Here is a 57,671-nt window from a genome sequence, read left to right as displayed (position 1 = left end):
GCCCAGGCCATTCTTGGTCTGGCTGAAACTATGCGGCAAGAAGCAGCGGATGCACGAGGGATGAAACGAGGTACTCTGCGAATCGGATCATTTGGCCCGACTTCATCCTTGTGGCTGTTGCCAACGGTACTGGCCGATTATCGTAGGCTTTACCCCGGCATTGAGGTCCATGTTGATGAGGGACCAGACAGGCAGGTTGTGCAATGGCTTATGGATAGGCGAGTGGATGTGGGATTTGTGACCCTGCCGGAAGACCAATTCGACACTTATCCGATTCTTGAAGACCAAATGGTGGCTTTGTTGCCGGTAGATCATCCTTTGGTGTTGCAGGATACGGTGACGTTGAAGGATCTGTGTGTTGGACCATTCGCGTTGACAGAAGCTGGATCGGCTGAACTGGTTTCCAGGCTTTTTTTATCGGCAAGGTTGCAACCTAATATTCGTTATCGGACGTCTCAATTGTTAAGTACTTTGGCTGCGGTTGAGCGTGGGGATGCGGTAACGATTGTTGCTGAATCATCTCTGCCGCGGACTCGTGAAGTTCATTATGTTAAGAAAGTGCTGAATCCAAAGGTGAAACGACATGTCGGATTAGCTGTGTTTGATGAACGCCAATCGTCACCAGCCACTAGAGCATTTATCGCATTGACGGCTAAAAAATTCCGCATGGGGAGTTCGGCTATTTCCCAGGTTTCTAGGGAGCTGGTCAGTGAATGAACAGCGCTATTTTCTTGTCCGTGACCCGAAGCCATGAGGCTTCAGGTCGGGTTGCTCAATACTGATAGTCGACTCTGATCATATTGTAATGGGACGGGTAAACGGGGTAAGTGCCTCCGGTCAGAATCCCACTAATTCTAAAGGAACCTTTGGCATCCTGGCCGCTAAAGGCATTTGTAACGCCATTTAAGGTACCGGAGACGTCCAAACATTGTGATGGAGTGGATGAATATCGAGGAGTATAACAAACGTTGAAAGTTTGAGTTGTCGCACCATTGTTATATAAACCGATATTCCAGGAAACTGTCGTGATAGTTGACCTTGTTGGTACCGAAGAGGGAGTGGTAAAGAAATTTGAGTTGGTGAAGCCGGCAGCATAAACATTTGGGGCAAGGCTTGTTTGTGACCAATTGCTGGTGGCAGCAAAGGAGATCTGAGCCGTGGTTAACGCGAGAAAACCTACTGCAATTTTGGTAAATCTTTTCATTCTTCAATCCTCATTGCTAGTTAGTTATCTTACTGTTATCTGCATGCAATAGCTGTGCGAAATCCAATATGATTGGTGCACATGAAAATTACTTGCTTATTGATTCCTATGGTTGTTCAAATCTTCCTTGATCAAATAAAAAGAATCTCACTGCAATAACAGTGGATCAAGCGAGGGCCTTGGCTGAATGTCTGAATCTGTGCGCTGGCTTCATCGATGTTGTGTGATGTTTATGCCTAAAGGGGTATTGTTTGGTTGTAGATTCTTTATCTTTTTCGACATTGGTAGCCAGCCTTATATTCCGATTGTACTCAGTTCTGCGGGTGGTATTTATAGGGGGTGAAGAAAGTATTATCCTTATAATTGCAAAATATTTTTTTAACTTCTGCTTGCCAAACTTTTTGAGGTAGTACATAATGCACTCCTTTCGTCAATGAGGTATGGGAAAAATCTCTGTTGAATCAATGAATTAGCTGATATTCAAAGGATTTACTTCCTGCTCCAAGTTTCTTCCTCAATGGTTGTGCTCACTTACTTTGATTTGATTTTTGGGTTATATCCTCGTAGTACAGATTTCTATTTTTTATCCACAGTCCGGAAGTTGGTTTCCCGGCAAATAAGTACGATACTTTAAAATTATCACACAGACTTATCCACAGGCTGTTGCGTTTGAATTTTTCTGACTTTGAATGTTACAAAATGAGTATTTATTTTGTAACTTGTTGATAGTTTTTCGGAATGATCCTTTGTTAAGAAATATCACATTGATCACTTGCGCTTTTTTTGAGCATTGATCAACAAGGGGTTTTTATTTTATTCACAGGAAAATTATCTGAATCTTTTTATACGTTATAAAGATGGCTAATAATTAAGCATCTCTGGGCAAGCCCTTGGTTATTGCTCTAATAAGTCGTTTCTGTTGTGGTGTTTGTACACTAACAGTATTCGTTTTGCGGCGAATGATTTGCTGTTCAATAGCCCAATGGATATGTTCATTTAGCATGGTGTTTAATCCTAATCTCTGTTGCAAAGCCAGAATGATATCGTACTGATAGGGTGCGTTTCCTAATGCAACAGTGATATTGCGTAGCCAGCGTAAATAGCCGATGCGGCGAATTGCAGAACCTTCCGTTATCCGTAAGAATTTTTCTTCACTCCAATTGAATAAATCTAATAGCTTTGGTGTATGTAATGTTGCACGGGGGCTGAAATCATCTTCATCTGTCAATTGGGAAAAGCGGTTCCAAGGACAGATAATCTGGCAATCATCACAACCGTAAATACGGTTTCCTATCAGTGGACGAAATTCCTCAGGAATAATGCCTTCCAATTCAATTGTGAGGTAGGAAATACAACGGCGGGCATCAATGGTATAAGGGGCGATAATTGCATCGGTTGGGCAGGTTGTCATGCAGGCGACACAGCGTCCACATTGCTCTTCTTGTGGAGGATCTATAGGTAGGGGAAGGTTAATCAGCAACTCACCGAGGAAAAACCATGAACCAGCTTCTCTATTAAGGATAAGTGAGTGTTTACCGACCCAGCCTAATCCGGCCTTAGCGGCGAGTGGACGTTCCATTATGGGTGCTGAATCAACAAAAGGTCGAAAATTAAGGACTCCCTGATATTCGAAGTCATGGCAATAATTTTGGATTTGCTCCCCGAGTTTTTTAAGACGTTGGCGCAGCAGTTTGTGATAATCTCTTCCCAGGGCATAACGGCTGATATAACCGAGTTCAGCGTCGTTTAGCGTGCTGGCAAAAGAAGCTTTAGCAGGGAGGTAATTCATTCTTACACTAATAACTCTCAATGTCCCTGGGAAAAGTTCATCCGGGCGAGCACGCATCATGCCGTGGCGTTTCATCCATGCCATCTCCCCGTGATACTGTTTATCCAGCCATTCCTGAAGTTTTGGCTCTTCTACTGATAAATCAGTATCACAAATGCCAACTTGTTGAAAACCAAGAGAGAGGCCCCATTGTTTGATGTTGGTGACCAGAAGATTAAGATCGAGAGGCGTTGTCATGGTGGAAATCGGTTTATACTGCAAGGCGTTGCAGTGTAGCATAATTTGTTTCAGCCCGAAAATAGTGGGTTTGATAATGAGACTGAGCAGAAGATGTTAAATGTTGATAATAGAAGTGTGTTAGGGTTATCGTTTTAGCTGACGAATTAATAAAACAGCAGATATTATTCGATGAAAGAACTTGTTTTATCACTTCAAGATGAAGAAGCGACGGTTTCCCTTGGAAGCGCGGTTGCTGCTGCCTGTAATCATGGCAGTGTAATTTATTTATATGGTGATTTAGGTGCGGGTAAGACGACATTCAGCCGTGGTTTCTTGCAATCCTTAGGTCATAAAGGGCATGTGAAAAGCCCAACTTATACTTTGGTTGAGCCTTATGCTTTAACACCAAGATCGGTTTACCATTTTGATCTTTACCGATTGGCAGATCCGGAAGAGTTGGAATTTATGGGAATACGTGATTATTTCCATCAGGATGCCATTTGTCTGGTGGAATGGCCTCAGCAAGGAGAGGGCATATTACCGGATGCAGATATTGAATTACATTTGAGTTACCAATCCGAAGGGAGACAGGCACATTTTATTGCTTTGTCTAAATATGGTGAGAGCCTGTTAGATAATTTGAAATATTTATAAGGAATCACCCGACCATGACGCGTCTTTTAGTCGCAAAAATGATAAAGAAATGGCAAATCAGTTTTATGATAATGTGCTGGTTGTTTATTATGATGAGCAGTTTAGTGGTAACAACCGCAACCGCTGCGACTTTATCCAATATTCACGTCAGTAACAGCATAAATGAATCTAAAGTGACGATGGTTTTTTCAGGTGGTCGCCCTAATTACAGTTTTTTCCCATTGCGTTCGCCAGAGCGTTTAGTGGTAGATATCCATCAGCCAGAAACAATTATTGGCTTACCCATGAATCTACCGGGGCAGGATTTAGTGGGGAAAATCCGTTCCAGCCAGGCGCCTGATCGACAAAAAAAACGCATTGTATTTGAACTAAATAATAAAGTTAAAGTCAACTCTATAGTGCAGCGGTCGGATAGTGAATATCGGGTTATTTTTACCCTACGAGTTTCTGGGGTATCTACTGGCAAGTCTGTTTTTAGAGAGAGTTCACAAGCCGCTACAAGTAAGCTATCACTTACTAACAGCAAATTGCAGACGACAAAACAGGCTGCTTTGCAAGCAACTTCTAAGGGCGGTCAGCGGGTAGTTGTCGCTATTGATGCAGGACATGGTGGTCAAGACCCCGGTGCGATTGGGCAACGTGGATTGAAAGAGAAGAATGTGACTATCAGTGTAGCGCGCAAACTTGAAGCATTGTTACGCAATGACCCTATGTTCAAACCTGTTCTAACCCGTAACGGAGACTATTTTATTTCTGTTGCTGGTCGTTCTGAGGTTGCGCGTAAACATAGCGCAAATATGCTGATTTCTATTCATGCGGATGCCGCTCCTAATCGCAGTGCGCGTGGTGCTTCTGTCTGGGTGCTGTCAAACAAGCGTGCAAACAGTGAATTGGGTAATTGGCTTGAGCAGCATGAGAAACAATCTGAGTTACTGGGTGGTGCGGGTAATGCTTTGGCAAATGGTGCGGATCCTTATCTAAGTCAGGCGGTGTTGGATCTGCAATTCGGCCACTCCCAGCGGGTGGGCTATAACGTTGCAGTACAGGTTTTAAGTGAGTTGCGCAAAGTTGGTTTACTACATAAACGCTCACCAGAGCATGCCAGCTTAGGTGTGTTACGCTCACCGGATATCCCTTCAATTTTGGTGGAGACAGGATTCATCAGTAACTCAGCTGAAGAAGCATTACTTGGTTCCAATGATTTTCAGGATAAGCTGGCAAGGGCTATCCATCGAGGATTGCGTAACTATTTTCTAGCGAATCCATTACAGGCTGAACCTAAAACAGCCAAGAAGTAAAGGTTGAATATGGCTATTAAGATCCTACCTCCTCAATTAGCAAACCAAATTGCGGCTGGCGAAGTCGTAGAACGCCCTGCATCAGTAGTAAAAGAGTTGGTGGAGAATAGCCTTGATGCTGGCGCTAGCCGTATTGATATTGAAATTGAGCGCGGTGGAGTAAAACTTATTCGTGTACGTGATAATGGCTGTGGCATCAACCATCAGGATCTTGCGCTAGCGTTGGCGCGTCATGCTACCAGTAAGATTGCTACCCTTGATGATTTGGAAGCCATTATCAGTATGGGATTCCGTGGGGAGGCGCTAGCTAGTATCAGCTCAGTTTCGCGTCTGACATTGACTTCTCGTACTGAAGAACAGCATGAAGCTTGGCAAGCCTACGCGGAAGGGCGGGATATGGCGGTGACAGTGAAGCCGGCGGCACATCCGGTAGGCAGTACTGTCGAAGTACTGGACCTGTTTTATAACACCCCCGCGCGGCGCAAATTTCTGCGAACAGAAAAAACGGAATTTGGTCATATTGATGAAGTTGTCAGACGTATTGCACTGGCGCGTCTGGATGTACTGATCAATTTACATCATAACGGTAAGTTGATGCGCCAATACCGGCCTGCAAAAGATGAATCACAGAATGAGCGGCGGTTGGCTGCCATTTGTGGTACTGCTTTTATGCAACGGGCACTTTCTCTTTCCTGGCGGCACGACGATTTATCGATTAAAGGATGGGTTGTTGACCCGATGAATGCTGAGGCGAGTGGAGATATTCAATATTGTTATGTAAACGGACGTATGATGCGTGATCGCTTAATTAATCATGCTATCCGTCAGGCTTATCAAGATTTGCTCCGAGGAGAGCAACAGCCTGCTTATGTTTTATATCTGGAGGTTGATCCACATCAAGTGGATGTGAATGTGCATCCTGCGAAGCATGAAGTTCGTTTCCATCAAGCCCGTTTGGTACATGATTTTATTTATCAGGGTGTAACAGCCGTATTAAAACAGCGCGGAAGCGATGCCGAACTGGATATGGCTTGTTGTGAACCCGCGCCAGCATGGGAGCCGGAAAACCGTCCATCAGCAGGGGGAAATCATTTTTCCCGGCAAAACAATGCTACATCTGTGGCAACATCATCATCAAAAGAGGTTTTGTCAAGTAAAGGGAATATGGGGCCCCCTCGCGGTGGTGAAAATCGCCAATACCATGGAGACCATTATCAGAAACGTCAGGGTGAGGTATATCAGAAACTGATGCAGTCTGAACCTGAAGAAAAAAGAGAGCTGTTTCCAGCAAGAACCGCTCCGGTTATGGCAGAAAAGATCACTTCTGCTCCTGTTCAGGTTAAAAATAACAGTCATAGTTTTGGTAAAGTATTGAGTATATATTCGCCATGCTACGCTCTGATTGAATCTCCATTGGGAATTGGGTTGTTATCTTTGCCGGTAGCTGAACGTTGGTTAAGACAAGCACAGTTAACACCAACAGAGCAAGGGCTGAAATCACAGCCATTATTGATACCGCTGACACTAGCTCTTAGTAAAGAGGAAGCTGATGCTTTAAATCGTTATAGTGACTTATTGGGCTCTTTTGGTATTGACGTATCTGTATCTCATGGAAAAGCGACACTATGTGCGGTATCGTTACCATTACGTCAACAAAATCTGCCTAAATTAATTCCTGGGTTGCTAGGTTATTTGGCTCAACAGTCATCAATATCGGCAGAACAGGTTGTAACTTGGCTTGCTCGTCATATCGGCAGTGAGCATGAGACGTGGAACGTTGCTCAGGCGGTACAGTTATTAGCTGATGTTGAGCGTCTTTGCCCACAACTGGTAAAATCTCCACCAGATGGGTTATTACAATTAATTGATTTACAAGCAGTGGTGGCATCTTTTACTCATGAGTGATCAGAAAACTCAATATCTACCAACGGCAATTTTTGTTATGGGTCCGACGGCCTCAGGCAAAACAGCTTTATCTATCGCTTTACGCCAGCATCTTCCTGTGGAACTGATCAGCGTTGATTCTGCGCTAATTTATCGTGGAATGGATATTGGTACCGCCAAACCAACAACCGAAGAGCAAGCGTTGGCACCTCATCGTTTAATCAATATTCTGGACCCTTCCCAACCTTATTCTGCTGCTGATTTTTGTCACGATGCATTGAAGGAAATGGCAGAAATTACCGCTTCTGGCCGTATTCCTCTGCTGGTGGGGGGAACGATGCTCTATTTCAAGGCGTTACTTGAAGGTTTGTCGCCTTTACCTTCTGCTAATCCGGTTATTCGGGCACAAATAGAACAACAGGCGGCAGAGCAAGGATGGGATGCATTGCATCAGCAACTACAGAAGATTGATCCCGTGGCGGCGTTAAGAATTCATCCTAATGATCCACAGAGACTTTCTCGGGCACTGGAAATTTTTCTTATTTCAGGTAAAACTCGCACTGAACTGACTAAATTGTCAGGAGAATCGCTGCCTTATCGTGTTCATCAATTTGCTATTGCACCGGCAAAACGTGAGCTCCTTCATCAACGCATTGAAGCGCGTTTTCATCAAATGCTTGAATCAGGGTTTGAAGAGGAAGTTAAAGCACTTTATGCTCGTCATGATTTGCATGTGGATTTACCTTCTATTCGTTGTGTTGGTTATCGTCAGATGTGGTCTTATCTTTCTGGCGAAATTGACTACGATGAAATGATTTATCGCGGTATTTGTGCGACGCGCCAGTTGGCAAAGCGTCAGATAACTTGGCTCAGAGGTTGGAAGCCGGTTCATTGGTTGGATAGTTCTCAACCAGAGCAAGCTTTAAGCACAGTTATGCAGGTTGTTAGTGCATAGGTTTATTGATTGTGTACAATTGATGAGTACCAAAGCGCAATTTTTGAGTAGTTCATTTTTTCGAACCTTTAGGTTCTTAGTTAAAAACAACAAAATAAGGAAAATATAGAATGGCTAAGGGGCAATCTTTGCAAGATCCGTTCCTGAACGCATTGCGGCGTGAAAGGGTCCCGGTTTCTATTTATTTGGTCAACGGCATCAAATTGCAGGGTCAGATTGAATCTTTTGACCAGTTTGTCATTTTACTGAAAAATACAGTTAGCCAGATGGTTTATAAACATGCCATCTCTACTGTTGTACCTTCCCGCCCAGTTTCTCATCACAGTAGCAATACGAGTGTAGGGGCGAGTGTAGGTAATTATCATTCTGGTGGCGTTTCTGCTCCGGCAGCACAACAGGAAAGTGATGGCACTGAATAAGTTTGAGAGCAGTAATAGAATGAAGAAAAACATAGGTAGGGGGTTTTACCTATGTTTTTTCCTGTAGTTTTTTACTCAGCCTGAGAGGTCGCACCTTTGTTTGAACGTTATGAAGGCGGCGAACAAGCCGTTGTGGTGCACGTTTTTTTCTCGCAGGATAAAGACACAGATAATCTCAGTGAGTTTGAATCACTGGTAATTTCTGCTGGTGTAATTCCTGTGCAAATTGTCACGGGGAGCAGGAAAGCCCCTCATCCGAAATATTTTGTTGGAGAAGGTAAGGCGGAAGAGATTGCTGAGGCGGTACAGGCTAGTGGTGCTGATGTTGTGTTGTTTAATCATGCACTCAGTCCTGCACAGGAACGCAATCTTGAGCGGCTCTGTCAGTGTCGAGTTATCGACCGCACCGGCGTGATTCTGGATATTTTTGCCCAACGGGCGCGGACTCACGAAGGGAAGTTACAGGTAGAGTTGGCGCAGTTACGTCATCTTTCTACCCGTCTTGTCCGGGGATGGACTCACCTTGAACGTCAGAAAGGTGGGATTGGTTTGAGAGGGCCGGGGGAAACGCAGCTTGAGACGGACCGGCGTTTATTACGAGATAAAATCCGTCAGATCCTGAGTCGTCTGAGTCGGGTTGAGAAACAGCGTGAACAGGGGCGTCAAGCGCGAAATAAAGCGGATATACCGACGGTTTCATTGGTGGGATATACCAATGCCGGTAAATCGAGTTTGTTTAACTGTATGACGGCTGCTGAGGTTTATGCGGCTGATCAATTGTTTGCTACGCTGGACCCAACGTTGCGACGGATTGCAATTAATGATGTTGGTACGGTGGTACTGGCTGATACGGTTGGTTTTATCCGTCATCTGCCTCATGATCTGGTGGCGGCATTTAAAGCGACATTGCAAGAAACCCGGCAAGCAACATTGTTGCTGCATATTGTTGATGCTGCGGATAGCCGCATCGACGAAAATATTGCTGCTGTTGACAGCGTACTGGAAGAAATTGAAGCGCATCAAATTCCGGTGCTGTTGGTGATGAATAAGATTGATATGCTGGACAGCTTCACGCCGCGTATTGATCGCAACGAAGATAACTTACCGGTTAGAGTTTGGTTGTCTGCGCAAACCGGTGAAGGTATCCCGTTATTGTTACAAGCGTTAACGGAGCGTCTTTCAGGTGAAATTGCGCACTACGAATTGCGTTTACCGCCGGAAGCAGGCCGTTTACGCAGCCGCTTCTATCAATTGCAAGCAATAGAGAAAGAGTGGATAGAAGAGGACGGTAAAGTTGGTATCGAAGTGAGAATGCCGATTGTTGACTGGCGCCGTCTATGCAAACAAGAACAAGATTTGTTTGATTATGTTGTCTGATGTGCCTGTCAGGTGAATATCAGAAAACTTATGTGATTGAGAGTCGGCTTGTTTATAAGAGGCTCTTGGCCTGAAAAACCAATCATAAAAGAATGGAGCTAAAACATGGCGTGGAATCAGCCCGGGAACAACGGACAAGACCGCGACCCGTGGGGAAGCAGCAATAAAAGCGGCAATTCCGGCGGGAACAAAAGTGGTCGAAACCGTGGGGCATCTGATCTCGACGATCTGTTCCGTAAGCTGAGCAGTAAACTCGGGGGTTTCGGTGGGAACAAGGGCGGTAATGGCTCTGATCAGGGGGCAAAATTTGGCGGGCGGATTGTTAGCCTTGCTGTTGTCGCGGTCGTCGTGATCTGGGCCGCCAGTGGTTTCTATACGATTAAAGAAACAGAACGTGGTGTTGTTACCCGTTTGGGTAAATTGAGCCATATCGTGCAGCCAGGTTTGAACTGGAAACCAACGTTCATTGATGAAGTTGTTCCGGTCAACGTGGAATCTGTTCGTGAACTGGCGGCATCCGGTGTGATGTTGACTTCCGATGAAAACGTTGTTCGCGTGGAAATGAACGTTCAGTACCGTGTGACTAATCCAGCTGCTTACCTGTATAGCGTAACAAGCCCTGATAACAGCCTGCGTCAGGCAACAGACAGCGCAGTTCGTGGTGTTATCGGCAAATACACTATGGATAAAATTTTGACTGAAGGTCGTACCATTGTACGTAGTGATACCCAGCGGGTACTGGAAGAAACTATTCGTCCATACAAAATGGGTATTACGCTGCTGGATGTCAACTTCCAGACTGCCCGTCCACCGGAAGAAGTGAAAGCTTCATTTGATGATGCGATTGCTGCCCGTGAAAATGAGCAGCAGTACATTCGTGAGGCGGAAGCTTACGCTAATGAAGTTCAGCCTCGTGCAAATGGTCAGGCTCAACGATTAATCGAAGATGCTAAGGCTTATAAAGCGCGTGTGGTACTGGAAGCGCAGGGTGAAGTGGCGAGTTTTGCCAAGATGCTGCCTGAATATAAAGCAGCACCGGAAATTACCCGTGAACGTCTGTATATTGAAACTATGGAAAAAGTACTGAGTAATACCCGTAAAGTTATTGCTAATGAGAACAGTAATAATCTGATGGTTCTGCCATTAGAGCAAATGTTCCGTAGCGATGCAGCCAGTGGTAAAACGGCCGTGGAAAGTCAGCTTGGTAATACAACTGTTTCCAGCTCGCGCATTACTCGCCCGACAGCACCTTTAAGTTCAAACCGGACAGATAATCTGCGTAACGATACTGTCAGAGTAGGGAGACAATAATCATGCGTAAGTCATTCATCGTTATTATTGTCGCTGTACTGGTGGCTTTGTATACCTCAGTGTTTGTTGTGCATGAAGGACAGCGCGGTATTGTTCTGCGTTTCAGTAAGGTTGTCCGTGACGCGGAAAATAAACCGATCGTTTATGCACCGGGTTTGCACTTTAAAGTGCCATTCATTGAAACAGTAAAAACACTTGATGCCCGTATCCAGACTATGGATATTCAGGCGGACCGTTTCCTGACCAGTGAAAACAAAGACCTGATTGTCGATTCTTACCTGAAATGGCGCATTATCGATTTCAGCCGTTATTATTTGGCTACTGGTAGTGGTGATATTTCTCAGGCTGAAGTTCTGCTGAAACGTAAATTCAGTGACCGTTTGCGTTCTGAAATTGGTCGTCTGGATGTTCGCGGCATTGTGACCGATTCCCGTGGTAAATTGACTACCGATGTTCGTGACGCGCTGAACAAGGGTACAACTGACGGCGAAGCAGTGGCTACCAGTGAAGCAGATGACGCTATTGCATCAGCGGCAGCTCGTGTAGCGAAAGAAACTGCGGGTAAACAACAGGCTATTAACCCGAACAGTATGGCTGCTCTAGGGATTGAGGTTGTTGATGTGCGTATCAAACAGATTAACCTGCCATTGGAAGTTTCAGAGGCTATTTTCCAGCGTATGCGTGCAGAGCGTGAAGCGGTAGCCCGTCGTCACCGTTCTCAGGGTCAGGAAGAAGCAGAGAAATTGCGCGCAACATCGGATAAACAAGTGACTGAAACATTGGCAAGAGCGGAACGTGAAGCCCGTACTTTGCGTGGTTCCGGTGATGCAGAAGCCGCTAAACTGTTTGCTGATGCATTCAGCAAAGATCCTGACTTCTATGCCTTTATCCGTAGCTTACGTGCTTACGAAAAGAGCTTTAGTAAAGACGGGAAAGATGTTCTGGTGTTAAGCCCCGATACTGATTTCTTCCGTTATATGAAAGCACCTGAAAAACGTGCAGTTCAGCATTGATAGATTTTTGAATATCTAAGTAAGGCCCGCGTCAGGCGGGCCTTGTCATGTCTGGTGGTCAACAAAAATAACGGATGTGATAAAAATTACTGAAAGGTGTGGGATGAGATGTTAGAATCCATTTTTAAGCAACCGAGTGAATTTTGAAATGGGTAAGAACGTTGTCGTATTGGGCACCCAATGGGGTGACGAGGGCAAGGGCAAGATCGTCGACTTGCTGACTGAACGAGCTAAGTATGTTGTTCGTTATCAAGGGGGCCATAATGCTGGTCATACACTGGTTATCAACGGTGAAAAAACCGTTCTCCACTTAATCCCATCAGGGATCCTGCGTGAAAATGTTATCAGTATTATTGCAAATGGCGTCGTATTAGCGCCTGATGCGCTGATGAAAGAGATGAACGCATTAGAATCCCGTGGTATTCCTGTTCGCGAGCGTCTGCTCATTTCAGAAGCCTGTCCACTTATTCTTCCATACCATGTTGCATTAGATAATGCCCGCGAGAAAGCGCGTGGCGCAAAAGCAATTGGTACAACCGGCCGCGGTATCGGCCCTGCGTATGAAGACAAAGTTGCACGTCGTGGTCTGCGCGTTGGTGATTTGTTTGATAAAGAAGTATTTGCGGCCAAGCTGAAAGAAATTATCGAATATCATAACTTCCAACTGGTAAATTATTACCAAGAGCCGGCGGTTGATTACCAGAAAACTCTGGACGAAATCATGGCTGTTGCCGATATTCTGACGGGTATGGTTGTTGACGTTTCTGACCTGTTGTATAAAGCAACTCAGAAAGGTGAGCTGGTTATGTTCGAAGGCGCACAAGGCACGCTGTTGGATATTGACCACGGTACCTATCCATACGTGACCTCTTCCAACACCACGGCTGGTGGCGTTGCAACAGGTTCCGGTTTAGGTCCACGCTATGTTGATTATGTCTTGGGGATCATCAAGGCTTACTCTACTCGTGTCGGTGCTGGTCCATTCCCAACTGAACTGTTTGATGAAACTGGCAGTTACTTGCGAGAAAAAGGCCAAGAGTTTGGCGCGACTACGGGGCGTAGCCGCCGTACTGGTTGGCTGGATATCATTGCTATCCGTCGTGCAGTACAGATCAACTCACTGTCAGGTTTCTGTATGACCAAACTGGACGTACTGGATGGCTTGAAAGAAGTAAAAATCTGTATTGGTTACCGTATGCCTGATGGCAGTGTGATTGAAACGACACCTCTGGCAGCGGATGACTGGGAAGGTATTGAACCTGTTTATGACACCATGCCTGGCTGGAATGAAAGCACTTTCGGTGTGAAAGAGCATAGCAAATTGCCTCAGGCAGCATTGAACTATATCAAACGTGTAGAAGAGCTGACCGGTGTTCCGGTTGATATTATTTCTACAGGCCCGGATCGTTCAGAAACTATGATTCTGCGTGATCCGTTTGATGCTTGATTGTGTCACATAATCAGGTAAAGCCGGGCTTTTCAGCCCGGTTTTTTGCTATTTATTATGGTCTTTTTTGCGTAACTACCAGATGATTAACATGATTTCGACCAATTTAAAGTATATAATTTGAACAAATACTTATTTTTTTAATTTGTTCTCGGATATATTAGCTTATATCTCATTATCCAGAGGTTGATGTGCAGTTAACGAGTTTTACAGATTATGGCTTGCGCGCGCTAATTTATATGGCTGCTTTACCGCAAAATCGGATGACCAGTATTTCTGAAGTCACTCGTGTTTATGGTGTTTCTCGTAATCACATGGTGAAAATTATTAACCAGTTAAGCCACTTAGGATTAGTGGATGCTGTTCGTGGCAAAAACGGTGGCATTCGTCTGGGTAAGCCTGCAAAGGATATTAGAATTGGTGATGTCGTTCGTGCTCTCGAACCCTTATCATTGGTTAATTGTAGTCAGGAATCTTGCCATATTACCTCTGCATGTCGCCTGAAAGTGGTATTAAATCAGGCAATAGAAACATTTTTGAATGAACTGGATAAGCATACTTTAGCTGATATGATTGAAGATAATATCCCCCTTTATAAGCTGCTTCTGACCGAATGAAGAAATGGCGCAAACAGCCTACTGATGACAACGGAGGAACCGCCATGTCACAAGATCCTTTTTTGGGACGCGAAGCAGAAAAATACGAATCTCCTATTCCAAGTCGCGAATATATCTTAGACATTATTTCTAAACGCACTGTACCGGTAAGTCGCCAGGAACTGGCACGAGAGCTGAATCTGGCTAACGATGAGGAGCTTGAAGCGTTACGTCGTCGTTTACGGGCTATGGAACGTGATGGTCAACTGGTTTTCACGCGCCGTCAATGTTACGCCTTGCCGGAAAAACTGGATTTATTGAAAGGTACCGTCATTGGCCACAGAGATGGTTACGGTTTTCTGCGGGTAGAAGGCCACAAAGATGATTTTTATCTCTCTGCCGAGCAGTTAAAAATGGCTATTCATGGTGATGTTGTGCTGGCACAGCCATTGCTTTCAGATCGCAAAGGGCGTAGTGAAGCGCGTATTGTCCGTGTGTTGGAACCCAAGACCAGCCAGATTGTTGGCCGCTATTTTATTGACTCCGGTATGGGTTTTGTTGTGCCGGATGATAGTCGCTTGAGCTTTGATATTCTGATCCCGAAAGATGAAAATAGTGGTGCCCGCATGGGGAACGTTGTTGTCGTTGAGTTGACTACACGTCCAGCGCGCCGTACAAAAGCTGTCGGTAAAATAGTTGAAGTACTGGGTGAAAAGATGGGAACGAACATGGCAGTGGAAATTGCCCTACGTACTCATGAAATTCCGCACAGTTGGCCACCACAGGTGGAAAGCCAAGTGGCTATCCTGAATGAGCAGGTGCCGGACTCCGCGAAAGAAGGCCGCGTTGATCTGCGTGATTTGCCATTGGTGACAATCGATGGTGAAGATGCCCGTGACTTTGATGATGCCGTTTATTGTGAAAGAAAGCGAAGCGGCGGCTGGCGTTTATGGGTTGCTATTGCTGATGTCAGTTACTATGTCCGCCCACAAACGGCATTGGATACAGAAGCACGTAACCGGAGTAACTCAGTTTACTTTCCTTCTCAGGTTATTCCCATGTTACCTGAAGTGCTTTCCAATGGTCTCTGTTCTCTGAATCCGCAGGTTGACCGCCTTTGTATGGTGTGTGAGATGACGGTTTCAGAGCAGGGAAAATTGTCATCCTATAAATTTTACGAAGCAGTAATGAATTCTCACGCACGCCTGACATATACCAAAGTATGGCGTATGTTGCAGGGTGATGAGGAGCTGCGTGAGCACTACAAGCCACTGGTTCAGCATATTGAGCATTTACATGGGCTTTATCAGGCGTTAGAAAATGCCCGCGAGCAGCGGGGTGCCATCTCCTTTGAGTCAGAGGAGGCTAAGTTTATTTTTAACGCTGAACGCCGTATTGAGCGAATTGAGCCAGTTGCTCGCAATGATGCCCATAAACTGATTGAAGAGTGCATGATCCTGGCGAACATTGCTGCTGCGCGTTTCGTGGAAAAAAACAGCGAGCCGGTGCTTTACCGCATTCATGATCGGCCAAGAGAAGAGAGTATTGTTAATCTGCGCTCTGTTTTCGGCGAATTGGGGTTAACTCTGCCAGGTGGTATGCAACCAACACCAAAGGATTATGCGCAACTGATGCATCAAGTGGCTGAACGTCCGGATCATGAGTTATTGCAAACCATGTTGCTGCGTTCAATGAAACAGGCAATTTATGATCCGGAAAACCGTGGTCATTTCGGTCTTTCTTTGAATTCTTATGCGCACTTTACCTCACCTATCCGTCGTTACCCGGATCTGGTGCTGCATCGGGCGATTAAATATCTGCTGGCGAAACAGCAAGGCATTGTTGAACAATGTGGGACACCGACTGGGGGATGGCACAGTGATATGGAGCAGATGTTGCAACTGGGCCAACACTGCTCTATGACAGAGCGCCGCGCAGATGAAGCGACGAGAGACGTCGCTGATTGGCTTAAGTGTGACTTTATGCAGGATCAGGTGGGCAATACCTTTACCGGCATTATCACCAGTGTGACCGGTTTTGGCTTCTTTGTTCGCCTAAATGATCTGTTTATTGACGGTCTGGTACATGTTTCCACACTGAATAATGATTATTATCATTTCGATAATGTTGGTCAGCGTTTAGTTGGTGAATACTCTGGTAAAACGTTCCGGTTAGGGGATGAAGTTGAAATTCGTGTGGAAGCTGTCCATATGGATGAGCGTAACATTGATTTTAAACTGCTCTCCGTTAGCCGGGAAGCCCGAAACGTGGGTAAGACAGCTCGTGACAGGGCGAAAAAAGCAGCACCTGGCCGTAGTAACAGTAAGAAAGGGCGTAGCCATAGCAAAGAGGCTAACTTTGAGCCCGATGGCGCTTTCCGTAAAAAGAAATCTGTGGATAAGCCTAAAGGAGATAAGAAAAAGGGTAAGAGCCTTTCAGCCAAGACACAAAAAATTGCTGCTAAATTCAAAGCCAAACGGGCTAAGAAAAGCGCAGATAAATAATCAAAGGGCTATCCTGTTTCTTTAGGATAGCCTGAATATTTTAGTCTCTTGAATACATTGAGCCTGATGGATAGGTTCAGGTACGTCAGTGCTGTATGACAGTGAAAATAAGAAGATTATGAGTGAAATTATCTACGGTATTCATGCCGTTAAAGCTTTACTGGAGCGTGATCCTCAACGTTTTATGGAAGTTTATGTACTGAAAGGGCGCGAAGACCGCCGTCTGACACCGCTGATTAATGAGCTGGAAAGTTTCGGCATGGCGATCCAACTGGCAAATCGTCAGTGGCTGGATAATCAAACGGAAGGTGCGGTGCATCAGGGGATTATTGCTAAGGTGAAGCCAGGGCGTCAGTATCAGGAAAATGACTTGCCAGATTTGCTGGCACAAATGGAAATCCCTTTCTTGCTAGTGCTTGATGGTGTGACAGATCCACATAATCTGGGAGCTTGCCTGCGCAGTGCGGATGCAGCAGGTGTACATGCTGTTATTGTGCCCCGTGACCGTTCCGCCCAGCTTAATGCCACTGCGAAGAAAGTTGCATGTGGAGCCGCGGAGAATGTACCGCTTGTTCGTGTCACCAACCTCGCGCGTACTTTGCGTTTGTTGCAGGAACACAATATTTGGGTGGTGGGTACAGCAGGAGAGGCCGACCATACGCTACATCAGAGCAAACTAACCGGCCCTATGGCGCTGGTGATGGGGGCTGAAGGGGAAGGTATGCGTCGTCTGACCCGTGAACACTGTGATGAATTGATTAGTATTCCAATGGCGGGTTCGGTTTCATCCCTGAACGTGTCTGTTGCAACGGGTATTTGCCTGTTTGAAGCAGTGCGTCAGCGGAGTTCACAGTAACCCATAACATAAAGCGTTACCCGCTCCTTGAGTTTTTTATGTGAGGCGGGTATAGTTACGCGTCAATTTTTCAGCCGCACTTAAACAAGTTCCTTGCCTCCACGGGCCGCGGTTGACCCTGACAGGAGGCTGAATAATCCGTAAGGAGCAATTCTAATGCGTCATTACGAAATCGTTTTTATGGTCCATCCTGACCAAAGCGAACAGGTTCCGGGCATGATCGAGCGTTACAGTGCGACTATCACTAACGCGCAAGGTCAAATTCACCGTCTGGAAGACTGGGGCCGCCGTCAACTGGCTTATCCAATTAACAAACTGCACAAAGCTCATTACGTTCTGTTGAACGTTGAAGCGCCGCAGGAAGCGATTGATGAGCTGGAAACTAACTTCCGCTTCAACGATGCCGTTATCCGCAGCATGATTATGCGCGTTAAGCACGCGGTAACTGAAGCATCTCCAATGGTTAAAGCCAAAGATGAGCGTCGCAGCCGCGATTACTCTATGGAAGACGCCGGCGTTGATGCTGAAGAAGCTGGGGATTCTGAAGAGTAATAACTGTGACAACTAATCGTTTGGTGCTTTCTGGCACAGTGTGCAAAGCCCCCATTCGAAAAGTCAGTCCTGCCGGCATTCCTCATTGCCAGTTCGTGCTTGAGCATCGCTCACAGCAGCAGGAAGCCGGTCTGAGCAGGCAAGCATGGTGCAGAATGCCCGTTATTGCCAGCGGACAATTGTTACAAGTTTTAACTCACAGTATAACGGTCGGCAGTCGATTAACCGTTTCAGGATTCATTAGTTGCCATCAAGGTCGCAATGGTCTTAACAAACTGGTTCTTCATGCCGAGCAGATTGAATTGATAGATTCTGGAGACTAGCCAAATGGCACGTTATTTCCGTCGTCGCAAGTTCTGCCGTTTCACCGCGGAAGGCGTTCAAGAGATTGATTATAAAGACATCGCTACGCTGAAAAACTACATCACCGAGAGCGGTAAAATTGTACCAAGCCGTATTACTGGCACCCGTGCAAAATACCAGCGTCAGCTCGCTCGTGCTATCAAGCGCGCGCGCTACCTGTCTTTGTTGCCTTACACTGATCGTCATCAGTAATCGGCACAGTCCATTAACGACTCTGAGAGGATAAGGTAATGCAAATTATTCTGCTTGATAAAGTAGCAAACCTGGGTAGCCTGGGTGATCAAGTTAACGTTAAACCGGGTTATGCCCGTAACTACTTAGTACCACAGGGCAAAGCTGTTCCTGCGACTAAGAAAAACATCGAATTCTTCGAAGCTCGCCGCGCTGAACTGGAAGCCAAACTGGCTGACGTTCTGACAGCAGCGCAAGCTCGTGCTGAGAAAATCAGCGGACTGGGTTCCGTTACTATCGCTTCTAAAGCGGGTGACGAAGGTAAACTGTTCGGTTCTATCGGTACTCGCGATATTGCTGATGCAGTGACTGCCGCAGGTGTTGAAGTATCTAAAAGTGAAGTTCGTCTTCCTAACGGTGTTCTGCGTACTACTGGTGAACACGAAGTTAACTTCCAGGTACACAGCGACGTATTCGCTAAATTGAACGTTAACATTGTTGCTGAAGCTTAATCTCTGATTAACTGATGCTAACAAGTAAAAAACGCTGGCAATGCCGGCGTTTTTTATTGCCTCAACTTACTATTCTCTTGGTCGTCTATAAGGTTTTTGCCGGTAATTCCCTGCAACTGAGCATTAACCTGATTTATTTTATATTTACTACCTTATTTGTCGTTTATAGAATTGTGGTTTCTCTTGTCTATTCTTCTGTAATATTGTTTTTTGGTTGGTTTTTATTGTTATTGATTTTGCGTTTTTTATATTGAAAATATTATTCATTATTAGATTATTATCTATAAATAATCGGATTCGTGTTTTTTATATAGTCACGGTTATTTTTCTTTATAATGATAATTTATTTTATATGATTTCATATAAGAATATTTAATAATGTCAATATATATCATTATTATTAAATAATAATATCAAAAATTTATATGGGATTTTATTGACATAACTGTCAGAGTTGACAGTAGACTTTTAAGTGTAATTTTATAATTATAATTTTTGTTAATTAACCCTTGTGTGAAAACACAAATGAATGCGCTTATTGTTAATAGGCATGAGTTTATTCTCCATAGTTATTAATAAAGTGAATGGTTTCATTGATAAATTAATAGGTATATTATATGTTGAATTGATTTATTTATTTGTTTGTTAATAAAAATACCTTGTCATCATTATATATTCTTCATATTAACCCAGACATAAGGGATAAAGCTGGTATGAATCTTGGTAAAAACATATTACAAACTATAGGTAATACTCCAGTAGTTATGTTGAATGGTAGATATACTAAAGGTATTAATGTTTTTCTCAAAATGGAGAATATTAACCCCAGTGGGAGTATTAAAGATCGTATTGCAGTTGCTATGTTGGAAACGGCTGAGGCTCAGGGAGAATTAAGACCGGGAATGGTGGTGATTGAGCCATCATCGGGTAATACGGCAATTGGTCTGGCAATGGCGTGTGCTGTTAAAGGTTATCGATTTATTGCAGTTTTGGATCGCATGGTGCCGGCAGCGAAACGCGATAAAATAAAAGCATTTGGTGCGGAAATTATTTTCCTGCCAGAATTTGAAGCGGGAACGGATACTGTCAAATATCGCATTGATTTAACTAAAGAGATTATAAAAGCTTATCCGAATGCGTTTAGCCCTATGCAATTTGAAAATCAGGTTAATCCTGATGAGCATTATCGTTCCACGGGGCGTGAGTTGTATGAAATCTTTGGCAATAATTTGACGGCTTGTTTTGCGACGGTAGGCAGTTGTGGAACACTTACTGGGATTTCCCATTATTTGAAAGAGAAAAATCCACAGGTGCGAATTTATGGTGTTGAACCTGTGGGGTCAATTATTTTCGGTGGGGAACCAGGAAAATATCTGGTACAAGGAGCGGGATTGACGTTTATACCTTCTATTCTGGATCGTACCAACATCGATATTACCTTGAAGGTTGCGGATATTGATGCGTTCCGAGTAGCAAGAAAGTTAGCCAGAAATGAAGGTATTTTAATTGGTGGTACGGGAGGTTGTGCGGTAAGCGCAGCATTAAATCACCTAGATGATTTTAAACCTGGAGATAATATTGTTGTCATTATTCCTGATAGTGGAGAACGTTATATCGACACGATTTATAATGATACTTGGTTATTTGAAAATAATTTCTCAGAATTAGTTGAGGAAAGTAAAACAGAACCTCAACTAGAAGAAATTATTACAAACATGGGGTGCGTATTAAATGAGTTCTGATCGTGTTTTGGTGATTTACTATAATCGCCTCTATAATCCTCTTATCATAAGAAGTCTTAAATCTGAATATAGAGAGGTAATTGCTCTTTATATTGATGAAGGGCAGGTAAGAGACATTGAAGATATTGAATTGGAATGCATGGTTGCAGGTGCTGATAAATTTATCTATAAAGATTATCGAACGCAATATGCTGAACACTTCCTTACAAAAGCGATAAAAGCGAATGCTATTTATCAAAATGGTTATTTTCTCAGTGCTGCACTTTCCCGGCCTGCGATTGCTGAGGCAGCAGTTGAAGTAGCTAATGAGCTCAATATTGATTATATTGCCCATCAATTCAGAGGTAATGATCAAGTCAGAATGGATATGAATATAGAAATTCTGAATAAAATACCTATTGCTTCGTTGAGAGATTTTAAATACGACGAAAATATCGTAAATAGTTATGCTATGAAGTATGGTATTCCCCAAGAATTTGGTTGTAATAACCCTTATTCTACTAGTGAAAATATATGGGGATTAAGTGTCGAATGTGGCCCGTTAGCAGAACCGGAAACATTAATTCCTGAAGATGCCAGAGAGAAATTATTTGAGCATGCACTATCAGCCACTGAGCCAATATTTTTGTCATTAGGTTTTGAGAATGGTATACCGATATCGATTGACGGCGAAAAGAAATCATTATATGAAATTATTGAAATATTAAATGAGATTGGTAAAAAACTATCAATTGGTATTTTTGATATTGTTGAAGATGGCATTGTCGGTTTGAAAACACGCGCAATTTATCAATCACCTGCTGCACATATCTTAATTACCGCACATCGTGATTTAGAATGTTATTGTAGTAATCGTCACGAAAATTGGTTTAAAGAGATAATTGATAAAAAATGGGTTGAATTAGTTTATTCTGGGCTTTGGTATGATCCCTTATTAACTCATTTAAACCACTTTATTGATAGCATGAATCAACATGTCAATGGTGAGATTAAGCTTGAATTAGGCTATAAATATGCCAATGTTTGTTCCCGTATTTCAAAGACGACTATCTATGATGATAATTTAGCAATATATAATTGTGGGCATTTATACAGTCAAAACGATGCAGAGGGATTTGCAAAAATATTTAATATCCATACTAAGCAAAGTGCTAAATCTAAGATGAGGCAAAAGTTATGATTAAAGAATTATTAATGTGTAAACCGGATTTTTATGATATTGAATACGTTATTAATGATTGGATGGACCCTAATAATAGAGTTAATAAAGAATTGGCACAGCAGCAATGGGATTTTCTTCATGAACGGTTGACTGAACGTGGCATCACTATTCGCACTATCGATCCGGTTAATGGTTTGCCTGATATGACTTTCTCAGGTGATTGTGGCATGGTGTATAATAATAAATTCCTTGCTAGTCATTTCCGGCACGCTGAACGCCAGGGGGAAAGCCAGTACTATATCGATTATCTGGAAAATCTAGGTTTTGAGATACATCGTGTTGATGAAGGTACCTATTTTGAAGGGCTTGGAGATGTTATCTATTGGGATAATGACATCATATTTGGTTATGGCCCTCGCTCAGATAAAGAAGCAATAAATACCATTCAGAAAATCTATCCAGAACTTAAAATTAAAGGTGAACTGCATATTCAGGATAAGACTTTCTTTCATGTGGCTCTGGCATTCTCATTTATTGACAAAGATACGGTTGTTTACTATCCAGAAGCATTTACTAAAGAGAGCCAGAGTTATATTGTTGAAACATTTGAACGCCGGATCTCAATATCAGAACATGATGCTAAGGAATTATTTTCCTGTAATAATATCCCAATAGGTAAAGATATTCTCATGCATGATTGTTCTATAGAGGTTGAACGTCAATTAAATAATTATGGTTATAATGTCATTAAATGCGATATGAGTGAATTCTTAAAGAGTGGTGGTAGTCTGCGCTGCTTAGTATTAAAAATTAAATAATTATAATAGGAGGATAATAAGTCATGTATATTTTAGGTATAAATTCAGTTTACCATGAGTCAGCAGTTTGCTTATTAAAAGACGGAGAAACTATTTTTGCCATTGAAGAAGAGCGCCTAAATAGAAGAAAACACGGAAAACCAGCAAATATTGATAATCCTGATGAACTGCCATTGGCTTCCATTGAAGTTGCATTAGACTTTGCGGGTATTCGCTTGGAAGATGTGAGTCATATCGGGTTTTCTATTGATCCGATAGAACGAAGAAAATCAGTCTTTATTGATGAACTCACCAGTGAGGGAAATTGGGGAAGTGTATCGGGTGAGTCCATTTTTTATCGCAAGACCACTTCAGTACCAGAAATTTTGCAATCAATGGGATTCCGTGGTCAATTTCATTGGGTTCCTCATCACACAGCTCATGCGGCATCTGCTTATTTTGTTTCGCCATTTGATAAAGCGTTAACCTTATCACTTGATGGTGTGGGAGAGGATAATACCGCAGGGGTATATCTGGGCGATGGTAATAGTCTGAAAAAAATTAAAACCATTGAATATCCAGATTCAATCGGTTTTATGTGGGAGAAATTGGCAGAATTCCTGGGCTTCTCTGTATACGATGCCTGTAAGGTGATGGGAATGTCTGCTTATGGTAAGCCTGAAGGTTTTATGCCGGCGTTCCAACAATTCGTCAAAATTTATGAGAAAGGTGAGTTTACTATCGATAACACCATTCTCAATTTCCGCAGCCAAGACTTTTCTAAATTAGAATCTTTGTTTGGTATTGCGAAAAGAGTTCCTGGTGGAGAGGTAGCGCAGGAATATTATGATATTGCTGCTTCTCTCCAGCAAATAACTGATGAAATAGTGTTAAATATGGCTCATCATTATTTGCAGGAAACAGCAACGAATAAACTCTGCCTTGCGGGTGGCGTCGCATTGAATTGCATAACGAATAAACGATTATATGAAGAGTTGGATATCGAAGATATCTTTGTTCAGCCTGCTGCACATGATGCCGGGACTGCCACAGGTGCCGCGCTATTTATTTGGCATCATATTCTTGAAAATAATCAACGCTATCCTCTGACTCATACCTATTGGGGTCTGGGATATAGTGACGATGATTACCAGCGTAGTTTGAAGGCCCATGGTTTGGACTGGACATATGAAGAGAATATTCATGAAGTTGTCGCAGACTTGCTGGCTGAAAATAATGTCGTTGGCTGGTTCCAGGGGAGGATGGAATTTGGGCCGCGGGCATTAGGTAATCGTAGTTTGTTGGCCGATCCAAGAAATAAAGATATTCGCGATTTAATGAATCGTAAAGTTAAACATCGTGAAATGTTTAGGCCATTTGCGCCTAGTGTATTGCGTCAACATGTTGCTGATTGGTTCCACGTTCGAAAAGAATTACCGGAAGCTGCAAAATATATGTTGTTAGCGATGGATGCTAAAGTGGATAAAGCATCGAAAATTCCGGCAGTGGTTCATGAAGATGGTACTGCCAGAGTTCAGGTGGTAGATAATGCGTCAAATTCAGATTATGCCCAGTTGATTGAGGCATTTTATCGGAAAACCGGTGTGCCTTTGTTGCTGAACACTTCTTATAATGATAGCGAACCGATTGTTTGTTCACCGGAAGATGCTATTAAAACTTTCATGAAAACTAATATTGATTATTTAGTTTTGGGGAATTATTTGATTAAATCGATTCATTAATTATTGCATAGTAAACGTCTATCCCAGTAGGTGTAATTGATGAAGTCAATTTGGGCATTGCTCAGTTTCAAATTGATAAATAAAATAGTCTAATGGGATAGATAATAAGGTTGAGGTAATATTAATGATACATAGGATCATACTGGCTCGTTTTTTTTCTGTTTTTTCAGAGGCATTTGTTATGTTCGCTGTGCCTGTATTAGTATATACCTCAACTAATAGCGCTTCACTTTCATCTTTTGCTTTTGGGCTTGAACGGCTATTCAGAGTGATTTCTCTCCCCATTTCTGGTTGGATGGGGGACAGGATGCATACTCTGGTTATGTTATTCCTAAGTGATATTCTTCGATCATTAGTTTGCTTATTTCTTTTTATTCTTTCATTTGTATACTCTGATAATAGTATCGTATATATCATTATTCCTCTCTCATGTGTTTTATCCTTTTTTAGTGGAGCGGGATATGTCAACCTTGAAGGTTTTGTCTCTAAAAACATGAGTGCAATAGAATTACCTTCTGTTAATTCTCGTTTACAATTTGTTGAACAGTTTACCTATATTGCAGCCCCGGCGGTTGTCGGCGTGCTGGTTTATAAATTCAGTGTTTATGCGGTATTTGCATTTGCGTTTTTTCCTTTCCTGATTAGTAGTTTGATATGGTTCCAGCTACAAAGGAAAAATCGGATTGAAGAACGAACTAGTAGAGAAGGGTATAATCTGCCGGCCATTTTTAAGTTCCTGATGGAAAACCCACCCTTGTTACGCGTCATTAGTCTGACATTCCTGATGAATGTGATGCAAGGTGCTATTCTGTCAACGGCAGTTTATGTTATCACCAGCGTTTTTTCACAACCGGAAGGGAGTTATGCTAAGCTTTTGGCTTATGCGGGGCTGGTGAATTGTTGTGTTTTTTTTATTGCGCCAAAATTGTGCCGGATTTTTGATGTGCGTATTATTGGTGTAACGGCTTTTCTGATTGCGTTATGTGGTCTGACACTATTTGCTACTGGGCCGTTATTTGTGGTTTACACATTAGGTTTCTTACTGGTCATTGGTTCGGAAGGTTGTTTTAATCTTTTTTCCCGCTCTTATCGAGCAAGTCTTATTCCGAAGCAGCGTTTTTCTCAGTATCTTGGTGTGGTGCTGGTTTTGAATCAGTTAGCGACACCTTTAACCAGCTTTATTTGTGCTAATTTACTGAACTATTTTTCCTACAATAGTATTTATCTGATATTCTCTGTATTTGTTTTATTGATGTTTATCATTATTAATCCTTATCGTTCGCTTAAATTTAATCTGCATAATAGTCAATAATGGAGGAAATATGAGTTCGAAAAAATATTTGTTAGTGCTTGATTATCTTCCGGCAAGGCTGAGTGAAATCGTTAATATTCGTGACTATATTCGATATAATTACTCCCTTGAGTTGGTGATTATTAGCGATATGTTGTCCGGTGAGGAAAAAGATATCACACCATTTGTCTATCATATTCCTGTACGAACAGAAAATTATGTTGATCGTGTGATGGCAGTTCTTGCTGAACTTAATATGACATGTGCGGGTATTCTTCCTTTTATGGATGCAGTATCTGGGTATGCTGCTGTTATCGCGAAGAATTTAAGCGTTTATGGTGATGATCCCGAATTAAGTTTCGCAGGTATTGAGAAATATCAATTCCGCCAACAAGAAACTCGGATATTACCGTTGCTTGCGGCACAACATATTAAGACGCCTCGATATACTTTCATTAATGAGGTTAAAGAACTAGAAGAGTTTTATGATTCTGTTCCGTATGGTGTGATTATTAAGCCTAATTGTGGTCGGGCAAATGTCGGCGTGGTAGCGGTTAAAGATAGAAGTAAAATCCCAACGGCTTTTGCCCAATCTGTTGAGCAATCTGGTGGTAATCAAACTCTTGCAGAAGAACTTATTATTTTCGATACAGAATATTCGTACGATGGTATTGGTTGTATGGCTTTTTTAACGCAAAAAGTTTCCCAGAAAGGGGAATATCCTGTTGAAATAGGGCAAATAGTTCCGGCGCAATGTGATGGCAGAAATACAATTGCATTACATAAAGCAGGGCAGGTAATGAATCTGATTTCAGGGCAAATTCTTGGCGCATTCCATAATGAGATTAAGCAAGATAGTAAAACGGGAGAAACTTTTCTGGTTGAAACTAATCGTAGACCAGCGGGTATGCGTATTTGGGATATGGCTAACCGGGTATATGGTATAAGCTTGCAGGAAATTTGGGTTGACCATTTAGTCAAAGGATTTAGTGATCGAATGATATTACCTGAAGCGAAGGGAAGAGCCTTTTTGATTAATTTGCTGGCGGGTAAAGATGGAAAGATTAATGATAAATTCGATAAAATAGAAGTTAATGAAGTATTATTAGCATCTGTTGATAATATTTTGAATAAATTATGTTGCGAAATTATTGCAATAAAAATTAATTTAGATAAGAATTCACTGGTTTACGAAACACCAAAAAGCAATAATGATTTCTGTGGTTACGTTTGTGTGCATATTAATGATGAGCACGTCAAATGTGAATCCCTGATGAATGAAATTAATGATGCATGGAAGGGTATATTGTCTAATTATATTTTATAATTTCGTATGGTTAGAGTCTTATTTTGGCTCTAATTGTTATATGATTAGATTATATGCTATTGCTTTAGCTACTGCTGCAACTTTATTGGGAACCACTAATTTCTCCATAACATTGTTAATGTGGAAATTAACTGTCCTTGTTGAAATATCCAGTATGTCGGCTATTTCAGCAGAAGTTTTTCCCTCACAAGTCCATCTTATGACTTCAACTTCTCTGGTAGAGAGTGTTGGAACAATGATTTTATCCTTTTTATTTTTTAGGTTATTAAATGTTTTTATGCATTCATTTGCCAATATGCCCAATACTCCCGCTTTATTAAGTATTTCATTGTGGGAAATAGTGCCTTCTTTTCTGGCAACTGAAAAAATTGACCTTTCGCCATGATAACCTTTAATTTTGATTGAAAGACTATTTTTAACTTCATTTTTATTTGAATTTGATTTTTCAATCATAAAATCAGCGTTTTTTGATATTTTATCATTACAAACTGACGGAATAGAGAAAGTGTAATCACCATTCATTAATTGGTCGCTGTCATGATTATTATCTTGATTATAATTGCTTGCAGTTTCTATATTTAAGTTGGTTATTAGAACATATTTTTTTGTCGTGAATGGATATTTTTCTTCCTGATAAATTGAGTAGAATTCAAAACCCAGATAGTTTATCGCGTTTAACAGCCTCTTTTCTAATTCAGGCATGGTTTTGGACTTTTTGATTTCTGATAAAATCTCATTAAATGATGTATTCATAAGATTTTCCTCATTATATAATATTTGCAATAAAATTAATTTTATATAAAAAATATTTTATTCATATAATCAATTATAAGTAAAAATTTTTAAAAATTGAATTTTTATATTGTAACCTTTAAGAAATGAATATGCTACTTAGAATTATATCGATTATTAGCTCTTATATATTTGGGCGACATGTATTTTCCTGGTGACATCTTCGGTTTACCCTGCTGCATAGCGCTGTTATGCTTAGAGGTCTAATTTAATTTGATCACGGGTATTTTCATGGCAAAACTTTCTTTTGACTCTATCGAAGCACAAGCAAGTTATGGGGTTGGCTTGCAAGTTGGTCAGCAATTACTGGAGTCTGGCCTGCAAGGTCTGGAACCTGAAGCACTGTTAGCGGGGTTATGTGATGCGCTGGAAAATCATTCTCCAGCGGTGCCGGTCGATATATTGCATCGTGCCTTACGTGAAATGCACGAACGTGCAGATGGTGTGCGTCGTGAACGTCAGCAAGCTATGGCAGAAGAGGGTCAGAAGTTTCTGGCAGAAAACGCTCAGCGTGACGGTATAAGCACGATAGAATCTGGTTTACAGTTCTCTGTACTAAAACAGGGTGATGGTGCAATTCCTGCCCACACTGACCACGTGCGTGTTCATTATACGGGTCGTCTGATTGATGGCACCGTGTTTGACAGCTCAGTACAGCGTGGCGAACCTGCTGAATTTCCTGTGAATGGGGTGATTGCTGGATGGATTGAAGCATTGACGTTGATGCCTGTCGGTTCTAAATGGGAACTTTATATCCCTTATAATTTGGCTTATGGCGAGCGTGGTGCTGGTGCATCGATTCCTCCATATAGCACTCTGATTTTCGAGGTGGAATTGTTGGATATTCTGTAAGTTTTATCCAAAAGTAGGATTAAAAATAGCCGGTATATCCGTCTCAGACTACTGAAAAACCCATTTAAAAAATGGGGGTGTTTTCAAACCATCGGAAATTTCAGCTAGTATGTTGCCGATGAACTGGCTTTCCCTCAGTTTCCTAGTTATTTCTTTAAATAGGGTCTTTGGCCCGCTAGCTTTTGCCATACCTTTGGCTGAGTTTCAGTCTTTCGAGCATCTTTTATTTTTTTAATAACTTTAGTGACAAATAAACAATATTTTGTTTGTTTTTATTATAAAGATAATATTGATTTATTAAATATATTGAATAATAGTGTGGGTACTTCACATTGCATCAACAATTATGAAAGGTCTGGTGGATTAATAAGCCAGAAATATTATCTTGATATAAAGGAAATGGAAATGAATGCAATTGAAATATCATCATTAATACCCTATTTTTCTCGCCGTATTAATTCTGAAAGTCTTTACCGAATTTCTCCGAAAAGAATGGCACAGGCTATTGATGTGAGTATTGATCTAGGAGAAAGCGAACGTAAGCCAACAAAGGGGATACCTGGCTATTTTGCTTATGGTTGGCGCAGCGCTGCTGACCGAATAATTCACGCTAATACACTCGGAGTAGAATATATTTCTCTGAGATTTATCTCGTCGGCAAATAGAAATAATAATATTGAGGCAGGCTTAATATTATTTGAAGAAACTCTGCAAAATATACTGGCTTCGATTGGTTCCGTGCCAGTAAAGATGATTGTCGATCCTTTTGGTCTGGCATTAACGGAAGATGGGCAATGGGGTGTGCGGGATAATGACGGTAATTTTGATACGAAACAGACTCATAATCTGCTGGAAAAAGTGGGTTTTATCCTTTCGTGCAATCATATTCATGGAGTGGTTACGTTGGGGCGTTTACCTGAGGAAGTGATGTTGACGAAAAAGGGGATTAGTGAGGCAGGAGATTATACGAAAGTTTATTCGTTCTCCCAAAATAGTGAGACCAGCACTGCCTATGTTTATTTGGATGCTGTAGGCCATAATACTGGCCAGAAAATTATGCCAGGTAATGTTAAAGAGATGGATCTGTGGGCACTACTCGATATTTGGCATGGTACTGATGTCTCGGTGATTAAACCGATGGAAAGTTTCCATCTGATGAGCTCATTACGTTACCTGATTGAGAATGAAACTGCCCGCAAACAATTTTTGAATTCTCCTGATGTTAAGAATATGGCCCAGAAAAACGCCTTTGTTGCCAAAAGTCTGGCGGAAATGAATGCATTTCCTCTTGAGTTATCACAGAAGTGCTCCCGAATCAAAATGGCTGGTTATACGGTCTCTGGCACAACTTACATGCTAGCACTATTGGCGCATGAGAAAGGCCCTGAGATGGCAAGGGCACGTATGGAGGAAATGTGGATAACGGCGCTTGGTGTGATGGATGAACAGTGCGAATGCCTGATTGATCGCAATGTGGTCAAATATCTTGAAGGTTCAATTCTTGCTTAGGTAAATTAATACGATATTGTCAGGTGTTTCAGATGATAATGATCTCTGAATTATTGTTGTCTGAAACATTAATTATGTATGGAAAAGCATGGCTATATTCATCCTCTTAATCATAGGACTATATGAATTCTTCTAATCAAGATACGAAATACAGAGCCCTATTTATTGCCATCATGATCGTTACTTTCATGATTGGTTTTGATACCACAGGCTTAGGGGTTGCTATCCCGGTGATTGCGACTGAACTTGGTTTCGGTGTTAAAGAAGGAGCATGGCTTAGTATTTCTTATACAGCGGGTTTTGCTGCTTTCTTATTACCTGCCGGAATAATCACTGATCGTCTGGGAGCCATGAAGACACTGATTTCTGCCCTATTGGTGTTCGTTGTTGCTTCTTATATTTCCGTTAGTTGTGTCTCTCTTAGCAGCTTTATCTTTGTTCGTTTAATTCAAGGAATTGCTGCTGCCTTTTTGAATACGGCTGCGATGGCGCTGTTGAATCTCCTGTTTCCAGTGGGAAGTAGTAACCGCTCACAGGCTTTTAAAACTTGGTCAATGATACTTGGGCTGAGTTTTTCTTTGGGGCCACCTCTGGGGGGCTTGATAATCAGGATGCTAGACTGGTCATGGATATTGTTGCTCAACCTTCCCTTAGGGGGACTGGTCATATTCTTGATGTTGAAAAGCAAAGGTAGCACCTTGTCTGCCAATGGGACGTTAAGCCGTGTTTCGTTGTTTAGCACCTTACCGGTGACGGTGATTCTGCTGTTGGTCACCATGTATCAATACCTCGAGCAAGTGCTTCCGGGCCAAAATGGCACTATTGTTAAGGCAACGCTGCTTATCTTGGGGGGTGCAAGCATCTGGTTGTGTCATCGTTTTTCTGCACGTAGCTTCACACGTTTGCCTGAGCTGAAAAATGGTACCTTTCTTATCTCATTGGTTCTGCCGATTATTTTCTCTATCACCTACTGGAGCCTATTTGTGGTGTTGCCGCAATATTTCGCCGTGAAGTTGGGTTTTGATGCGTTGTATCTGGCTATGACCATGCTGTTACTTTCTCTTCCATTAACCTTGGTACCTTTATTGAGGATTGCCGAACGTTTCAACTTTCAGGCTACCGCAGGATTCCTGATGTTAACGGCTGGACTGGTGTTGCTCGCGGGTATCTTCAGCCCAGTTGCTGATGGGAATGTCTGGTTATTGGCGGTTGGATTGTTGCTGTTAGGTATGGGGGCGGCAGTTCTTAATCCATTAATGGCAAGGCTGGTGATGGACAATGTTGCTCCTGAAAACTCAGGACTGGCGGCAGCCCTCACTAGCACGTTGCGTCAAACCGGGTTTGCCGCAGGAGTCGCTTTTTTTTCATTGTTGACGCAACACAGCGGGGATTCTGTCATTCGTATCTCGGAAGCTATGGCGTTACTGATAGCGGCTATGTTGTCTTTAGTGGCGCTTGCGGTGTGCCAGGGTTTACAACGAAGTCGCGGGTATTAATGTAAAGTTTTTAATACTTAACTTAAGGAATGACGGCATCATATTGGGCAAAAGAGTTTGGTGAGAACATGAAGATCATCGTGATTGCATCAGATTGTCAATAATTTGAGCGGGTATATCCGACTATTTTTATTTTAGGCGTGGTAATAAAATTCTTACCGTTCCAATAAAAAGATCAATTGGTAATATAGTCTAAAATGATAACAGATGACTAACCGCAGAGGTGTGTGATGCTAGAACAAATCTGCCAACTGGCTCAGGAAGCTGGTGCGGCTATTATGACAATTTATCAGGATGAACATCCTCTGAAAGTTGATCATAAGCAAGATGATTCACCGGTTACTATGGCTGATATTGTGGCTCATAAAATAATTAAAGCCGGATTATCCCGTATCGCTCCGGAAATTCCACTGTTGTCGGAAGAAGAGCTTCCTACTTGGGAAGAGAGGCGTGATTGGAAGCGCTATTGGTTAGTTGATCCTCTGGATGGTACCAAGGAATTTATTAATCGTAACGGTGAATTTACGGTTAATATCGCCTTGATTGATGAGGGCGTTCCCGTGATGGGAGTGATATATGCTCCTGTGCAGGATACGCTTTATTCCGGGCAAGGGCGGCAGGCATGGAAAAAAGCCTGTGGAGGTCAATGCTTGCCGATTAAGATTCGTGATGCTAATCCACCAATGGTCGTTGTTAGCCGCTCTCATATGGATACAGAATTAGAAGATTATCTCAATCAGTTAGGTGAACATCAGACGGTTTCTGTGGGGTCTTCACTGAAGTTCTGTTTGGTGGCTGAAGGAAAAGCGCAACTTTATCCTCGCTTTGGACCCACTCATGTCTGGGATACTGCGGCGGGTCACGCTATAGCCATTGCTGCTGGTGCTCATGTGACGAACTGGAAAGGTCAGACGCTAGATTATACTCCTCGTGAATCATTCCTGAATCCGGGATTTAGAGTAACGATTTTTTAATTATGGTTCTTTTGAGCACGGCTGTTTTTCAGCGGAATTGTGGTGATAAGGGCAAACGAAAACATACCTGAAAGTCGTTATCACCACGGATGTTTTTACTGTAGTTCCTTACGAACTAATTCAATGACCTGTTTGATTTCACTACCGTTTAGCGCACCTTCTTTGGTAAATTTCGCTACGCCATTTTTGTCCAGGACAATAATGGCAGAATTTTTAGCTTCCAACTGCCAAGCTTTTTTGACCACACCGTTGCTGTCAGCGATAAACTGAGACCACGGAAACTCTCTTTTGCTATCTTCAATACTGCTGCGGACAAATGGCCCAGTGCCAAATATTGCATCATTGATATTGATGATGGTGGTTGTTTGGTATTTTTCTTTTGAAAAATCAGCGCGTTTTATTTCTTCTATCAGTGGAGCATTCATCTCTTTAGCTGCACTACGACCTGCAATATGTTGTATGACTCTCACTTTGCCAATCAGTTTTCCACTATCCCAATTTTGGTAGCTAAACTTGTTATTGTTGAGTAACAACTCACCTTTATCAGAGACACTGATCGCAGGAACCTGTTGTTCCAGAGTGATGTTGTGAGCGAATGCTAAAGCAGGAGAACAAAGTAGCGCAGCATATAGCATAAAGTGCTTTATCATAATTTTTCCTTTGTAGGTTAATGTGGCAATGCATGGATCTCTAGCATAGCGGGTATTAACTGATTTATCTCTTTAAAGAAGATCAAATTTTTAACATTAAGTAAGAGATAAAGTTACATAGTTATGTATATCTAAATATCTGTCATTTTATGTAAATTCAGTGCATAAAACTAAAAATGGGGGGAACAAAATCGGATAAATTCAGTCTATTATTCTACATAACGGTATGGTGTGTGGAGTTGGTTCACCAAACGTAACCGTAAGAAGTATTTAGGAGGAAAAAAGCAGAGATGAAAATTTTTCACCGATATAACCCACTGAAAATTGCTCTCTACGTTAAAACTTTATTCCGTGGACGTTTATACATTAAAGATATGGGGGCTTTTGAATTCGACTGCGGCAAAATTTTATTGCCGAAGGTGAGAGATAAGCGCCATTTTAGTGTAATGAGCGAAGTCAATCAGCAAGTGCTACGTTTGCAGTCCGAAATAGGATAGATAACGAAAAAGAATCGGGTTGCATATTTATGTAATCTGCGCCACAAAATAACAATAAGTGGCGCTTAACACGAGAATACTAAACGGCCTTAGCTCAAGAAGAGGCCGTTTTTATTTATCATCACTGATAGGCAGGTTTTGCGTTGGCGTCGTGGTGAGAGTATCAGTGATTTTTGTGACTAATAGCTGATCGATTTTGTAGTTATCAATATCGACAACTTCAAATTTGTAACCAGCAAACTTGACTGAATCAGTACGCTTTGGAATTTTACGTAACCGAAACATCATGAAACCTGCAATGGTTTCATAGTTACTTGAATCAGGAAAATCATCAATATCCAGTACACGCTGTACATCATCAATAGGTGTTCCTCCTTCTACTAACCATGAATTTTCGTCACGGATGATGATCTGCTCTTCTTGTCCTTGGTCGACTAAATCGCCCATCAGTGTGGTCATAACATCATTAAGGGTAATCACACCCATTACCAGTGCATATTCATTCAGGATAATAGCGAAATCTTCACCTGCCGCTTTAAAACTTTCCAGCGCATCTGAAAGTGTCAAGGTATCTGGAATGATCAGCGCGTTGCGGATCTGGACACCTTTATTGAAGCTTAGGCTTTGACCACTTAGGACCCGGTTAAGCAGATCTTTGGAATCTACATAACCAATAACGTGATCAATATCTCCATCACATATTAGGTACTTGGAATGTGGTTGGGTGGAGACCTGTTGTTTGATACTTTCTTCACTTTCATGCTTATCAAAGTAGACGACGCTTTCCCGTGAGGTCATGGCAGAAGGAACGGTACGGGATTCGAGTTCGAACACGTTTTCAATCAGCTCATGCTCTTGTTTACGGAGGATACCTGCAACAGCCCCGGCTTCCACAACCGCGAAAATATCATCAGATGTGATGTCTTCATTACGCGCCATCGGAATTTTAAAGATCTTAAAGATAAGATCAGCCAGCCCATTAAATAACCAAACTAATGGGCGGAAAATTGCCAGACAGAAACGCATTGGATTAACGATTTTCACCGCGACAGCTTCTGGTTTGATCATACCGATACGCTTTGGTGTCAAGTCAGCGAGCAAAATGAATATACTGGTCACAATGGCAAAAGAGCAGATAAAGCCCAATTGGTCTGCCCATTCGGGGCGCATAAATTTCATGAAAAACGCTTTCAATGAAGGAGAAAATGCGGATTCACCGACAACACCTGCCAAAATTGCCACTGCATTTAGGCCGATTTGCACCACGGTAAAAAACATTCCCGGCGTTTCTTGTAATTTGAGGACATGGGCAGCGTTAACATTACCTTCATCTGCCATCAGTTTTAGTTTGATTCGCCTAGAGGCAGCAAGAGAGATTTCAGATAACGAAAAAAAGGCGCTTATCGCGCACAATAGAAATACGATTAAGAGACTATTTAGCATAAGGAATCCGTGTTTTACCTCCGGTGGTAGGGTAGGTTGTCATTAGAAAAGCACCGGAGGAAACAATAAAAATCATATAAAATAAAAAGTGACAACAAACACTTAGAAAGCTATTGAATAGCGTAGTAATTATAACATTAATTAAATGTAGTGACTAGTTTTCGTTCATTTTGGGTAGGCAAACACCAATACCGCCTAGCCCGCAATACCCCTCAGGATTCTTAAATAGATACTGTTGGTGATAGTCTTCAGCGAAATAGAATGGCCCCGCTTCTGTGATCTCCGTTGTAATAGGGCGGTTATCGCCTTGTTGTTGCATTGCTTTTTGGAAACGTTCACGGCTGGCTAGTGTCAGTTCATGTTGCTGAGGTGACACGGTATAAATCGCGGAGCGATACTGAGAGCCAATATCCCCGCCCTGGCGCATCCCTTGAGCTGGATCGTGGTTTTCCCAGAAAAGTTTTAATAAGTTTTCGTAGCTGTTTTTTGCTGGATCGTAAACAATTCTAACAACCTCAGCATGTCCGGTCAGGCCGCTACAAACTTCTTTGTAAGTTGGATTCGCTGTTGTACCACCGCTATAACCTGCGGAGGTGGTGTAAATATCGGGTTGTTGCCAGAATAGGCGTTCTACGCCCCAGAAGCACCCCATGCCAAAATAGGCAACTTCCATATTTTCTGGAACAGGTTCTATCACATGATCGCTAACAGCATGATTAGGTGAAACCTTAAGTGGCTCAGTTCTGCCTGGTAATGAGCTTTGAGGATCAATAGATAGGCTTTTATTAGCTGAAGTTGACACAATTCACTCCCGTAATTATTAAGTTTTCAGACATTAATAGATTGTATATATTATAAACGTTACTCAAGGTAAATTTTATTATAGCTAAATTATTTAGCCAAATTATTCCGATCAGGTCAGGAGTTCGCGTGTTGAGATACCCCTTTTTATGCTTTCTTTGTGTGTCCATCGCAGCTCCCATTGCTCATAGTGCTAATCTTCGTCTGAAAATAGAAGGATTAACCGGCAGTTTAGAAAAAAATGCCCGAATTCATCTTTCCACTATCAGCACTGATGAAGTTGCGCCAGATGGTCGTTTCCGATCTCGTGTAGATAAAGCGATTCGTGAAGGCTTGCGCCCGCTTGGTTATTATGAACCCATTATCGAATTTACCTATCGGGAAAATAAACCGCCTGCTCGCTCGGTATTAACGGCAAAAGTTACCGCAGGTGAACCTGTGCGAATCGCCGGTGTTAATGTTATTTTGGAAGGTGGGGCGAAGGCAGATGGAGATTATGCCAAACTGGTAAAAAGCAAAAGCCCAAAGAAAGGAACGGTTCTTAATCATGATGAATATGAAAGCCTTAAAGGTTCTCTGACTGGGCTTGCTATTAGGAAAGGCTATTTTGATGCTGTTATGAAAAAGAGCCAATTGGGTGTTGCCAAAGAACGACATGAGGCATTCTGGGACTTGGTTTTTAATAGCGGTGAGCGTTATCACTTTGGTCAGATACATTATTGTGGCTCACAGATCCGCGAAGATTATTTGAATCATCTGGTTCCATTCAAAGAAGGGGATTTTTATGCCTCTGAACAATTGGCCGAATTGAATCGGCGGTTAGCAGAAACTGGCTGGTTTAATTCAGCAGTAGTCTCACCAGATTTTAATACCGCTAGAAAAAATGGTGACGGAATGCTTCCTCTTGAAGCGGTCTTAACACCACGTTCCAAAAACTATGTTGAACTGGGTGGCGGTTATGGATCTGATGTAGGGCCACGGGTAAAGGCTAAATGGACAAAACCGTGGCTTAATTCCCGTGGACACAGCCTTAGCACCAGCATCAACCTTTCTGCACCTGAACAGGTCGTTGATGCTACCTATAAAATGCCGTTGAAGGTGAATCCGTTAGAGCAATATTACGCATTGCAGACGGGTTATAAGCGTAAAGATATCAACGATACCGTATCAGATACCGCGACAGTAAATCTTTCCCGTAATTGGGATCTTTCCACGGGTTGGCAGTATGGGATCAATATGCGTTGGAGTCTCAGCCACTTTACTCAGGCTAATGTCACCAATACGGCAATGTTATTGTACCCAGGAGCGAACGTCAGCCGTATCCGCCAGCGTGGAGGAACGATGCCTTATTGGGGCGATAGCCAGCGCTATTCTATTGATATCTCCGATACCCTTTGGGGTTCTGATGTTGATTTCTTGGTGTTACAGGCGCAAAACGTTTGGATCAGAACTTATTGGGATAATCACCGTTTTGTTGCTCGAGGTAATTTGGGTTGGATAGAAACCAATGCATTCGAGAAGGTTCCTCCCGACTTACGCTTTTTCGCTGGTGGTGATCACAGTGTTCGTGGTTACAGATATCAGAAAATCTCGCCTAAAGACGATAAAGGAAAATTGACCGGTGCATCCGCACTGATTGTGGGTTCGCTTGAGTACCAATATAACGTAACAGGTAATTGGTGGAGTGCTGTTTTTGTTGATACCGGCGAAGCCATTAATGACGTTAGAAAGAGCAATTTTAAAACCGGCGTAGGTGTTGGTGTGCGTTGGGCTTCTCCGGTCGGGCCCATTAAGTTTGACCTTGCCAGACCAATAGGGGATTCAGAATCCCGTAACATCCAGTTTTACATCGGGTTAGGATCTGAATTATGAGATGGATTAAAAAGGTCAGTATTGCTTTTCTGCTGATAGTGACTTTGTTGGTTCTTGCTGTTGCCGGGTTGGTAGGAACGCAATCTGGCCTGCATTTTATGATTAACAGTGCTGCCCGTTGGGTACCGGGGCTGGATATTGCCGATGTTAGTGGTGGCTGGCGTGATTTGACCCTGAAAGGCGTTAAGTACCAAATGCCCGGTGTTAATGTCAATGTGAATCAACTCCACCTTTCACTGCGTCTTTCCTGTCTGAAAAATAGTCAATTATGTGTTAATGCATTGACAACGGAAGGCGTAAAAGTTGCGATTAATACTAAACAATTGCCGCCTGCGGGAGAACCATCGTCAAAGTCAGAACCTTTAACTGAACTGAGGACGCCGTATCCCGTCTCACTTGATTTGCTATCCGTTAAAGATGTCACTGTCACCGTAAATGATATGGTATTTGCCCTTGATGAATTTAGAACCGCTGCTCACTGGCAGCAAAAAGCATTAACGCTTAAGCCAACAAAAATTAATGGATTGCTGGTGGGACTGCCAAAAACTCCCCCTGAACGGTTGAAAACAGCGGAAGCAGAGGAGAAATCGAAACGATGGGCTGAACCGGAAAAATCGTTGGGAGAGATTCTGAAAAAATTGTTCTCTCAGCCGCTATTGGCAACATTACCAGAAGTGCTTATTCCACTGGATATGACTATTGCAGGGATCAGTGGCAAGCAATTACGGCTGACTGGTGATACCAATATCACAATCAATGAGTTTTTACTGCAATTTAGCAATCAGGGGCAGCAGATTCAGCTCAATAAATTGGATGTTAAAATGCCGGAAGGTTCTCTCGCCATTAATGGTTCCGCGACTCTGGCACAGCAATGGCCAATAAAACTGGTAATAAAAGGTGAGCTAAGTCGACAAGAGATCCTGGGGCAAAAGGTTAATGTAACGCTTAATGGTGCTTTACTGGAGCAACTCAGCTTAGGGCTGAATTTGTCTGGTCCTGTCAATGCTAAACTTGATGCTCAAGCGGAACTGGCTAAGGTAGGTTTACCAGTGCGGATGACGCTTGAAAGCCAGCAACTGAGTTGGCCTTTAACGGGGAAGCCAGAATATCAGCTTGATAATGTAAAAATGCGTCTTAATGGTAAGGCTAGTGGTTATGATTTGTCATTGCGTTCCGGTATTAACGGTAGTGAAGTCCCGCCAGCATTACTTGTATTAGATGCCAAAGGTAATGAAGAACAGTTTAAATTGACCCGCTTACGCCTGTCTGCTTTGCAGGGAAAGAGTGAGCTGGTAGGTGTGGCAGATTGGAGTAAGGCGGTGAGTTGGAATGCGGTGTTGACACTCTCCGGGATCAATACCGCTAAGCAGTGGCCGGAATGGCCAGCCAAAATAGAGGGGAAAATAGTGACCCGTGGTAGTTTACACGGTGGTAGTTGGCAGCTTCAGATCCCGGAAATTACGCTGGACGGTGACGTAAAGCAGAACTTAATAAAAGCCAAAGGTAAGATTTCTGGTAATGCGGCTGGTCAGTGGAATATTCCTCAATTCGAGCTGGCTTTAGGGCGCAATAAAATGAATCTCCAGGGACAGTTATCCAAACAGTGGAAACTGGATGGCGATATCCGTGCACCGAAGCTGGATGGCATATTACCGGGGCTTGGCGGTGTTGTGAATGGAACGCTGAAATTACGTGGTAATGTGCAAGCGCCTCAGCTTTTGGCTGATCTTAATGCTAACGGGTTGAAATGGCAGGATTTGCGCATTGATCGAGTGAATGTGAAAGGGGATGTACGTTCTGCTGAACAGATCCAAGGGAATCTTACTGTTAAAGTCAGTGAGTTGAAACAAGCGGATTTGATTGTCCGTACTTTTACGTTGGATGCTAAGGGCAATGAGAAACAGCACGATTTGCAATTAAGGATTGATGGCGAGCCGATTGCTGGTCAACTTGCACTGAATGGTAGTTTTGATCGTAAGCAACAGCGCTGGAAAGGTAGCATTAACAATACCCGTTTTGACACCCCGGTTGGAGAATGGCGTTTAACTAAAGCGATAACTCTTGATTATCTTAATCAGCAGCAGAAAGTCACTGTGGGCCCTCATTGTTGGCTGAATCCACATGCGCAGCTCTGCGTACCTAAATCCATTGAAGCTGGCGCCAGTGGTAGCGCGTCCATTGTGCTTGAACGTTTGGACCTTGCTATGATTCAGCCATTACTGGGGCCTGAAACACATTTGAAAGGTGTATTCAGTGGCAATGCCGACGTTAAATGGAGCGCGGAAAGTGGATTGCCTCAGGCCAACGTTAATCTGCGTGGTGATGGGGTGCATGTTAAGCAGATGGTTGATGGCACTGCATTACCAGTAGATTTCCAGACCCTGACACTCAATGCAGGCTTGAATAATGGCACAGCAAAGCTGAATTGGCTGTTTAAGATTATGGGAAATGGTCAGTTTGACGGTGACGTACAGATTGCTGATCTTGCAGGGCGTCGTAATCTATCGGGCAATGTAGATATTCAGGATATTTCACTGGCGTTAATCAAGCCGATTCTTGGGAAAGATGATAAGGCTGATGGTCATTTGCATGCTAACCTGCGTCTGGGAGGAAATGCCAAAAATCCATTATTGTTTGGCCGGTTAGACTTGAGTGCACTGCAAGTTTCGGGTCATTGGATCCCATTTGATATTACTCAAGGGCAAATTGGTGTGAATTTTGATGGAATACGTTCCGTTCTCGATGGTGTTATTAAAACGCCGAAGGGGCAGCTTAACTTAAATGGTGACGCGGACTGGCGTAATGTGGATGCATGGCATGCAAGAGTAACGGCTAACGGTGACAAGTTAAGAGTAGTTTTTCCACCAATGGTGAAAATTGATGTTAGCCCTGCTCTGGTGTTTGAGGCTTCTCCTCAGTTGCTGAAATTGGATGGTAGCGTTGGTATTCCTTGGGCGCGTATTACCGTGAAGGAACTACCAGAATCGACAGTTGAGGCTTCATCGGATGAAGTTATATTGAATGAGAATCTTCAGCCATTACAACAGAAAAAAGCGTCTATCCCGATTCAAAGTAACTTGACAATTCATATAGGAGATGATGTTCGTCTTAGTGCTTTCGGTCTTAAAGCGCAACTTAAAGGCGATCTGATGGTTGTTCAAGATAAACAAGGTTTAGGTTTGAATGGTCAAGTTGATATTCTTGATGGTCGTTTCCATACTTATGGGCAGGATCTGATCGTTCGCAAAGGGCTGATTATGTTCTCAGGCCCACCTGATCAGCCATTGCTTAACATTGAGGCTATCCGTAATCCAGATTCTACCAATGGGCGGGTTATTGCAGGGGTAAGGGTGACCGGTTTGGCGGATCAGCCAAAAGTAGAAATTTTTTCAGAGCCTGTTAAATCGCAACTGGAAGCACTTTCTTATCTGTTGCGTGGTGAAGGGTTAGAGAGTAGTAACTCGGACAACTCACAGATGACGGCAATATTAATAGGTTTGGGGGTTGCACAGAGTGGTCAGTTGGTGGGTAAGATCGGTGAAATATTTGGTGTTTCCGACTTGGCATTGGATACTCAGGGAGTTGGTGATAAATCACAGGTAGTTGTTAGCGGAAAGATTACAAAAGATCTGCAAGTTAAGTATGGTGTTGGTATATTTGATTCACTGGCAACATTAACCTTACGTTATAGGTTAATGCCTAGATTGTATCTGGAAGCGGTGTCTGGTATTGATCAGACATTGGATTTGCTCTATCAGTTTGAGTTTTAAAAATGCGAATTATTGTTTATGGCAGCTTACGGCGCAAACAGGGCAATCATCACTGGATGACCGACGCTCAATGGTTGGGTGATCATTGGCTGGAAGGTTATGAGCTATATGACCTTGGGCATTATCCTGCGGTTATCCGTGGTGACGGAAGTATTGAATGTGAGGTATATCGAATCAATTCTACTATCCTGACAGAATTAGACGATTTGAAAGATAATTCGCGGGAGTATGTAAGGGAATTGATTCAGACACCGTATGGTAATGCATGGATATATCTTTATCAGCTTCCAATAACTGGTTTACGGCGGATAAAAAGCGGTGACTGGTTGAAGCGCCATGTGGAAGAGTAAATAAAAATCCCTTTTTTGTCATAAAAAGGGAGTATGGTATTAAAAAACCTCTGCCGGTGATGTTCCCCAGAGGTTTTTTAATTATTTAAACAGAGAAAAGCTATTTCTTAGCGGCACGTTCGAAAGAGGAGATAATTTCTGCTTTAGCAGCTTCGATATTATCCCAACCATCAACTTTAACCCACTTACCTTTTTCCAGATCTTTGTAGTGCTCAAAGAAGTGAGTGATCTGAGCGCGCAGCAATTCTGGCAGATCGTTCACATCTTTAATGTGATCATATTCTTTGGTCAATTTGCTGTGCGGAACTGCAACCAGTTTGGCATCTTCACCTGATTCATCAGTCATTTTCAGAACGCCAACCGGACGGCAACGGATCACAGAACCTGGTTGTAGTGGGTATGGCGTGGGAACCAGAACATCAACCGGGTCACCATCCAGAGATAAGGTGTTGCTGATGTAACCATAGTTGCATGGATAGAACATCGTGGTAGACATAAAACGGTCTACAAATAGCGCACCGGATTCTTTATCAATTTCATATTTAATCGGATCTGCATTTGCAGGGATCTCAATAATGACATAGATATCTTCAGGCAGTTCTTTTCCTGCCGGTACTAAGTTCAGGCTCATGAAAGTTTCCTTTATTTTAAACCAGAATAGAGTGGGGAGTATTATAGCCAGAATGATGATGAAATCTCATCATATCTAGCACCTTCTCTGTTAAAAATCTGCAAAACTGAGGAAGGCGGTGAGTACCGCCTTCTATTCATAATTAACCGATGAAATTACTCATCAGGGAACTCAGCCATAAAACTCTCGGCTTTTTCCACCATCGATTTACTACCCACAAAGAAAGGTATGCGCTGATGCAGTTTGGATGGAATGATATCCAGAATGCGGTTGGCGCCATCACTGGCTTTACCCCCAGCTTGTTCGGCTAGGAATGCCATTGGGTTACATTCATACAGCAGGCGTAATTTTCCTGATGGGTGGCTGGCGGTGCTTGGGTAAATGTAGATGCCGCCTTTCAGTAAATTGCGGTGGAAATCAGCAACCAGTGAACCGATATAACGAGTAGTATACGGGCGTTGAGTCGCTTCATCCTGTTCCTGACAATATTTGATGTATTTCTTTACTCCCATAGGGAATTTGATGTAGTTCCCTTCGTTGATGGAGTACATATTGCCTTTTGAAGGGAACTGTACTTTTTCATGGGACAAGCAGAACACCCCAAGAGATGGATCGTAAGTAAAGGCGTGCACACCACAGCCGGTTGTATAGACCAGCATAGTTGAAGAGCCATAAACAACATATCCGGCTGCGACTTGGCGGTTACCCGGTTGCAGGAAATCTTCTTCAGTGACGGGTTTGCCGACAGGTGTAATACGGCGGTAGATAGAGAAGATAGTACCAACGGAAACGTTTACATCAATATTTGAAGAACCATCCAATGGGTCCATCAAAACAACATATTTTGCATTTTCAGCGCGGTCGCCTTCGAAAATAACGATGTCGTCTTCTTCCTCGGAAGCGATACCGGCAACTTCACCGCGTGCTTTCAGTGCTGCTTTGAGTTTTTCATTAGCATACAGGTCCAGTTTCATCTGTACTTCGCCTTGGACATTGGACACACCGCTGGTGCCTAAAATATCCACTAAACCGGCTTTGTTGATATCACGGTGAATGATTTTTGCTCCGAGCTTAATAGCGGAAAGCAATGCAGTAAGTTCACCCGTAGCGTGAGAAAAATCATGCTGCTTTTCGACGATGAATTCGCCTAATGTTTTCATGACGAAAGTCCTGAATGTGATTTGATAGTGGTTTTAGAGTGTCCATTGCACTCTTACGCGGGCAGTTTAGCCAAAGAAAGGCATGATTCATAGGCTATTCCATTTCTTATCTTGCTTTTGATGGTTAGAATAGTGGCTAACTTCATGCTATGGAATAGGAAATCAATGCGTATTCATATTCTTGGTATCTGCGGCACTTTTATGGGTGGACTGGCAATTTTGGCTCGTTCTCTTGGTCATGAAGTGACTGGTTCTGATGCCAATGTCTATCCACCAATGAGTACCTTACTGGAAAAACATGGGATTAATCTGATTCAGGGATATGACCCGGCACAGTTGGATTCTGCGCCAGATATGGTCATCATCGGTAACATTATGAGCCGTGGGAATCCTTGTGTAGAAGCTGTGCTGGAGCGTGGGCTCCCTTATACTTCTGGCCCACAATGGCTGCATGATTCTGTTTTGCCAGAACGTTGGGTGCTGGCGGTTGCAGGGACGCATGGCAAGACAACAACTGCGGGTATGTTAGCTTGGATTTTGGAAGCTTGTGGTTATAAACCAGGTTTCTTAATCGGTGGTGTTCCGGGGAATTTTGAAACATCAGCTCAGATCGGGGAAAGCCCGTTTTTTGTAATAGAAGCTGATGAATATGACAGTGCTTTTTTTGATAAACGATCTAAGTTTGTGCATTACAGCCCACGTACGCTGATCATGAACAATCTGGAATTCGATCATGGCGATATTTTTGGCGATCTGGCTGCTATTCAGAGACAGTTCCATCATCTTGTCAGGATCGTTCCGGGTAGTGGTAAGATCCTTGTCCCAGATAACGATATTAACCTGAAACAGGTTTTGTCTATGGGCTGTTGGAGTGAGTTGGAACTAGTGGGTGAAACCGGTAACTGGCAGGCAAAAAAGATCAGTACAGACAGCCGTAATTATCAGGTGTTTTATGGTGGTAAAGTTGTTGGAGAAGTGAACTGGTCGCTGGTGGGTGAACATAATATGCGCAATGGGCTGATTGCAATTGCCGCTGCACATCATGTTGGTGTCCAGCCAGCAGATGCCTGTTGTGTTTTAAGTGAATTTATTAATGCCCGTCGTCGCCTTGAACTACGTGGTGAGGAAAACGGCGTTACTGTTTATGATGATTTTGCTCATCACCCGACAGCAATTCTGGCAACACTCGAGGCCCTGCGTAGTAAGGTTGGAGGAACAGCCCGTATTATTACCGTACTGGAACCGCGTTCAAATACGATGAAAATGGGTGTGAGTAAGAATGAGATCGCACCAGCGTTGGGGCGTGCGGATGAAGTATTCTTATTCCAGCCAGCTAATATTAAATGGCACGTATCAGAAATTGCAGATCACTGTGTTCAGCCTGCGTATTGGAGTGCTGATATAGATTCACTGGTGCATATGATTGTTGATAAGGCGCAGCCGGGGGATCATATTCTGGTTATGAGTAATGGAGGGTTTGGTGATATTCATGAAAAATTACTCTCTAAGCTGAATAAAAAAGCTGATCAATCCTGAGAATGGCAGCAGGAAAATGAATCGCGCCATGTTGGCGCGTTCATTTAAAGCTCTTGTTCGAACAACCCAAGGATGGCTCCACGCAGCTGTTCTGTTGTGGAATCTCTGGTGAGTGTAACGAAGATGGTGTCATCACCTGCGATACTGCCGAGTATACCTTCTGATTTACCAAGAGAATCTAGCAGACGAGCAATAAGTTGAGCAGCACCAGGGCTTGTGCGAATCACAACTATAGGATGGTTGTAATCAACGTCTAATACTAGATTTTTTAGTGGGCTAGTAGCAGTAGGAACACCAAGCTCAGCAGGCAGGCAGTAAACCATCTCCATTTTAGCATTACGGGTGCGAACAGCACCAAATTTAGTGAGCATTCTAGAGACTTTGGATTGGTTGATGTTCTCAAAACCTTCTTCCAGTAAAGCAGTGACAATTTCACCTTGAGAGCTAAATTTTTCTTCTTTCAATAACGCCTTGAAAGCTTTTACTAAATCTTCCTGTTTAGAGGGAGTGCGCATATTTCACCATATTCAATCAGCTATGAAGCTTTTATTATGCATATAAATGAATTTTTATGCAATAATAATGATTTTATAGCCGATTTGAACCGTGCGAAATTGGTCTTATGTTATATATAAATTCATAAAATATGAATATGGAAATTTGCTTTTTTTAGCTGGTTATCAGGTAAATATATTGTTAATCAAATGATGTTGTTCGGCGTTGTTGTTGGGTGTAAGGTATTTAGCCGATTATTTCGTAAAATCATAGGGAAATTCTCAAAATAGTGTCCGTTATCTCATTAACAGATAAGCATTTTGCCTAGAATACGGCGACTTTTGCGTCCCACGATTAGAGCGTAAGTCCACAATTTGGCTGTTAACAGATTGTTTTCAAAAACGTAGTAATCTATGGTTCTTAACTAGATGAATTTACAGCATTTTAAAGTATAAACGATTTAAGGAGTATCAGGATGAAAGTTGCAGTTCTCGGTGCAGCCGGTGGTATTGGTCAGGCTCTTGCTCTTCTACTAAAAACCCAGCTTCCTTCAGGTTCAGAACTCTCTTTATATGATATCGCTCCAGTAACACCTGGGGTGGCTGTTGATCTGAGCCACATTCCAACGGAAGTGAAAATTAAAGGCTTTGCTGGTGAAGATGCAACTCCAGCGTTGGAAGGAGTAGATGTTGTATTGATTTCTGCGGGGGTTGCCCGTAAACCAGGCATGGATCGTTCAGATTTGTTTAATGTTAATGCGGGGATCGTTCGTAACCTGGTAGAACAAGTGGCTAAAACTTGCCCGAAAGCACTGATTGGGATTATTACTAACCCAGTCAACACAACTGTAGCTATTGCAGCCGAAGTGCTGAAAAAAGCGGGTGTATATGACAAAAACCGCCTGTTTGGTGTCACAACCCTGGATGCTATTCGTTCTAATACTTTCGTTGCTGAATTGAAAGGTAAAAAACCACAGAAAATCGAAGTGCCCGTTATCGGTGGTCATTCTGGTGTGACAATTTTACCTCTGTTATCTCAGATCCCTGGTGTGAGCTTTACTGATGAAGAGTTGGCTGCCTTAACTAATCGTATTCAGAATGCTGGTACAGAAGTCGTTGAAGCTAAGGCGGGGGGAGGATCTGCAACTCTGTCCATGGGGCAAGCTGCGGCTCGTTTGGGTCTCTCTTTGGTCCGTGGCTTACAAGGCGAAAGTGATGTTGTGGAATGTGCTTATGTTGAAGGTGATGGCAAATATGCTCGCTTCTTCGCTCAGCCGGTTCGTTTGGGTAAAAATGGCGTAGAAGAGCGTTTGGATATTGGTGAGCTGAGTGATTTTGAACAGAAAGCACTGGAAGGCATGCTAGATGTATTGAGAAAAGATATAGAATTAGGCGAAAAATTTATTAATAACTAATTAATATATTTTATAAATAAACAATATATACCTATGAAACAATAAAACCGCTGGTATAGCGAATTACCAGCGGTTTTTATTCAACTAATGTAATTCGTTAGCTAATTATTTGTTTGTTCACGTACTTTCCTTTCTAATAATTCTCCAGTATTTGGATCAAAATAACGACTTGGCCAAATTTCTGAAGGGTGTATTTCCAGATAATTTGCAATTATCCATTCTCCCTTTGGCCACGGGCGAGATAGTGCATTCGCTAAGGTCGATGAGCTGAGCCCGGCTCTGCGTGATACCTCAGCTAAAGTTGTTCCCCGCTTGCGTAAAGCTGCAATTATATCGGCAGGATGCCAATCAGATTTCCTTGAAATCATTTTTAATCCTTATTTTTATTAAATTTGATGCCATATTAGTGGTATAAATAACAGGTACGCATGAGAGTAATAACGAACTTAAACCTGTTATTGAGAAATAAAATAGCATTATTTTTCTGAAAATATTTCCAAATTTTTTCTTAAAAGCTTCTTTTTTGAACTTGGTTACAAAAATAGAGAAACGCGATGAAAAAAGAGTGGTATTCGGCCAAGGAGTTAATCGGCGTGGGTGAGTTACCTGGATCACCACAAGGAGTTAATGCCAGAGCAAAACGCGAGGAGTGGTTACGTCAGAAAAGACAAGGTGTACAAGGTAAAGCAGTTGAGTATCACTACTCCTGTTTCCCGGAAACGACCATTACAGCCTTGGAGCTTCATGAATCATCTTCTGAGTATCAGGTACAGAAGCAAGATCCTTTATCGATTTGGGTTGGTGCTTTTCATCAGTTATCAGAATCTGAGAAACAGGCTGTGATAGCCATGATTTTACGGGATGGTATCAGAAGTTTTTTAGAAAAAATTTCTGTTATTTAACCCATTTTTGGAAATTAGAAATGCCAACTAACTTGGATTCTTCTTCATTATCCCGGTGCAAAGTGAGAAGAAAAGTATGAAAAAAGAATGGTACTCAGCTAAAGAGCTGGTTGGTATTGCCGGACTTCCTTCTTCGCCACAGGGAATAAATCTGATGGCAAGGCGGGAGGGATGGGAATATAGACGTAAACGAGGTGTTCAGGGCAAGGCTCTTGAATATCATATAAATAGTTTGCCTGAAGATGTACTTAATGTGCTATCCGTAGGGGAAAGCACTATTGATTATGCAAACAAACGGCAAGACCCATTCTTAATTTGGATTGAGGCGTACTATCAATTAACTAAAGTTGAGCGGGAAAAAATTGTGAAATTTATTCTTCGGGAGGGGCTCGCAAAACTTATTGGTTATATTGATGTAGGTGTTGAAGACGCAGAGAAAAACCTGGAGTCAGATTAACCCCAGGTTTCGTTCTATCTATCGATTAAGAAAGGCGTTGTACGGCAATATGGGCTAACCCCACGAGTGCTTGCTTGTATGGGGAGTTTTCCAGCGCCTGCAAAGCAGCTATTGCTTTATCTGCTTCTTCTTCTGCTCGTTTACGGGTATATTCCAGTGAACCGCACTGTTTCATGGTTGTCAGTACGGTTTCGAGTAAATGTCGGCCATTACCTTTTTCAATTGCTTCACGGATAAGTGCCGATTGTTCTGGAGTACCATGATTCATAGCGTGTAGCAAGGGCAATGTCGGTTTACCTTCGTTAAGATCATCACCGGTGTTTTTGCCTAATGTATCGCTGTCAGCATTATAATCCAGTAAATCATCAATTAACTGGAATGCAGTGCCTAAATAACGTCCGTAATTTTGTAAAGCCATTTCCTGCTCTGGGGTGGCATTAGAAAGAATTGCGGAAGAGTGCGCGGCGACTTCAAACAATCGGGCTGTTTTACTGTAAATCACCCGCATATAATCATCTTCAGAAATATTTGGATCATTACAGTTCATCAACTGTAAAACTTCGCCTTCAGCGATAACATTGGTTGCCTCTGACATCAATTTAAGAACTCGCATAGAGTTAAGAGCTGTCATCATCTGGAAAGAGCGTGTGTATATAAAGTCACCAACCAGCACGCTTGCTGCATTACCAAACATGGCATTGGCCGTCGCTTTGCCACGTCGCATGTCTGATTCATCCACTACATCATCATGTAACAGAGTCGCTGTGTGGATAAATTCAATTAATGCAGCAACAGTAATATGCTTATCACCCTGATAACCTAATGCTCTGCTAGCTAGGATGGCAATGATTGGGCGAATGCGTTTTCCACCACCACTGATTATGTAGTAGCCCAGCTGATTGATGAGAGTAACGTCAGAATTCAACTGACTAAGAATGGTTTCATTTACCGCTGCCATATCATCAGCGGTTAGCTTGATAATGGATTCTAAATTCATATTTTTTCGGCTATGGGTTTTAATGCAGAGCTGTGTTCATATTAACATTAAAATAGTTATTGCTGTGTCTTGATTGTACTCGAAAAACAGTCTAAATAAATGACAATTCAGCAACTATGTTTTTTTATCATCTGCTCTAATTCTGCTCTTGTCTTCTTAGGCTTTTTTGCGTAGAATTCGCGCCCTATTATGAATATTTATAGTGCGCTCTGGAATGATATTTAAGGGGGCGTGCGGAAAGCGGAGTTTATATGTACGCGGTTTTCCAAAGTGGTGGTAAACAACACCGAGTCAGCGAAGGTCAAACAATTCGCCTGGAAAAGCTAGACATCGCAACGGGTGAAACTGTTGAGTTTGACCAGGTTCTGATGGTCGCTAATGGTGATGACATCAAAATCGGCGCTCCTGTCGTTGAAGGCGTTAAAATCAAAGCTGAAGTCGTTGCCCACGGTCGTGGCGAGAAAATTAAAATTGTTAAGTTTCGTCGTCGTAAACACAGCCGTAAGCAGCAAGGCCACCGTCAGTGGTTCACCGATGTTAAAATCACTGTCATCGCTTAAGATTTAGGAGAGCAGATTAATGGCACACAAAAAGGCTGGCGGCTCAACTCGTAATGGCCGCGATTCTGAAAGCAAACGTCTGGGTGTAAAACGTTTTGGTGGCGAGTCTGTATTAGCAGGCAGCATCATTGTTCGTCAACGTGGTACTAAATTCCACGCTGGCAATAACGTTGGTTGTGGTCGTGATCACACCCTGTTCGCATTAGCTGACGGAAAAGTTAAATTCGAAGTTAAAGGCCCGAAAAACCGCAAATTTATCAGCATCGAAGCTGAATAAGTTTTTCGAGTTATACACCGAATCAGAAGCCCTGCATGTGTTGCGGGGCTTTTTATATTCTAAAGTACGCCATCTCTGGGTAACACAGCCATCCAGCACTGTAATGGCTATCATACGGAGAAAAAATATGAAATTTGTAGATGAAGCCAGAATACTGGTTGTTGCGGGGGATGGTGGCAATGGTTGTGTCAGCTTCCGTCGTGAAAAATATATTCCGAAAGGTGGGCCAGACGGTGGGGATGGTGGAGATGGTGGAGATGTTTATCTGCTAGCAGATGAAAATCTTAACACACTGATTGACTATCGTTTTGAAAAGTCTTTTCGGGCGGAACGTGGGCAAAATGGTCAGAGCCGTGATTGTACAGGTAAGCGTGGTCAGGATATTACGATTAAAGTGCCTGTTGGTACGCGTGTCCGTGATGTGGCAACTGGTGAGATTCTGGGCGACATGACTCGTCATGAACAGCGTCTAATGGTAGCGAAAGGTGGATTCCACGGGCTTGGCAATACCCGCTTTAAATCTTCTGTTAACCGGGCTCCTCGTCAAAGAACGATGGGGACTTCAGGTGAAACCCGTGAATTGATGCTGGAACTGATGCTGTTAGCAGATGTTGGTATGCTGGGGATGCCAAATGCAGGGAAATCTACATTTATCCGTGCTGTTTCTGCTGCTAAACCAAAAGTTGCAGATTATCCATTTACCACTCTGGTACCCAGCTTGGGTGTAGTAAGGATGGATAACGAACAAAGTTTCGTTGTTGCTGATATTCCAGGGCTCATTGAAGGTGCTTCCGATGGCGCTGGCTTGGGTATTCGCTTTTTGAAACATCTGGAACGTTGCCGGGTATTGCTGCACTTAATTGATATTTGTCCTGTTGATGAATCAGATCCTGTCGAAAATGCCCGGATTATTGTCAATGAGTTACAGCAATACAGCGAAAAATTGGCAGAAAAACCACGTTGGTTGGTATTCAATAAAGTTGATCTGTTAGAGCCAGAAGAAGCCAAACAGCGTGCACAAGCTATTGCTGATGAATTAGGTTGGGAAGGCGATTTTTACATGATCTCAGCGATAAATCGTCTGGGTGTTAAAGAGCTTTGTTGGGATATTATGGAGTTTATGAAAACCAAACCTCGTAATATGAGTACAACAGAAGATGGAGCTCAACCTGAGAAAGTTGAATTCATGTGGGATGATTACCATAAAGAGCAATTAGAACAGGTTTCGGAAGCAGACGATGACTGGGATGACGATTGGGATGAAGATGACGACGAAGGTATTGAAGTAATTTATAAACGCTGATTCTTCGGTCTCTCTCATTGCAGTTAAGGGCGCCACTTATTTGTGGCGCCGATTTTATTAGTTTTGTTGATATAAATCTTTATATAGCCGACTTTCGAATCGGACCAGAGGAACCCGCCGGCTGCGGTGCTCTTTTGGCGGTACGGCATAAGCAGAAATAAACTGCACGAAGGCAACTCGCTGACCGCTAGCCGTGGTTATAAAGCCAGCCAGATTATACACTCCTTGCAGGGCACCGGTTTTAGCCGAAACTTTCCCGTTTACTCCTGCTTCATCCAATCCTCCTCGGTATCTTAGAGTACCGTCATGACCAGCTAATGGCAGCATGGAAATGAAATCTAATTCTTGATCATGTTGAGCAATAAATTGTAATACTTCCATCATGGTTGCTGGGGTAATCAGATTATGGCGGGATAATCCTGAGCCATCTACCATCACGGTATTTCCCAGATCGATACCTGCTTTTTGTTTCAATACTTGCCGTACCGCATCAGAGCCTGAACGCCAGGTTCCTGGTATATCAAAGTGCTGTCGGCCTATTGTCCTGAATACGGTATCCGCGATCATATTGTCAGATTTTTTCAGCATGACTTTCAGCAGATCATGTAATGGTGCGGATTGATTCTGAACCAAAATTTTACCCGGCTCAGTTGGTAAGCTTTGGCGTTTGAGGTTACCTGTGATTTCAATTCCAGCAATTTGCAGTTCGTTTTTGAGAATTGCCCCTGCATAGCTGGTTCCGTTCTGAATTGCGAAAGCCAGTGGCAACGGTTCACTGCGCTGAGTAAGGCATCCGGTAAGTATAAAACGGTTGAGTTCTCCTGGAACGACATCTAATTCACAGTACTGGCTTTCAGGAGCGCCTTTTGCCAATGTTTTGACTTCACTGAACATATTCACTGGGTAAAAGGATGCGACACGGATGAATGCAGTATCACCGGGACGTTCTGCGCTATATAGTGAAACGGAAAAACAATTTCGATCCACGATTGCGGCAGCAGGCGGAGCACTAAAACATTGGGTCATATCATTCCATACCCAACCGGGAGCCTTATCGTGGCTGGAAAAAGCGGAAACATCTATTAAAAGATCACCGTCAATTTTTTTCACGCCGGCTTGATTCAAAACTGTAACCATATTGCGAAGTTGTTGGCGGGTCAGCGTTGGATCTCCGACAAAACGAGCGCTCAAATTCCCTTTTAAAATACCGTTTGAAATTTTGCCATTACTTTCCAATGTGGTGATAAAGCGATAGTCTTTTCCCAGTTGTAATAATGCTGCAAGTGCGGTGACAACTTTCAGCGTACTTGCTGGTAGAGCCATTTGCTGCCCGTGATAATCAATTAATGGGGAACTGGCGCCTGCTTTTTGAGCTATTAATGCCAGATTGGTACCATCAGGCAGATATTTCGTATATTCCTCAACAAGTGTGGCGTTTGCGTTAGGTGTAGTCAAATACAGAGCGGTAACGCAAACTAATCTGCTGGCAATTTTAAAGAAGGACATAAATTTCGCATATGGATGTAGACATACCACAATACTAAGGCGCAAAGTGGGGAAAAGTAAACGATGACCCATCACCAAGTCTACGTTAGAATGATATATTAATATGTAAAATATGATTGTGAACTCTGGGTAGTCCTATGGTTTGCACTATTGTTTATTGTCTGGAAGCCCGCCCGACAAGGTGTGCTCATTGTGCTGTTATCTGAAAACATCAGGATGATGCTGGTTTTTTGCTCAGGAAAGATTTAGAGGATTAATAAATGAAACAGATTCCAATGACGGTACGTGGCTCGGATAAGTTGCGCGAAGAGCTAGATTATCTAAAGAACGTACGCCGTCCAAAAATTATTTCAGACATTGCTGAAGCGCGTGAACATGGTGATCTAAAAGAAAACGCTGAGTATCATGCTGCTCGTGAACAACAAGGTTTCTGCGAAGGCCGTATTCAGGAAATCGAAGCTAAGCTTTCTAATGCACAAGTGATTGATGTCACAAAAATGCCCAAGGCTGGACGTGTTATTTTTGGGACTACAGTTACGGTTTTGAATGTTAATACTGATGAAGAGCAGACTTACCGGATTGTGGGTGATGATGAGGCGGATATTAAGGAAAATTTAATCTCAGTAAATTCACCAATTGCCCGTGGTTTGATAGGTAAAGAAGTTGATGACGTTGTTATTATCAAAACACCAGGTGGTGAAGTTGAATATGAAATCCTGAAAGTTGAATATATTTAACTTCAGGATTGGCCTGTTGCTATTGATTTACGTTAGGTAAAGTTGCACAAGGATCGTGGAGAAAGTAAAAAAGGCCGGATATGGCCTTTTTTATCATAATATGCGCACCGCATTTTATATAAATGTGGTTTGATTATTTAGGTAAAATAATTTTGCGTTCTTCCGATTGGCGGTAAAGAACTAGAGTTTTACCGATAATTTGCACATTATATGCACCGGTCTCGCGGACAATTGCATCGGCGATCAAATTTTTGGTTTCACGATCTTCGCCTGCGATTTTGACTTTGATAAGCTCATGGTGTGACAGCGTTTGTTCAATTTCGGCCAACACACCCTCGGTCAGGCCGTTATTACCAATCATGACGACAGGTTTTAGCGGGTGAGCGAGACTTTTCAGGTGTTGTACTTGTTTTTTGTTAAGGGCCATTGTTTTTTTGCTTAGTTAGGATTGAAAACGGGGCATTCTACCGCCATCTCATCTCTATCACCATAAAATAGTGTGTTGTGGTTTTGGTGTATGGAGCAATAGATATCTGGCTCTTTATTCGTAGTATAGTTGGAAAGGACAATGGCCAATAAAAAACGTTCGGCAAGCTCCAGTCGCTGGTTACAAGAACACTTTAGTGATAAATATGTTCTGCAAGCACAGAAAAAAGGGCTTCGTTCTCGCGCTTGGTTTAAACTTGATGAAATTCAACAAACTGACAAAATTTTTAAGCCTGGCATGACCGTTGTCGATTTAGGCGCAGCTCCTGGTGGATGGTCTCAGTACGCAGTGAGTCAAATTAGTGATAATGGGCGAGTGATTGCCTGTGATCTTTTACCGATGGATCCCATTGTTGGCGTCGATTTCCTTCAGGGTGATTTTCGTGATGAATTTGTATTGAAAACATTGCTTGAGCGAGTTGGTGATAACAAAGTCCAGGTCGTCATGTCGGATATGGCACCCAATATGAGCGGAACACCTGAGGTCGATATTCCTCGATCCATGTATCTGGTTGAATTGGCGTTAGATATGTGTCGTGATGTGCTGGCCCCCGGGGGGAGTTTTATTGTCAAAGTGTTTCAGGGAGAGGGTTTTGATGAATACCTGAGGGAAATTCGCTCCCTATTTACGAACGTGAAAATTCGTAAGCCAGACGCTTCGCGGGCACGATCGCGTGAAGTATACATTGTAGCGACAGGGCGGAAACTATAGTACCCTGAATGCTATTTGTTAACACAGTTGTAATATGAGGTTAATCCCTTGAGTGACATGGCGAAAAACCTGATTCTCTGGTTAGTTATCGCAGTTGTGCTGATGTCGTTATTCCAGAGTTTTGGTCCCAGCGATTCCAATAGTCGTAGGGTGGATTACTCTACCTTCATCAATGAATTAGCCCAGGATCAGGTGCGCGAAGTTCGTATCACAGGTCGTGAAATTAACGTTAGTAGGAAAGATAACAGCAGATACACCACTTACCTACCAGTACAGGATGAAAAACTGCTAGATACGTTACTGAATAAAAACGTAAAAGTGGTTGGTGAACCCCCAGAGGAACCAAGTCTGCTAACTTCTATTTTCATTTCCTGGTTCCCGATGTTACTGCTTATTGGGGTCTGGATTTTCTTTATGCGTCAGATGCAGGGCGGCGGCGGTAAAGGGGCAATGTCTTTTGGTAAAAGTAAGGCCCGTATGCTGACAGAAGATCAGATTAAAACCACTTTTGCTGATGTTGCTGGTTGCGACGAAGCGAAAGAGGAAGTTGGTGAACTGGTGGAATATCTGCGAGAGCCAGGCCGCTTCCAGAAGTTGGGTGGAAAAATTCCGAAAGGTATTCTGATGGTTGGGCCTCCGGGTACGGGTAAGACTTTACTGGCAAAAGCAATTGCTGGTGAAGCGAAAGTGCCGTTCTTTACTATCTCTGGTTCTGACTTTGTTGAAATGTTTGTTGGTGTTGGTGCATCCCGTGTTCGTGATATGTTCGAGCAGGCGAAGAAAGCAGCACCTTGTATCATCTTTATTGATGAGATTGATGCGGTGGGCCGTCAGCGTGGCGCTGGTTTGGGAGGGGGTCACGATGAACGTGAGCAGACTCTGAACCAGATGCTAGTTGAGATGGATGGTTTTGAAGGCAACGAAGGTATTATCGTTATTGCCGCGACTAACCGCCCCGACGTGCTTGATCCTGCATTGTTGCGTCCTGGTCGTTTTGACCGTCAGGTTGTTGTTGGTTTGCCAGACGTACGTGGCCGCGAGCAGATTCTGAAGGTTCATATGCGCCGGGTTCCTCTGGATACTGATGTTGATGCTTCTGTCATTGCTCGCGGTACTCCGGGATTCTCTGGTGCTGATTTGGCTAACCTAGTGAACGAAGCTGCTTTGTTTGCTGCCCGTGGTAACAGACGCGTAGTTTCTATGGTTGAATTCGAAAAAGCGAAAGACAAAATCATGATGGGTGCAGAACGCCGCTCTATGGTGATGACGGAAGAGCAAAAAGAATCAACTGCTTATCATGAAGCAGGCCATGCCATTATTGGCCGTCTGGTTCCTGAGCATGATCCTGTTCATAAAGTTACCATTATTCCGCGTGGTCGTGCTTTGGGTGTGACTTTTTTCCTACCGGAAGGGGATCAGATCAGCGCTAGCCGCCAGAAACTGGAAAGCCAGATCTCAACCTTATACGGGGGCCGTCTGGCAGAAGAGATTATTTATGGTCCAGACAGTGTTTCTACTGGTGCATCTAACGATATCAAAGTTGCAACATCAATAGCCCGTAACATGGTAACGCAGTGGGGTTTCTCGGAAAAACTCGGCCCATTGCTCTATGCGGAGGAAGAAGGGGAAGTGTTCCTCGGGCGTTCAGTTGCGAAAGCTAAACATATGTCCGATGAAACTGCTCGTCTGATCGATCAGGAAGTTAAGGCAATTATTGACCATAACTATCAACGTGCCCGTCATATTCTGATGGATAACCTTGATATCCTGCATTCGATGAAAGATGCATTGATGAAGTACGAAACTATTGATGCACCTCAGATCGATGACTTAATGAATCGCACGAATGTGCGCCCGCCAGCAGGATGGGAAAGTGATAACGGTAGCAATAATAACAGTCGCCCAACAGGTAATACACCTCCTCCACAGACTGCAAAACCAACTGATGATATCAATACATTGGCGCAAGGTGGTGAGCAAGTAGGGCCGTCAGGAAATAAAGATCAGTAATTGTTCCATTGTTTCGTAGTCTGATTGATATATTCATGAAACCCCAGGTAAGTCCTGGGGTTTTGACATTGAAGGTAGTTCAACATGAAACTCAGAGCCAGAGATAATGTTCTCGATCTTTCCCGCCCACAAATAATGGGTATTTTGAATGTGACTCCAGATTCATTTTCTGATGGAGGGGTTCATAATACTCTGGATATGGCCTTACGACATGCTGAAAAGATGATTAATGAAGGAGCTGCGATCATTGATATCGGTGGGGAGTCTACCCGTCCGGGAGCTGATGAAGTCAGTGAA

At 42.8% G+C, this 57,671-nt stretch carries 56 protein-coding genes (2 of these 56 running past the window's edge); 43 read left to right on the top strand and 13 right to left on the bottom strand.

Going from position 1 to position 57,671, the window contains the following annotated elements; translation table 11 throughout:
• Nucleotides 1–717, top strand: the 3' portion of a protein-coding gene (locus KZ793_RS08935) for a LysR family transcriptional regulator (RefSeq protein ID WP_225815014.1). The gene continues 201 nt to the left of window position 1, outside the view; only the last 717 of its 918 coding nucleotides appear in the window; its start codon lies beyond the left edge, outside the window; it ends in the stop codon at nt 715–717.
• Between the two features lie 55 nt (nt 718–772).
• Here the strand turns inward: KZ793_RS08935 and KZ793_RS08930 are convergent, their stop codons facing one another.
• On the bottom strand, nt 773–1,204 hold the full coding sequence (locus KZ793_RS08930) for a flagellar protein FlhE (RefSeq protein ID WP_225815013.1): 432 nt from the start codon (nt 1,202–1,204) through the stop codon (nt 773–775).
• Between the two features lie 187 nt (nt 1,205–1,391).
• On the opposite strand from KZ793_RS08930, the gene KZ793_RS08925 reads away from it, so the two are divergent.
• Nucleotides 1,392–1,547, top strand: a complete 156-nt coding sequence (locus tag KZ793_RS08925) for a hypothetical protein (RefSeq protein ID WP_225815012.1) — start codon at nt 1,392–1,394, stop codon at nt 1,545–1,547.
• 525 nt (nt 1,548–2,072) lie between these two features.
• On the opposite strand, the gene queG is transcribed toward KZ793_RS08925, so the two are convergent.
• Nucleotides 2,073–3,230: a tRNA epoxyqueuosine(34) reductase QueG gene (queG, locus tag KZ793_RS08920; RefSeq protein WP_225815072.1), complete on the bottom strand. Its 1,158-nt coding sequence runs from the start codon at nt 3,228–3,230 to the stop codon at nt 2,073–2,075.
• Nucleotides 3,231–3,401: 171 nt separating this feature from the next.
• On the opposite strand from queG, the gene tsaE reads away from it, so the two are divergent.
• The 22 genes from tsaE to KZ793_RS08810 all read left to right on the top strand — a co-directional run bounded on the left by tsaE (nt 3,402) and on the right by KZ793_RS08810 (nt 27,185).
• Entirely contained in the window at nt 3,402–3,866 is a 465-nt protein-coding gene (gene tsaE / locus KZ793_RS08915) for a tRNA (adenosine(37)-N6)-threonylcarbamoyltransferase complex ATPase subunit type 1 TsaE (RefSeq protein ID WP_225815011.1), read from the top strand.
• Between the two features lie 89 nt (nt 3,867–3,955).
• Entirely contained in the window at nt 3,956–5,164 is a 1,209-nt protein-coding gene (amiB, locus tag KZ793_RS08910; protein WP_397443591.1) for an N-acetylmuramoyl-L-alanine amidase AmiB, read from the top strand.
• A gap of 9 nt (nt 5,165–5,173) precedes the next feature.
• Nucleotides 5,174–7,069: a DNA mismatch repair endonuclease MutL gene (mutL, locus tag KZ793_RS08905; protein WP_225815010.1), complete on the top strand. Its 1,896-nt coding sequence runs from the start codon at nt 5,174–5,176 to the stop codon at nt 7,067–7,069.
• The gene (gene miaA / locus KZ793_RS08900) at nt 7,062–8,003 is read left to right on the top strand and encodes a tRNA (adenosine(37)-N6)-dimethylallyltransferase MiaA (protein ID WP_225815009.1); all 942 of its coding nucleotides are present in this window, start codon (nt 7,062–7,064) and stop codon (nt 8,001–8,003) included. Before mutL ends, miaA begins: the two co-directional genes overlap by 8 nt.
• 110 nt (nt 8,004–8,113) lie before the next feature.
• Nucleotides 8,114–8,422 carry an RNA chaperone Hfq gene (gene hfq / locus KZ793_RS08895; protein WP_011148654.1) on the top strand — a complete coding sequence of 103 codons (309 nt, stop codon included), beginning with the start codon at nt 8,114–8,116 and terminating at the stop codon, nt 8,420–8,422.
• Between the two features lie 96 nt (nt 8,423–8,518).
• Nucleotides 8,519–9,799: a ribosome rescue GTPase HflX gene (hflX, locus tag KZ793_RS08890; protein WP_225815008.1), complete on the top strand. Its 1,281-nt coding sequence runs from the start codon at nt 8,519–8,521 to the stop codon at nt 9,797–9,799.
• A gap of 105 nt (nt 9,800–9,904) precedes the next feature.
• Entirely contained in the window at nt 9,905–11,110 is a 1,206-nt protein-coding gene (gene hflK, locus KZ793_RS08885) for an FtsH protease activity modulator HflK (RefSeq protein WP_225815007.1), read from the top strand.
• 2 nt (nt 11,111–11,112) lie between these two features.
• A complete protein-coding gene (gene hflC / locus KZ793_RS08880; protein WP_225815006.1) occupies nt 11,113–12,123 on the top strand; it encodes a protease modulator HflC in 1,011 nt (336 codons plus the stop codon).
• A 148-nt stretch (nt 12,124–12,271) separates the two neighbouring features.
• Complete coding sequence (locus KZ793_RS08875) at nt 12,272–13,570, top strand: adenylosuccinate synthase (protein WP_225815005.1); 1,299 nt, start codon at nt 12,272–12,274, stop codon at nt 13,568–13,570.
• 191 nt (nt 13,571–13,761) lie between these two features.
• Nucleotides 13,762–14,187: a nitric oxide-sensing transcriptional repressor NsrR gene (nsrR, locus tag KZ793_RS08870; protein WP_118984637.1), complete on the top strand. Its 426-nt coding sequence runs from the start codon at nt 13,762–13,764 to the stop codon at nt 14,185–14,187.
• 44 nt (nt 14,188–14,231) lie between these two features.
• The gene (gene rnr / locus KZ793_RS08865) at nt 14,232–16,670 is read left to right on the top strand and encodes a ribonuclease R (protein ID WP_225815070.1); all 2,439 of its coding nucleotides are present in this window, start codon (nt 14,232–14,234) and stop codon (nt 16,668–16,670) included.
• Nucleotides 16,671–16,788: 118 nt separating this feature from the next.
• Nucleotides 16,789–17,526, top strand: a complete 738-nt coding sequence (gene rlmB, locus KZ793_RS08860) for a 23S rRNA (guanosine(2251)-2'-O)-methyltransferase RlmB (protein WP_118984720.1) — start codon at nt 16,789–16,791, stop codon at nt 17,524–17,526.
• Between the two features lie 156 nt (nt 17,527–17,682).
• The gene (gene rpsF, locus KZ793_RS08855; RefSeq protein ID WP_036844111.1) at nt 17,683–18,078 is read left to right on the top strand and encodes a 30S ribosomal protein S6; all 396 of its coding nucleotides are present in this window, start codon (nt 17,683–17,685) and stop codon (nt 18,076–18,078) included.
• A 5-nt stretch (nt 18,079–18,083) separates the two neighbouring features.
• Complete coding sequence (gene priB, locus KZ793_RS08850) at nt 18,084–18,401, top strand: primosomal replication protein N (RefSeq protein WP_021322928.1); 318 nt, start codon at nt 18,084–18,086, stop codon at nt 18,399–18,401.
• A 4-nt stretch (nt 18,402–18,405) separates the two neighbouring features.
• Nucleotides 18,406–18,633: a 30S ribosomal protein S18 gene (rpsR, locus tag KZ793_RS08845; RefSeq protein WP_000135199.1), complete on the top strand. Its 228-nt coding sequence runs from the start codon at nt 18,406–18,408 to the stop codon at nt 18,631–18,633.
• A 38-nt stretch (nt 18,634–18,671) separates the two neighbouring features.
• Nucleotides 18,672–19,124, top strand: a complete 453-nt coding sequence (gene rplI, locus KZ793_RS08840; RefSeq protein ID WP_225815004.1) for a 50S ribosomal protein L9 — start codon at nt 18,672–18,674, stop codon at nt 19,122–19,124.
• Nucleotides 19,125–19,837: 713 nt separating this feature from the next.
• Complete coding sequence (locus KZ793_RS08835; protein ID WP_225815003.1) at nt 19,838–20,866, top strand: PLP-dependent cysteine synthase family protein; 1,029 nt, start codon at nt 19,838–19,840, stop codon at nt 20,864–20,866.
• Nucleotides 20,856–22,046 carry an argininosuccinate synthase gene (argG, locus tag KZ793_RS08830; RefSeq protein WP_225815002.1) on the top strand — a complete coding sequence of 397 codons (1,191 nt, stop codon included), beginning with the start codon at nt 20,856–20,858 and terminating at the stop codon, nt 22,044–22,046. Before KZ793_RS08835 ends, argG begins: the two co-directional genes overlap by 11 nt.
• Nucleotides 22,043–22,846 carry a dimethylarginine dimethylaminohydrolase family protein gene (locus KZ793_RS08825; protein ID WP_225815001.1) on the top strand — a complete coding sequence of 268 codons (804 nt, stop codon included), beginning with the start codon at nt 22,043–22,045 and terminating at the stop codon, nt 22,844–22,846. Before argG ends, KZ793_RS08825 begins: the two co-directional genes overlap by 4 nt.
• A gap of 23 nt (nt 22,847–22,869) precedes the next feature.
• Nucleotides 22,870–24,567, top strand: a complete 1,698-nt coding sequence (locus tag KZ793_RS08820) for a carbamoyltransferase family protein (RefSeq protein WP_225815000.1) — start codon at nt 22,870–22,872, stop codon at nt 24,565–24,567.
• A gap of 124 nt (nt 24,568–24,691) precedes the next feature.
• Complete coding sequence (locus tag KZ793_RS08815) at nt 24,692–25,879, top strand: MFS transporter (protein ID WP_225814999.1); 1,188 nt, start codon at nt 24,692–24,694, stop codon at nt 25,877–25,879.
• A gap of 10 nt (nt 25,880–25,889) precedes the next feature.
• Entirely contained in the window at nt 25,890–27,185 is a 1,296-nt protein-coding gene (locus KZ793_RS08810) for an ATP-grasp domain-containing protein (protein ID WP_225814998.1), read from the top strand.
• A gap of 36 nt (nt 27,186–27,221) precedes the next feature.
• Here the strand turns inward: KZ793_RS08810 and KZ793_RS08805 are convergent, their stop codons facing one another.
• On the bottom strand, nt 27,222–27,938 hold the full coding sequence (locus KZ793_RS08805) for a helix-turn-helix transcriptional regulator (RefSeq protein WP_225814997.1): 717 nt from the start codon (nt 27,936–27,938) through the stop codon (nt 27,222–27,224).
• A 270-nt stretch (nt 27,939–28,208) separates the two neighbouring features.
• On the opposite strand from KZ793_RS08805, the gene KZ793_RS08800 reads away from it, so the two are divergent.
• The 4 genes from KZ793_RS08800 to cysQ all read left to right on the top strand — a co-directional run bounded on the left by KZ793_RS08800 (nt 28,209) and on the right by cysQ (nt 32,808).
• Nucleotides 28,209–28,829, top strand: coding sequence for a peptidylprolyl isomerase (locus KZ793_RS08800; protein WP_225814996.1), 621 nt, complete (start codon nt 28,209–28,211; stop codon nt 28,827–28,829).
• A gap of 405 nt (nt 28,830–29,234) precedes the next feature.
• A complete protein-coding gene (locus tag KZ793_RS08795; protein ID WP_225814995.1) occupies nt 29,235–30,338 on the top strand; it encodes a hypothetical protein in 1,104 nt (367 codons plus the stop codon).
• Nucleotides 30,339–30,460: 122 nt separating this feature from the next.
• Nucleotides 30,461–31,834, top strand: coding sequence for an MFS transporter (locus KZ793_RS08790; protein WP_225814994.1), 1,374 nt, complete (start codon nt 30,461–30,463; stop codon nt 31,832–31,834).
• 230 nt (nt 31,835–32,064) lie between these two features.
• A complete protein-coding gene (gene cysQ, locus KZ793_RS08785) occupies nt 32,065–32,808 on the top strand; it encodes a 3'(2'),5'-bisphosphate nucleotidase CysQ (RefSeq protein ID WP_225814993.1) in 744 nt (247 codons plus the stop codon).
• A gap of 95 nt (nt 32,809–32,903) precedes the next feature.
• Here the strand turns inward: cysQ and KZ793_RS08780 are convergent, their stop codons facing one another.
• Entirely contained in the window at nt 32,904–33,458 is a 555-nt protein-coding gene (locus KZ793_RS08780; RefSeq protein ID WP_225814992.1) for a YtfJ family protein, read from the bottom strand.
• Between the two features lie 290 nt (nt 33,459–33,748).
• Between KZ793_RS08780 and KZ793_RS08775 the strand changes: the two genes are divergently transcribed.
• Nucleotides 33,749–33,955, top strand: a complete 207-nt coding sequence (locus KZ793_RS08775; protein WP_118984623.1) for a DUF1107 domain-containing protein — start codon at nt 33,749–33,751, stop codon at nt 33,953–33,955.
• Nucleotides 33,956–34,066: 111 nt separating this feature from the next.
• On the opposite strand, the gene KZ793_RS08770 is transcribed toward KZ793_RS08775, so the two are convergent.
• Together KZ793_RS08770 and msrA are read right to left on the bottom strand one after the other, a co-directional pair.
• Nucleotides 34,067–35,398 (bottom strand): hemolysin family protein, encoded by a 1,332-nt coding sequence (locus tag KZ793_RS08770; protein ID WP_225814991.1) that lies wholly within the window; start codon nt 35,396–35,398, stop codon nt 34,067–34,069.
• Between the two features lie 154 nt (nt 35,399–35,552).
• Nucleotides 35,553–36,200, bottom strand: a complete 648-nt coding sequence (gene msrA, locus KZ793_RS08765; RefSeq protein ID WP_225814990.1) for a peptide-methionine (S)-S-oxide reductase MsrA — start codon at nt 36,198–36,200, stop codon at nt 35,553–35,555.
• A gap of 128 nt (nt 36,201–36,328) precedes the next feature.
• Here msrA and tamA point away from each other — a divergent pair, with 128 nt between their 5' ends.
• The 3 genes from tamA to KZ793_RS08750 are packed head-to-tail and all read left to right on the top strand — an operon-like array spanning nt 36,329 to nt 42,191.
• Complete coding sequence (tamA, locus tag KZ793_RS08760; protein WP_225814989.1) at nt 36,329–38,071, top strand: autotransporter assembly complex protein TamA; 1,743 nt, start codon at nt 36,329–36,331, stop codon at nt 38,069–38,071.
• On the top strand, nt 38,068–41,841 hold the full coding sequence (tamB, locus tag KZ793_RS08755) for an autotransporter assembly complex protein TamB (RefSeq protein ID WP_225814988.1): 3,774 nt from the start codon (nt 38,068–38,070) through the stop codon (nt 41,839–41,841). Before tamA ends, tamB begins: the two co-directional genes overlap by 4 nt.
• Nucleotides 41,842–41,843: 2 nt before the next feature.
• Nucleotides 41,844–42,191, top strand: a complete 348-nt coding sequence (locus tag KZ793_RS08750) for a gamma-glutamylcyclotransferase family protein (RefSeq protein WP_118984618.1) — start codon at nt 41,844–41,846, stop codon at nt 42,189–42,191.
• Between the two features lie 100 nt (nt 42,192–42,291).
• Here the strand turns inward: KZ793_RS08750 and ppa are convergent, their stop codons facing one another.
• Together ppa and fbp are read right to left on the bottom strand one after the other, a co-directional pair.
• The gene (gene ppa, locus KZ793_RS08745; RefSeq protein ID WP_225814987.1) at nt 42,292–42,822 is read right to left on the bottom strand and encodes an inorganic diphosphatase; all 531 of its coding nucleotides are present in this window, start codon (nt 42,820–42,822) and stop codon (nt 42,292–42,294) included.
• A gap of 155 nt (nt 42,823–42,977) precedes the next feature.
• Entirely contained in the window at nt 42,978–43,982 is a 1,005-nt protein-coding gene (gene fbp, locus KZ793_RS08740; RefSeq protein ID WP_118984615.1) for a class 1 fructose-bisphosphatase, read from the bottom strand.
• 165 nt (nt 43,983–44,147) lie between these two features.
• Between fbp and mpl the strand changes: the two genes are divergently transcribed.
• Nucleotides 44,148–45,518: a UDP-N-acetylmuramate:L-alanyl-gamma-D-glutamyl-meso-diaminopimelate ligase gene (gene mpl, locus KZ793_RS08735; protein ID WP_225814986.1), complete on the top strand. Its 1,371-nt coding sequence runs from the start codon at nt 44,148–44,150 to the stop codon at nt 45,516–45,518.
• Between the two features lie 44 nt (nt 45,519–45,562).
• Here mpl and argR read toward each other — a convergent pair whose 3' ends face one another.
• Nucleotides 45,563–46,033 (bottom strand): transcriptional regulator ArgR, encoded by a 471-nt coding sequence (gene argR, locus KZ793_RS08730; protein WP_011148624.1) that lies wholly within the window; start codon nt 46,031–46,033, stop codon nt 45,563–45,565.
• A gap of 455 nt (nt 46,034–46,488) precedes the next feature.
• Between argR and mdh the strand changes: the two genes are divergently transcribed.
• The gene (gene mdh, locus KZ793_RS08725; protein ID WP_225814985.1) at nt 46,489–47,427 is read left to right on the top strand and encodes a malate dehydrogenase; all 939 of its coding nucleotides are present in this window, start codon (nt 46,489–46,491) and stop codon (nt 47,425–47,427) included.
• A 101-nt stretch (nt 47,428–47,528) separates the two neighbouring features.
• Here the strand turns inward: mdh and KZ793_RS08720 are convergent, their stop codons facing one another.
• Nucleotides 47,529–47,795 (bottom strand): helix-turn-helix domain-containing protein, encoded by a 267-nt coding sequence (locus tag KZ793_RS08720; protein WP_011148622.1) that lies wholly within the window; start codon nt 47,793–47,795, stop codon nt 47,529–47,531.
• 186 nt (nt 47,796–47,981) lie between these two features.
• On the opposite strand from KZ793_RS08720, the gene KZ793_RS08715 reads away from it, so the two are divergent.
• Nucleotides 47,982–48,329, top strand: a complete 348-nt coding sequence (locus tag KZ793_RS08715; RefSeq protein WP_225814984.1) for a DNA-binding protein — start codon at nt 47,982–47,984, stop codon at nt 48,327–48,329.
• A 76-nt stretch (nt 48,330–48,405) separates the two neighbouring features.
• Nucleotides 48,406–48,786, top strand: coding sequence for a DNA-binding protein (locus tag KZ793_RS08710; RefSeq protein ID WP_049585090.1), 381 nt, complete (start codon nt 48,406–48,408; stop codon nt 48,784–48,786).
• 25 nt (nt 48,787–48,811) lie between these two features.
• Here the strand turns inward: KZ793_RS08710 and ispB are convergent, their stop codons facing one another.
• Complete coding sequence (ispB, locus tag KZ793_RS08705) at nt 48,812–49,783, bottom strand: octaprenyl diphosphate synthase (RefSeq protein ID WP_113041642.1); 972 nt, start codon at nt 49,781–49,783, stop codon at nt 48,812–48,814.
• Between the two features lie 251 nt (nt 49,784–50,034).
• On the opposite strand from ispB, the gene rplU reads away from it, so the two are divergent.
• From rplU to cgtA, 3 genes are all read left to right on the top strand, one after another.
• Entirely contained in the window at nt 50,035–50,343 is a 309-nt protein-coding gene (gene rplU / locus KZ793_RS08700) for a 50S ribosomal protein L21 (protein ID WP_118984608.1), read from the top strand.
• 19 nt (nt 50,344–50,362) lie between these two features.
• Nucleotides 50,363–50,620, top strand: a complete 258-nt coding sequence (rpmA, locus tag KZ793_RS08695; RefSeq protein ID WP_011148617.1) for a 50S ribosomal protein L27 — start codon at nt 50,363–50,365, stop codon at nt 50,618–50,620.
• A 127-nt stretch (nt 50,621–50,747) separates the two neighbouring features.
• Entirely contained in the window at nt 50,748–51,923 is a 1,176-nt protein-coding gene (gene cgtA, locus KZ793_RS08690; protein ID WP_225814983.1) for an Obg family GTPase CgtA, read from the top strand.
• 57 nt (nt 51,924–51,980) lie between these two features.
• On the opposite strand, the gene dacB is transcribed toward cgtA, so the two are convergent.
• Nucleotides 51,981–53,429, bottom strand: a complete 1,449-nt coding sequence (gene dacB, locus KZ793_RS08685; RefSeq protein ID WP_225814982.1) for a serine-type D-Ala-D-Ala carboxypeptidase — start codon at nt 53,427–53,429, stop codon at nt 51,981–51,983.
• Nucleotides 53,430–53,689: 260 nt separating this feature from the next.
• Between dacB and greA the strand changes: the two genes are divergently transcribed.
• Entirely contained in the window at nt 53,690–54,166 is a 477-nt protein-coding gene (greA, locus tag KZ793_RS08680) for a transcription elongation factor GreA (RefSeq protein ID WP_225814981.1), read from the top strand.
• Between the two features lie 133 nt (nt 54,167–54,299).
• Here the strand turns inward: greA and yhbY are convergent, their stop codons facing one another.
• Nucleotides 54,300–54,593, bottom strand: a complete 294-nt coding sequence (gene yhbY, locus KZ793_RS08675; protein WP_112877185.1) for a ribosome assembly RNA-binding protein YhbY — start codon at nt 54,591–54,593, stop codon at nt 54,300–54,302.
• 141 nt (nt 54,594–54,734) lie between these two features.
• On the opposite strand from yhbY, the gene rlmE reads away from it, so the two are divergent.
• The 3 genes from rlmE to folP all read left to right on the top strand — a co-directional run.
• Nucleotides 54,735–55,364, top strand: a complete 630-nt coding sequence (gene rlmE, locus KZ793_RS08670; RefSeq protein ID WP_225814980.1) for a 23S rRNA (uridine(2552)-2'-O)-methyltransferase RlmE — start codon at nt 54,735–54,737, stop codon at nt 55,362–55,364.
• A gap of 48 nt (nt 55,365–55,412) precedes the next feature.
• Complete coding sequence (gene ftsH / locus KZ793_RS08665) at nt 55,413–57,374, top strand: ATP-dependent zinc metalloprotease FtsH (protein WP_317987449.1); 1,962 nt, start codon at nt 55,413–55,415, stop codon at nt 57,372–57,374.
• 84 nt (nt 57,375–57,458) lie between these two features.
• Nucleotides 57,459–57,671, top strand: partial view of a dihydropteroate synthase gene (gene folP / locus KZ793_RS08660; protein ID WP_225814979.1) — the beginning only. It continues 633 nt past the right edge of the window; the window shows 213 of its 846 coding nt (coding positions 1–213); its start codon is at nt 57,459–57,461; its stop codon lies beyond the right edge, outside the window.

Source organism: Photorhabdus antumapuensis (assembly GCF_020387775.1).
In the GTDB taxonomy this organism is placed as follows: domain Bacteria; phylum Pseudomonadota; class Gammaproteobacteria; order Enterobacterales; family Enterobacteriaceae; genus Photorhabdus; species Photorhabdus antumapuensis.
This window is presented reverse-complemented; position numbering and strand designations above follow the sequence as displayed.

Bases quoted from the DNA above. Each gene is read 5' to 3' on its own strand.
- yhbY (WP_112877185.1), bottom strand. From the start codon at position 54,593: ATGGCCCTTAACAAAAAACAAGTACAACACCTGAAAAGTCTCGCTCAC.
- KZ793_RS08795 (WP_225814995.1), top strand. From the start codon at position 29,235: ATGAATGCAATTGAAATATCATCATTAATACCCTATTTTTCTCGCCGT.
- argG (WP_225815002.1), top strand. From the start codon at position 20,856: ATGAGTTCTGATCGTGTTTTGGTGATTTACTATAATCGCCTCTATAAT.
- KZ793_RS08925 (WP_225815012.1), top strand. From the start codon at position 1,392: ATGTCTGAATCTGTGCGCTGGCTTCATCGATGTTGTGTGATGTTTATG.
- hflK (WP_225815007.1), top strand. From the start codon at position 9,905: ATGGCGTGGAATCAGCCCGGGAACAACGGACAAGACCGCGACCCGTGG.
- queG (WP_225815072.1), bottom strand. From the start codon at position 3,230: ATGACAACGCCTCTCGATCTTAATCTTCTGGTCACCAACATCAAACAA.
- KZ793_RS08720 (WP_011148622.1), bottom strand. From the start codon at position 47,795: ATGATTTCAAGGAAATCTGATTGGCATCCTGCCGATATAATTGCAGCT.
- rnr (WP_225815070.1), top strand. From the start codon at position 14,232: ATGTCACAAGATCCTTTTTTGGGACGCGAAGCAGAAAAATACGAATCT.
- KZ793_RS08800 (WP_225814996.1), top strand. From the start codon at position 28,209: ATGGCAAAACTTTCTTTTGACTCTATCGAAGCACAAGCAAGTTATGGG.
- mpl (WP_225814986.1), top strand. From the start codon at position 44,148: ATGCGTATTCATATTCTTGGTATCTGCGGCACTTTTATGGGTGGACTG.
- hfq (WP_011148654.1), top strand. From the start codon at position 8,114: ATGGCTAAGGGGCAATCTTTGCAAGATCCGTTCCTGAACGCATTGCGG.
- KZ793_RS08825 (WP_225815001.1), top strand. From the start codon at position 22,043: ATGATTAAAGAATTATTAATGTGTAAACCGGATTTTTATGATATTGAA.
- argR (WP_011148624.1), bottom strand. From the start codon at position 46,033: ATGCGCACTCCCTCTAAACAGGAAGATTTAGTAAAAGCTTTCAAGGCG.
- KZ793_RS08815 (WP_225814999.1), top strand. From the start codon at position 24,692: ATGATACATAGGATCATACTGGCTCGTTTTTTTTCTGTTTTTTCAGAG.
- KZ793_RS08835 (WP_225815003.1), top strand. From the start codon at position 19,838: ATGAATCTTGGTAAAAACATATTACAAACTATAGGTAATACTCCAGTA.
- rlmE (WP_225814980.1), top strand. From the start codon at position 54,735: ATGGCCAATAAAAAACGTTCGGCAAGCTCCAGTCGCTGGTTACAAGAA.
- KZ793_RS08775 (WP_118984623.1), top strand. From the start codon at position 33,749: ATGAAAATTTTTCACCGATATAACCCACTGAAAATTGCTCTCTACGTT.
- KZ793_RS08805 (WP_225814997.1), bottom strand. From the start codon at position 27,938: ATGAATACATCATTTAATGAGATTTTATCAGAAATCAAAAAGTCCAAA.
- rplI (WP_225815004.1), top strand. From the start codon at position 18,672: ATGCAAATTATTCTGCTTGATAAAGTAGCAAACCTGGGTAGCCTGGGT.
- rplU (WP_118984608.1), top strand. From the start codon at position 50,035: ATGTACGCGGTTTTCCAAAGTGGTGGTAAACAACACCGAGTCAGCGAA.
- ppa (WP_225814987.1), bottom strand. From the start codon at position 42,822: ATGAGCCTGAACTTAGTACCGGCAGGAAAAGAACTGCCTGAAGATATC.
- KZ793_RS08715 (WP_225814984.1), top strand. From the start codon at position 47,982: ATGAAAAAAGAGTGGTATTCGGCCAAGGAGTTAATCGGCGTGGGTGAG.
- fbp (WP_118984615.1), bottom strand. From the start codon at position 43,982: ATGAAAACATTAGGCGAATTCATCGTCGAAAAGCAGCATGATTTTTCT.
- miaA (WP_225815009.1), top strand. From the start codon at position 7,062: ATGAGTGATCAGAAAACTCAATATCTACCAACGGCAATTTTTGTTATG.
- KZ793_RS08750 (WP_118984618.1), top strand. From the start codon at position 41,844: ATGCGAATTATTGTTTATGGCAGCTTACGGCGCAAACAGGGCAATCAT.
- greA (WP_225814981.1), top strand. From the start codon at position 53,690: ATGAAACAGATTCCAATGACGGTACGTGGCTCGGATAAGTTGCGCGAA.
- tsaE (WP_225815011.1), top strand. From the start codon at position 3,402: ATGAAAGAACTTGTTTTATCACTTCAAGATGAAGAAGCGACGGTTTCC.
- KZ793_RS08810 (WP_225814998.1), top strand. From the start codon at position 25,890: ATGAGTTCGAAAAAATATTTGTTAGTGCTTGATTATCTTCCGGCAAGG.
- KZ793_RS08770 (WP_225814991.1), bottom strand. From the start codon at position 35,398: ATGCTAAATAGTCTCTTAATCGTATTTCTATTGTGCGCGATAAGCGCC.
- cgtA (WP_225814983.1), top strand. From the start codon at position 50,748: ATGAAATTTGTAGATGAAGCCAGAATACTGGTTGTTGCGGGGGATGGT.
- rlmB (WP_118984720.1), top strand. From the start codon at position 16,789: ATGAGTGAAATTATCTACGGTATTCATGCCGTTAAAGCTTTACTGGAG.
- KZ793_RS08930 (WP_225815013.1), bottom strand. From the start codon at position 1,204: ATGAAAAGATTTACCAAAATTGCAGTAGGTTTTCTCGCGTTAACCACG.
- KZ793_RS08780 (WP_225814992.1), bottom strand. From the start codon at position 33,458: ATGATAAAGCACTTTATGCTATATGCTGCGCTACTTTGTTCTCCTGCT.
- rpsF (WP_036844111.1), top strand. From the start codon at position 17,683: ATGCGTCATTACGAAATCGTTTTTATGGTCCATCCTGACCAAAGCGAA.
- hflC (WP_225815006.1), top strand. From the start codon at position 11,113: ATGCGTAAGTCATTCATCGTTATTATTGTCGCTGTACTGGTGGCTTTG.
- KZ793_RS08790 (WP_225814994.1), top strand. From the start codon at position 30,461: ATGAATTCTTCTAATCAAGATACGAAATACAGAGCCCTATTTATTGCC.
- KZ793_RS08820 (WP_225815000.1), top strand. From the start codon at position 22,870: ATGTATATTTTAGGTATAAATTCAGTTTACCATGAGTCAGCAGTTTGC.
- KZ793_RS08710 (WP_049585090.1), top strand. From the start codon at position 48,406: ATGAAAAAAGAATGGTACTCAGCTAAAGAGCTGGTTGGTATTGCCGGA.
- dacB (WP_225814982.1), bottom strand. From the start codon at position 53,429: ATGTCCTTCTTTAAAATTGCCAGCAGATTAGTTTGCGTTACCGCTCTG.
- mutL (WP_225815010.1), top strand. From the start codon at position 5,174: ATGGCTATTAAGATCCTACCTCCTCAATTAGCAAACCAAATTGCGGCT.
- rpmA (WP_011148617.1), top strand. From the start codon at position 50,363: ATGGCACACAAAAAGGCTGGCGGCTCAACTCGTAATGGCCGCGATTCT.
- amiB (WP_397443591.1), top strand. From the start codon at position 3,956: ATGATGAGCAGTTTAGTGGTAACAACCGCAACCGCTGCGACTTTATCC.
- mdh (WP_225814985.1), top strand. From the start codon at position 46,489: ATGAAAGTTGCAGTTCTCGGTGCAGCCGGTGGTATTGGTCAGGCTCTT.
- rpsR (WP_000135199.1), top strand. From the start codon at position 18,406: ATGGCACGTTATTTCCGTCGTCGCAAGTTCTGCCGTTTCACCGCGGAA.
- cysQ (WP_225814993.1), top strand. From the start codon at position 32,065: ATGCTAGAACAAATCTGCCAACTGGCTCAGGAAGCTGGTGCGGCTATT.
- KZ793_RS08875 (WP_225815005.1), top strand. From the start codon at position 12,272: ATGGGTAAGAACGTTGTCGTATTGGGCACCCAATGGGGTGACGAGGGC.
- tamB (WP_225814988.1), top strand. From the start codon at position 38,068: ATGAGATGGATTAAAAAGGTCAGTATTGCTTTTCTGCTGATAGTGACT.
- ispB (WP_113041642.1), bottom strand. From the start codon at position 49,783: ATGAATTTAGAATCCATTATCAAGCTAACCGCTGATGATATGGCAGCG.